Here is a 57671-nt window from a genome sequence, read left to right as displayed (position 1 = left end):
GTTCTGGGCGCTGTTGTTCGTGTACGGCAAGTTCAACAGCAATCCGCCGTTCACCACCCGGCAGCTCGAAGCGCTGGTCATACCGGAAACATTTCCTGTGATCGATTGGCCGGAAATATTCGGTATCAAAGCAACGCCGCTGCGCACCGCGCTGGAAGAGACATATCTTGATGCCCGCTATTCCGGCATCGTTCTGGATTTCTGAGGATTTTACATGAGCAGGATCATTGTCATAGGTGCTGGCCCGATGGGGCTTGCCGCAGCGCACCGGGCCGCAACGCTTGGTCATGAAGTTGATTTGATCGAGGCAGACAGCAAACCGGGCGGCATGGCCGCGCACTTTGACTTCGGTGGAGTGTCGATCGAGCGGTACTATCACTTTGTCTGCAAAACCGACAAGCCGACTTTCGCCTTGATGGACGAGCTCGGTATCGGCGACAAGATGCGCTGGACGCCAACCTCCATGGCCTATTACATGAAAGACAAGGTCCATCCTTGGGGAAGCCCCATTTCGCTGCTGATGTTCCCGCATCTGAGCTTCATTGCGAAGTTGCGCACTGGCGCGCAGATGTTTTTGACGACGAAGGCAAAGGTCTTCAACAGCATTGAAAAATTGACTGCCAAACAATGGATCGAGCGCGGGTCCGGCAAGGAAGTCTATGAGACGCTTTGGCGCCGGCTGATGCAGCTCAAGTTCTACGAACTGTCGGACGATATCTCCGCATCCTGGATCGCCACGCGCATCAAGCGCATCGGCAATTCCCGTCGTTCGATATTTCAGGAGGAGCTGGGCTATATCGAGGGAGGAAGCGAGACCCTCGTCAAGGCACTGGTATCTGCGTTTGAAGCAAAAGGCGGGCGGCTGCATCTCGCAGCCCCGGCCGAAAAAATAGAAACTGAGAACGGAAAAGTCATTGGTGTTACGGCAGGCGGGAGGTTTTTCCCCGGCGATGCGGTGATTTCTACGGTGCCGACGCCATTGGTGTCCAAACTTGCTCCGGATCTTCCGCAGTCCTGGCGGGATCGATACGACGCCATCCGCAACATCGGCGTTGTCTGCCTGCTGTTCAAGCTCAAGCAGTCGGTCACGAAGAATTTCTGGCTCAATATTGTCGATGAAAACATTGATATTCCCGGTATCATCGAGTTTTCAAATCTGCGTCCGGTGGATGACACGATTGTGTACGTGCCCTACTATATGCCGACCAGCCAGCCGAAATGGCAGTGGACGGATCAGCAGTTCATCGATGAGGCGTTCGGCTACATCCAGCGCATCAATCCGGCTGTTACCCGAAACGATCTCATCGATGCAACGGTGGGCCGTCTTCGGTATGCCCAGCCGGTCTGTGAGCCCAATTTTTACGAGAAACTGCCAGCGGTCCAGACACCGATCTCTGGCCTGCAGATTGCGGACACATGCTTTTACTATCCCGAAGATCGGGGTGTGTCGGAGAGCATCCGCTTCGGCAGGTCCATGGCCGAGGCGGTCGTCTGATGCGTGAACGAGCGACTGCAATCGTCGCCTCGCCATTTCTGCGTTTTGTCATTTCGGGTGGTATCGCAGCTGCAGTGAACATTGCCTCGCGCATTGCCCTGTCGCAGATCATGCCGTTCAGTGCGGCAATCGTGCTGGCTTACCTGGCTGGAATGACAACAGCCTATATCTTGATGAAGCTGTTCGTCTTTGATCAGTCGGGTAGTTCCGTGCGCCAGGAATACATACGGTTCGGTCTGGTCAATCTGGTGTCGCTCCTGCAGGTCTGGCTCGTCAGCGTCGGTTTGGCCCGCTGGTTTTTCCCCTTGATCAATTACACGTGGAACGCGGACACGACAGCCCATATCATCGGCGTCCTGAGCCCCGTTATCACCAGCTACCTCGCGCATAAATCATTCACTTTCGCCCGTAAGGATGGACAATAATCAATGCTTAGAATGGTCACAAGGAACGCGATGTTCCTGGCGCTGGTCTGTTTAATCTCCTTGGTTCTTATAGTTTACTCGATTTTATTCGTGCGGGCGAACTATATGGTCCCCCTTTATTGGGATCAGTGGGAATTTGCGGCTGCGCTGGCTAGATCAAAGCAAGACACGCTCTCGCTCCAATATCTTTTTGCGGCACATAATGAGCATGTCATTGCAACGACAAAGCTGATTTTCTTTCTCGATTATTATTTTTTCAGCTTAACCAATGGCCCCCTCATCGTTTCAATCGGCGTCGCAACATTTTGTATTGCGTGGCTTTTGGCCAAGCTATTGTTCGTCAATGACCGAGAAAACAAGTATTTCTATATTTTCTTTTTACTTTTCTCTGCATCAGGATTTTCGTTGGCCCAATGGGAAAATTTGCTTTGGGGTTTCCAGCCGCAATTTTATCTGGTGATAATCTTTGCCCTTGCGAGCTGCCTTCTTGGATTGAAAATTAGTGATCGTGAGCACCCCAGTTCCCGCTGGTGGTTTGCAGGATTGCTTGTGACAACGGGCTTGGGTGTGTTTTCAATGGGCAATGGCGTCGCATTGCCCATTTCTATTCTGATATTGCTTGTTTTGCGGCGTTACCGGCCCATCAAAACCGTTCTCTACGGGGCTGTCGGCGCTTTGCTCATCGGAATTTTTATTGTGCTGACGAGAGGGGCTCCTGCCATCGGAGAGCCCGCGTTGAAGACAGTTGGCAATTTTACATCCTTCTTCTTCGGTATGCTCGGCAGCCCGATCACAAGCAAAGGGGTTATTGCCGCAATATTTGGTCTGCTCTTGTTCGGAGCCTATGGCATCCTGTTTTTACACCATGTTCTAATGCCATTTCTGCGCAGGCGCCCGCTTGACGATGCTTTGGTGGGCCTTTTTGCGCTGGCGAGTTTTCTTTTTGCAACGGCTGTTGGTGCAGCGTGGGGACGGTTTTCACTGGGCCCGGGCGCAGCATTGGCGTCGCGTTACTCGACGCCCATGCTTGTTCTATGGATGACGCTCTTTGCCATACTGTTCCGCGTGGCGATGATATCCGACTATCGTCCATTCCTTCGTCAGGCTCGATCGGGATTGTGGATTCTTCTTGCCTTAAGTGTTGCAGCATGGACCAGTTTGAGGCCGGGTAATATTGCCGGTGCCAGCCACGCGAATGAAGTCAATCAGGCTGGATATTTTCTGTCTTCCGGTCTGATGCTCGATGAGCAACTTTTGAAGTTATACCCCGTACCAGATCACATAAACCAGGCGATCGATTTCCTTCGTGACGCCAAACTCAATCTATTCGCTGATAACCCGGGATTGTCAGGATCGAGTTGGAAACAGTGGACTGATAAACCGGCACAGGCGTGTGAACTTGGATCCGTCGAAAAAGTCCAGCGCCTTTCTGCTTCGGCGTGGCAGGCCACTGGCTGGGTGACAAATGCGAAACGACAAACGCCATGGTGGATTGTTGCCGTCGACGCAAGCCAGAATGTTCTCGGATACACGGCTCCACTTCAGCGTCGCTCCGATATTGCTAAAACTGTTGGCGCAAACAGGAATTATCGTGGTTTTGTGGTGCCCATAAATGGGACAGCCGGCAATACAAGCCATCCCATCGCTTTGGTGGCGATTTTCGGCGAGAACGAAAAGCCGTGCCGTGTGGATCTTCCCCTCTTGCCATATGGGCCATACCTGGTTCCAGCTGGGAAATTAGCACCCCTGCAAACGCAGGTTGTGCATTCAGGCGCAACGGGTAGCCCCGGCGTGCCAGCCATCCTTTCCATAAGCGCACCCTATGAGGGGGCCGAAATCAGCGGCACTTGGGTTTCGTCCGATGAGGACGTAGGCAGCATCACCTACAACATTCTCGATACCACCTGTCGGACCGTCATTGTTCCAATCTTGCGTGGACCCTCAACAGAAGGGTTAAGTCTTGTCATCAAGTCCAACGGTAGGATGGTCTCTGATGAGACACCGGTGTTTGATTTGCTGCGACCCCATTTATGGCAATATTTGCAGATAAATGCGTTTGATGCATGCAAGGAAGGCGAAAAATCGAACGTGAGCATAACGCTGGAGGACAAAGGACGGGGATGGGGAGCGTGGGGTGCGATGGCAACGCCGGCATTTCAGTAGCTGCAATCCGGTATGTTCAATCCTGTTGTATTGCGGCGGCGGTTCAAGTTTCGTTCTGGCTTATCGGCCCGCATCCAGAACAGCGAGAACAAAACAAGAGACGAGCACGATTTACATCATATCCTAAATATGAGAACCAAAGCTGCAGAATGAGAATGATAAGCTGCCACCTGAGACCGATTGTCTAAACCATGAGGATGACAACCTCAATAACGTGGTTTCATGTCCGATACTAAAATTCGCTGAAGTAAATCTGCCTGTGAACAGGCTCTAAAATCAGATACTCGGGAAAACACAGGGTATACTAGTATATGAGAATTCGATGAGTTGGAAAATGGCTGGGCCCTATCGATTTTTTGCCAATCGAACACATGGTATGTTGATTAAATTCAAGGTCCTTTTGAACCTTGTTCAGCACGGCGGCGTCAATGCCTCGATGAGGCATGCTTCTCAAATAATACGACGGGATGGCATTTCCGGCCTGCTGCGCAGAATCAGGGCAATGGATAGCGCAAATCCCAAGGGAAGCATGTACGGGAACGATTACGCCGAATGGCTCGAGCATTATGCGATCCTGGATCATTTGGAACCTGCCGCCGTGGAGGAGCATTTAAAACGGGTGGGAAACCTGCCTCTGATATCGATTGTCATGCCTGTGTATAATCCCAATCTGGTATGGCTGCAGGCGGCAATAGAATCGGTTCAAAATCAGGTTTACCCGCACTGGCAACTTTGTATTGCCGATGACAAATCCACAAACCCGAAAGTACGTGAAGAACTTCTTCGATATCAAACGCTGGACAAGCGGATAAAGATCATTTTCCGTGAGACCAATGGTCATATTTCGGCCGCCTCCAACAGCGCGCTGGAACTTGCGACCGGTGAGTGGATCGCGCTTATGGATCAGGATGATGTGCTCACACCAGAGGCTCTTTACTATGTGTTTGAGGCTTTGCAGCAAAACCCAGCTGCGGGTCTTATCTACTCTGATGAGGATAAGATAGATGAAACAGGCAAACGCTTCAGCCCGTATTTTAAGTCGGATTGGAATCCTGATCTGTTCCTTTCCCATAATATGATATGCCATTTGGGTGTCTATAAAGCAGGTCTGGTGAAGGCCGTGGGAGGCTTCAGGGTTGGGACGGAGGGTTCTCAGGATTACGATCTCGCTTTGCGCTGTATCGAAACATTGACGCCCGATCAGATCGTGCACATTCCGCGGGTGCTTTATCATTGGCGCAGTCACGCCGATAGCACCGCACAATCGGGGAGCAACAAGGGATATGCACTCCGCGTAGGGCAGCAGGTGCTTAACGAGCATTTTCAACGGATGGGTATCAATGCTACCTCGGAACTGCTCGATTTTGGCATGTATCGCACGCGTTACAAATTACCGGATCCGCGTCCTTTGGTGAGCCTGATCATTCCGACGCGCAACGGGCTAAAACTATTGCGGCAATGCATAGAGAGCATCGTTTCGAAGACCGAGTACACGAACTATGAGATAGTTATCGTCGATAATAATTCCGATGAAGAGGACACTCTGAAGTACCTCGATAAGATTTCTCGTGAGGAGCGGATACAAGTCATCCGTGATACCAGACCATTCAACTATTCCGCATTGAATAATAGTGCGGCAAAGGCGATAAAAGGCGAATACTTGGGTCTGATCAATAATGATATTGAAGTCATATCGGGGGATTGGCTGAGCGAAATGGTAGGTTTGGCCAGCCAACACGGTGTAGGGGCTGTTGGTGCGCGTTTGTGGTATCCTGACAACACCCTTCAACATGGCGGTGTTATCCTCGGAATCAGCGGGGTTGCAGGTCACTCCCACAAAGGATTGCCGCGCAACGCGCCGGGATATTTTGGGCGTGCCCAACTTATTCATACCCTCAGCGCTGTAACCGCCGCCTGTTTGATCATACGAAAAGATATTTTCTGGGAAGTTGGTGGTCTGGATGAGGAAAACTTGAAGGTGGCATTTAACGACGTCGACTTCTGTATTCGCGTTCGTGAGGCAGGATATCGGAATGTGTGGACGCCTTATGCAGAGCTTTACCATCATGAGTCAGCATCACGTGGGCTTGAAGATACGCCGGAAAAGAAGCGAAGGTTTTATAGTGAAGCAAAATTCGTTCAGCAGCGCTGGGGTAAAATTCTTCTGGAAGATCCCGCATATAGTCCAAATCTGACGCTGGACCGTGAGGACTTTTCACTCAGTTGGCCACCAAGAGTTAAAGCCGGCATCGTGAAATAGGCGCATATTAAAGCACGATGTACTTCCGAGGCGTTTGAAGGTCATGGTCGGGTCCGGCACCAACCTCCAACTTGCGTTGTCGCCGGAGAGTGCGCAACTGTCTCACTGGTGTTGTATATATGCAAGCTAAATCTGAGGCGATTACAGCCCCACCATTTCAAGAGATGATGGGGCTTGCAACTTATCGCCGACGTGCAACTACAACCGCTTGCCAAAAGCGGTTGGGTTCATCGATGTATTCGGCGACCTCAAAATACTCGGACCATTTTGTGCGCGCATATGATTCTGGAATGACTGCATCGCCGTAAACATCCGCTGCTCTGTAGTCGCCACCGCCAGTAGGCAGGTAGACAAGTTCACCCCGCGCTGCTTTCCGGCGCGCTTCATCGGGATTCCCCAAAGCAGCACGAAGCCCTCTATGCCAGGCAGATTCAGCATTGACCGGGATATCTGCTACAAAATCAATGAACCTTGGCGGTTCAACAGTGAATACGAAAACGCCTCCAGGTTTCAATACTCTGGCTATCTCTTTGATCCAATGCAATGAGATATTTTCTGGCAAATGTGTGAAAACGGAGTAACTAAAGGCATGGGATAGGGAACTGCTCTCAAATGGCAGATCGCCACGCGGATCAATCCTACTTAGAACGCCTGGGACTTTGAGATCTGCGCTGATCTTTAAGACGTCCGGATCGATATCGACGCCCAACAAATTTTTGGCATAGGTATCCCTCCAAAAGAAGCGAAGGTACCGCCCCCACGAACAACCAAAATCCAGTATCTTGCTGTCCAAGCCAATTGGATTTCCAAGGCGTACAGCCTGCTCCTTAACTTCCTTATAGAAATTGTACGCTTCCTGCAGTGCGTCCTCGTTGGCCGAGCCGACGGTCATCGACTGGAGTTCCGCAGGTGGGAATTTAGGAAATTCAATCCCATCGATCTCGGACACATGCACACTTCGCTTGAGTACTTCAAGCCATTCTTCGTTTGTAATATGTCTGTGATGGTCTGCAACTTCAGTCAATTCATATCCCTCTCTATTTTTGTCCAGTCATATTCCACGGAATGGTTATCCCGCCACTACATGCCAAGACTGAGTCTGCGCATATTGGTAATTCTTTTGTATCGGACTCTCGCGAGTTATTTTGGCTCCATTCGCGTCCAACAGGGCGATGACTTTTCCCTTTTGGTGGCAAACCAGCCCAAACATCCGCTCCATCGCGTGTGCGAGTGTCCCGTCCCGTCGCCCCATTTCCTCCTCGAACATTGACGCGAGCCAACCATCGTTGGCGAACACCGTCAGATCGGATACTCGACCAGCAAACATACTGCCCGCGACGAATTGAAAACCATTATAGTCTAAGGCTAAACCAAAATGTTCGCACATCTGTTGTAGCCATCTGAAGTTCTGTGCTGAGCCCATGAACTGTACGCCGTCGAGGACATGTCCAGCTGGAGCAACAAGCGCAACGTCTCGATTGGCTTCTAAATAGGTTTCAATTGCTCTCGTCGGAATAGCAGCCAGGAACGGTTTGGTCAGCGCTTCGCTCCATTGGTTGCCGTCGGAGCGATGAACAGATTTCTTCGTGTGAATTTTAATGAAGTATCGGTAGCCTTTGGACTTCACTACATCAATGGCGCCCAGAAATGGCCGGATGTCCCTGCCCCTATTCGGAAAGAATAGGAGATTTGCATTTTTTGCCCATATTGCAACGGTTGCAAGAATCTTGGCGTTTGGTTCGGTTGCCAGTGTGATAAAGACATCTTGGTGCCTATTCTCGGGAATGCCCTTGAGTATCTCTTCAAGCGGCTCAGCATAATGCGCATGGACAATAACAGCTGTTCTTTCCGCATACGATGGTACAGGGCTTGTTATCATCGCAGATGGAGTAAGATGTTGCTGCGCGCTATTCGATGTTGGTTGCTTTAAATAGGGTCGCAAGATATCCGCTGAGGTACGAAGGAAAGCGTGTCCAAATTTTTGATCCGGTTCCAGATGGGCTCCTTCGGCCCATTCGTTCCAGGCGTTGATAACCACGATAGAGCGCTTTGCAACAGGCTTGTTGAATGCATGGTAGGCGGCCTCGGCAAGCCACGCACCATAGCTATCTGGTGAGGATCCGATGTACAAATGGCCTTTCTCCGCACGCCTTGCCGTATTGTCCCATGAAGGAAATACCCCTGGAATTACCGGAAAATCATACTCGCCGAGTGAGCTGCGCGCATTCGCCGCCAAATCTTCATAATCAAAGACGTTCCCGCTATAATCATCGCTAAAAGGCGTAATTGATTGTGTGATATCGTGTGCTGAAATCCCGTGGGGTGGAAACTGGATCGCTGCGTCAAAACCGATTGTCTCTGGAACCCGTTTCTCTCCAAAAGTCATGGCATATACAAGGAAAAGATCCTTACCCAGCAATTCTTTGGCGATTTGTCTCCATCGTTTGACTGTTGCTTCGAGCTCTGGCAATAGTCCAATCCGGTAAATCGTAAGCAGTGGACGCCCATCGATTTCTATGTATCGAGGGTCTTCCATATACTTGATCACGTCGCGGATGAATCGCTCGTCGCTTTCCGCTGTATGGGTTTGACCAAGCAGCACCTCGTTTTCAGCACCATCCCACCGGCGTGTCCAATTCTCATTTGCCCAGCAAAGAGAGAATTTGAAATCAAAATCCTTACGCTTCATGAACATATCGAGGGGCTTTTCCAAAACCCGCCGGCCATCAAACCAATAGTAGTAAAAAATGAATCCACTAAGGCCATAAGCCTTGGCCAGTTCAATTTGTTGCTCCATTGTTTCTTCATTCCGCAGATCATAAAAACCGAGGTCTGATGGAAGCTGAGGTTGATAGTGGCCGGCAAATTGAGGACGCGCCTTTGTCACATTTGTCCATTCGGTGAAACCCTTGCCCCACCATTCGTCATTCTCAGGAAATGGGTGGAACTGCGGAAGATAATAGGCCAGCAGTTCAATCTGGGAATCCTTCACATTGAAATCGGGCAGCTTCTTCGGATAGTAACTGTCATCGACGTGTCCACGCCGATTTTGTTTGAGTTGCTTGAGATATTCTTCACCAGCAATGAGACGCTTGTCGATGGCCATGGAAATTATTTCTTCTTAACAAAAATTGAGGAAATAAGGCGAGCGGCTTTGCGAGTGATTGGGTTTTTCGCCACTACACGCCTTAACGTTGATGTCATTCGCCAAGTTGTACTTGTTTCAATTGAATAGAGTTTCTGAGTGATGTCGTTAAACTCTCTATCAAGTCTTTTGTATTCCTCCTTGAGGGAGCCAAATGCGGCGCGAAGTACGTTTACTTCCTCCAGTTGGATATTGCGTGGAACCGATTGGACTTGTGATAGCTTGAGGTTCGCTAACTTCAGCTCACTACGAAGTGTATTCACAATGTTGAGTTGTGTTACAAGCTGATCTACAACCCCTGCATTTACCGAGGGAGAAGAGCGAATTTCCCGCATTAGGAATTCATCTTCGATGGTGCGCCAGTCGGCAGGATCAAAAAACTCCGTCGGCGTCGGCTCAATTGGCCAAGCTGTATCCGAGCAGATCGCTACGAAATAAAGAGGATCAGTGCTGCCACACGATGCGTTCCCAGTCCATTTTGGCACGTCAACGTGCGTAACATCCGTATTGCTTTCAGGAATATTGTAAAATCCATTATTATCGATCTCTACAATATTTGATGCCGCCCCCGAAAATTGCCCAAAGAATTTTACAACCTTGAACGAGTTGCTGAGGGCATCGCGGAACTCTTCGAATTCAAGTTCCTTCTTATGGTACGGATTGTCGTAGTCGTATCTGGCGCTATAATTTTCTCGGTTCGGGGTGGAAACGACTAAGAGACCTTGTTTGTGGAGAACTCTTTTCAGTTCCACTATGGCTGCCAGTGGATCTGCCACATGCTCAATGGTCTCAAAACAAGTTATTACATCAAAGTTCTCATTTTCAAACTCTAGGGAGCTGACGTCGCCCAATCTGAACTCAACATTTTCGATAGCTTCATATTTATGCCTTGCGAAGAGGACAGCGTCTTCGGCAATATCAACACCGGCAACGGCAGACGCAGCTTGCGCCAAAATAGCGGAGCCATATCCTTCACCTGACGCAATATCGAGAACCTTTTTATCGTTCACGAACTGGGACGCAAACGCGTACCTTGCAAGATGTTCTGCAGCAATTCTGCCGCCCATGCCCGGTAAATAGCGCTCTCCAGTGGATGGCAATATTGTCACCTCTTTCGGCGTCCTAATGCTGCCTTTTTCGAGCGATGGTGAGTTCATTAAAAACTTCCTCAGATTTGTGATTCCAGAACCTATTCGTGAATTATTCCGTTGAGACCATTTGACCGTGTCAAACTCGTGACGAAACAACCGTGATTTATGATTTCCCCATATAGCAGAAAGCAAGCGCAGACATATCTAAAGCAAAGAAACTCAGATCGGAACTCGCAGGCATATTGGATGTTGGCGCTATGAGAACAAAGCCAGATTGTGTTCCTTCCTGACGAAGCCCGATCATTTGCTTTCGAACTGTTCCAACTGCCTTGATGTTAGATTCCAGATCAGCCGCTGCGACAATGTCGGTCTTCAAGCCGGTAGCCTCGTCGTTTACGCTACCTTCGACGAGTAACCAGGCGGGCCCTCGATCAATGTTTGATATTTGTGAGGCGCAAGTGCCTTTATAGGTCAAGGCGCCTGAAAATAGATTCTTTGATATCAGACGATACCGTGCTTCCCCGAACAATGATAGGCCTCGTAGTTGCATTATTGACGCAATGATTTTGGCTGACTGATCCATGCTTAACGGATACAGGTTCAATATATCCGGTGCGCTATAAGCATTGTTTAAAAGCGCTGTTTCCGCATTCTCAAACCGCCGGCCGGCGATTTCCGCTTGGGCCATACGGTTAACCTGCGCGATGCTGGCGGCCGCAATTAGCAAAACGCATAGAATTTGTACCGGACGTGTGGTGGCCTGCCGAACGCGCAACTGCGCTGCTGTTGCGAAAAGTGCACACATAAAGAGGACGGAGATTGTAACATATCGGGCGCTGATCGCTTCGGCGATCGGCAGCTCAGATCTTCCCCAGCCTATTGCTGATGCTGAAAGAGCCAGCCAAAGGCCAAATGGGATTCCCCACAATCTTGCCAACGGTACGAGATCACTTCGCCAAGACTGATATGCCCGGAGGATCAGGCCAAGTGCCGACAGGACAAAAATTGCCCCAAATAATATGGCTGCAAAGTCGTAAACCCGCTCCGGTAAACCAATACCAAGAAATCGATAATCGATAGCAGTTCCCGGAAAGGAGCCCAAAACAGCTAGTGTAAAAAGTATTGCATATCGTATCGATTTAATACTTGTCTCGTGTCTATCAGGGTGATTTACAACTAAGAGAATAAAGAATATGGAAATCGTTGATAGCAAAAATGCCAGCTTCCAAATAGGGCGTATGCGTAGGAACAGGCAATAAATTCCAACAAATCCTATCAATAATACTCCAGCTGCTAGTGTTAGAGACGAAGCGATTGCCGACAATCCGGACAATAGCAGCCATAATACTTGATTGTGCGATGCGGAGGCTCTGCTTAAGCAATAAATTGATAAGAAGCCAAACGCAAAACAGCCCACAAACCCAACTTGGAACGACCAGGTTATATTTGTAAACTGTGTCGCGCTTAGACACGACATTGCCACTGCGCTGCACAGGAGTATATTTTGGGGTAAATTTTTTCGTATTTCGATGGCAAAAAATACCGATAGTGCTGCGAGCATACATGCTATTGCCGTAAGTTGTAATGTGCCGCGCCCTGATAGGAAATTATTATCCATCCAGAAAAACGCAGCGATAAAATTTATTATGTGCTCATTGTGTGAAAGTATTTTTGTGTAAAAAAATCTGTCCTCTGCGAATAATCTCCAATTATCGAAGTATGGTGCTGAAGTGTAGCTCGCATAAACGGTGTAGATATAAGTGGCTGCGAAGAATGCAAAAACAATGCTTATAACAAGCATTTGCCTTAAGGAATTTTCTTTATCCATTGGTCAGCCTTACATATTTTGGAAATGACCCGCGTTTTGTTGTTGGCGCTTCGAGCTTAGAGGCCATCGCGCGCAATGTTCTACTCACACAAGCGTTTATTCGTCCACGAGATAAAATCCCTTATGCAGATGTGATGCTATTGCCAAGGGTTGGTTATCTCTTAGCCGAGACTTTTTGCAACAACGCTCACTTGATTGCTCCATCCCTTGGGTGTGATCTGAGGTCTCATCCCATGGGTTTATAAAGTCTATACAAACCGCAAGGGGTTTATATCGAGTTAGTAGCGTATTGGATGCGATACGTTCAACGACCGGTTTTCAACCGGCGTTGTGAATGCAAGCGCTAATAGCTATGCCGGCTGGAAAGTCGAAAGTGTTGATTTTGACGCTATCAAAGCCAGCTTCAATCACCTGACGCCACATATCGGAGCCGTACTCAGTGTAAACCAGATAATCGTCGGTACCGGTCGTTGGAAACCCGTGATAGCTTTTAGCTAAACCCTCACGCGTACGCGACATCCTATCGACGATAACGGGAACTGTAAAAGCAAGAAGACCGCCCGGACGCAGAACGCGTCGGCATTCTTTCAGGGCTGCTACGGGATTCTTTACATGTTCCAGCGTGTCAGAGTGCACGACCAAATCAAATTTTTGATCAGCGTACGGCATCTCATGCATATCGACAGCCGGGTATTCGGCCAATATTCTATCGGAAAGGTCTGAAAGGGGCCTAGTCAAATCCGAAGCCTCGTTGATTTCCAGGGCTTTTAAGTGCGGAAACTCCCGAACGAAATCCCTGAACGTGCCCCTGAATGACCAGTGCTCCATTATTGAACCAGCAAGTGCGATGCTCCGAAAGTTTGTTCCGCATGCGTTGCATCGTGACCCCTGCTGTCGATCAATATATTTCCGCTCGACGTCGTTGATTTCCCACTCTGCAACAAGCCCGTCCCAAAGAACTTGGCTATGGCTAAATGACGTTCCGCCACAAACACTACATCGCATGAACAATTCCTATTTGTGCATTTACTGTCATTGGTAGCTCGCGATCAATTGGTTTCAGGCTCATTGGCCTCTGCTGTCTTATTTGTCAATCAGGAGATACTCTCTGTTGGCTTCCGGAAAGGGAGCGTTTGAGCTGGTTTGTCTGTAAATGAAATTGCAGGTGTTAATCGTTTGCACTGGACGGTGCTTAACACGAACGGCAGTTTCAGGCGAAATTGAGATGGTAGCTGACCAGCATCTTGGGCGAAAAGAAATTCGCTTGGTTATGGCTCTTCATCGTTGCCGGTTACATTCAAGTTCTGTAACATTTCCGGCAAGAGCGCCCGCATTTGCTATTGAACGGATATGATGCTGGTCAGGCAATGGTCACTGTTTTGCTTTCTTCAGAAAAATCCAAGAAGCTAGTCGGAATGCCTTTCGGACGATTACGTTTCGCGAGGCCACTCTCCGAAATATAGATGTCATCTTCCAAGTTGTGCTGGCTTCAATGGCATTTAGTCTTTGAGTAATGATATATATATATCCACCATCGCGCTATTTTTGTTAATGTCTCTATTGTATATATTTTTATAGTTTATTTCTCGCTCTTTATTTCGTATTTTATGTGCACGGTATTGAATTCTTTTTTAAGTGAATTAAAGGCTTTGCGAAGTATTTCTACCTCTTCCATATATCTGTGATCACGGAGCGAACTCGGTGAATAAAACACTTCCGTGGACGGCGGCATATCAACGGCTGCGGCAACTTCGACGAAATTTCTTTCGGGTGATGGGGAGTTCATCTGAGGTCGTCCTATCAGTCTATGTGAGAGCGATAAGGAAGATGTCCGGTTATTGCGCTTAAAATTGTTTTTGCCGTTCTCACTCTCATTCACCCCAAATGTTAACAGAGTCCAAGGGTAGTGTGTGTATCACCTTTGGATCGTTTACAATCTTGATATCAAATTTATATTTCGAATCTTTGACATAAATTAAAAATGAAATTGCCAAACTGATCGCACCCACATCACGTGTTAACAGGCGTGCAAGAAGTGAAACGGGAATCGTTTACCGTAAGGATAGAGGCGGTGATTTTGCTCGCTTTAGCGGTTTGACTGAGCGCCGGGTTATGTAAAGACCCCATCAGATGTCAGAAAAATAGTGCTGCTGAAGCTGCAACGCGGTTGATCCTTGGGATAGTCGTGATGTTGCAAGGGTCTTAACCACCTCGTCTCAAATCCTTATAGTTTCCTTATACCTCCTCTCTGTGTCCCGTCTCGAATTCTTATGTCCGAGGCGGCATAACTCCTTTGCTCAGCAATTTGTCTGAAAATACTTTTGAGTAATGATCGGCAATATTGATGCTGTCTATATAAGGAGTTCTCCAGATGGACTTTATTGTTCTTGGAATTGGTGTTTTGTTCTTTCTCATTTCGCTGGCTTATACAAAAGCCTGCGAAAATTTGTAATCGGAAGGATCGGATAATGACCATCGATTACATTCTCGGAGGTGGAGTGACCTTGTTCCTTCTTGCCTATCTCACTTACGCGCTGGTTCGCCCAGAGCGCTTCTGATCGCCTCTGACACCAGGCTTGGAAAGCTACACCTATGACTCTCAACGGCTGGATACAGATTCTCGTTTACTGCGGGATCATCATCTTACTTGTGAAACCGCTTGGCGGTTACATGACGCGTGTTTTTAACGGCGAGCGCACATTCCTTTCGCCCGTCCTCGTTCCGGTGGAGCGGGGCCTTTATCGTATTGCCGGAACAAGCGAGCGCGACGAACAACACTGGACCACCTATACGGCTGCATTGTTGCTCTTCAGCTTGGGCGGCCTCATTGTGCTCTATGCGCTGCAGCGGTTCCAGGGAATTCTTCCCTATAATCCCGCTGGCATGACGGCAACGGAACCCGGTCTTGCCTTCAACAGCGCTGTCAGCTTTGTCACCAACACCAACTGGCAGAACTATGGCGGCGAAAGCTCCATGTCCTATCTTGTTCAGATGGCCGGTTTCACCGTTCAGAACTTCGTATCGGCAGCCACAGGCATTGCGATTGCCATCGCCCTCATTCGCGGGTTTGCCCGCACGTCAGGCAGGTCAGTCGGCAATTTCTGGGTCGATCTGACGCGAAGCACGCTCTACATACTGCTCCCCATCTGCATCGTTCTGACGCTTGTCTACGTGTATCTCGGTGTTCCGCAGACACTCGGGACCTATGTGGATGCCACAACGCTCGAAGGCGCAAAGCAGACCATTGCCGTCGGCCCCGTCGCATCCCAGCTGGCGATCAAGATGCTCGGCACGAATGGCGGCGGTTTCTTCAATGCCAACTCGGCCCATCCCTTTGAAAACCCGGACGCCATCTCGAACTTCATCCAGATGGTCTCGATCTTTGCGATCGGTGCCGCGCTGACCAATGTTTTCGGCCGGATGGTTGGAAACCAACGTCAAGGCTGGGCTCTCTTCGCCGCCATGGGGGTTCTTTTCCTGGCCGGTGTCACCGCCTGCTACTGGTCGGAAGCCGCCGGCAATCCGCTGGTGCATGCCCTTGGGATCGATGGCGGCAATATGGAAGGCAAGGAGACCCGTTTCGGCATCGCTTTGTCGGCGCTTTTCGCCGTGATCACAACGGCCGCATCCTGCGGCGCGGTCAATGCCATGCATGACAGTTTCATGGCTATTGGCGGCATGCTGCCCATGATCAACATGATGCTGGGTGAGGTCATCATCGGCGGTGTGGGTGCCGGTCTCTATGGCATTCTGCTCTATGTGGTGATCGCGGTTTTCGTTGCCGGACTGATGGTCGGCCGCACGCCGGAATATCTCGGCAAGAAGATCGAAGCCAAGGAAGTGAAGATGGCCATGCTCGGCGTGCTGTGCCTGCCGCTTGCCATGCTTGGGTTCACGGCGATTGCATGCGTGCTGCCATCGGCTGTCGCTGCAACCGGCAATTCCGGCCCGCACGGCTTCTCCGAAATCCTGTATGCCTATACGTCAGCTGCCGCCAACAATGGCTCGGCATTCGGCGGCCTCAGCGGAAACACCACCTGGTATAATCTGACGCTCGCCATCGGCATGCTCATGGGCCGGTTCTTCGTGATCATTCCGGTCATGGCAATTGCCGGGTCGCTGGTCGTCAAGAAGACCGTTCCGGAATCCGCAGGCACCTTCCCAACCCATGGCGGTTTGTTTGTCGGACTTCTCATTGGCGTCATCCTGATCGTCGGCGGTCTCACATTCTTCCCGGCCCTGGCTGTCGGACCGATTGTCGAGCACCTCGCCATCGGTCTTGGCCAGACCTTCTGATGGAGCCTGTCATGCGTCACGGTTACCTGCAATTCAACGTCCACCCTCGCGCCGGCAAGCTGGCGCGAGGAGCAGCCAAGCGCGTGCGCGCCTCCGACATCATCCTTGGCATGACGCTGGTGATGCTGATCGTCTGGCTTGCGGCATACGCCTGTCTTCACACAGTCACAGCGTCATGATCGCCGCTGTGCCGTTACAAGAATTTCAAAACTGGAGTCTCAAATGAGCCAGTCCAAATCCGCGAGCCTTATGGACTCTCGCATACTCATACCGGCCATCGGAGGAGCTTTCAAAAAACTCGATCCGCGCAGCCTCATCAAAAACCCCGTCATGTTCGTGGTTGCTGTCGTTTCGTTCCTGACGACGGTACTGTTCCTCAAGGACCTGGCGACCGGCGGCCGCGATCTCGGATTTTCATTCCAGATCATCGTCTGGCTCTGGTTCACCGTGCTTTTCGCCAATTTTGCCGAAGCCGTCGCCGAAGGCCGCGGCAAGGCACAGGCTGATTCACTGCGCAAGGCGCGCACGGAAACGCAGGCCAAGCTTCTCACCGGCGACGATCGCACCAGCTTCAAACTGGTGCCCGGCACCAAGCTGAAGGTGGGCGATATCGTGCTGGTCGAGGCAGGTGATATTATCCCCTCGGACGGCGAAGTCATCGAAGGCATCGCCTCGGTCAATGAATCTGCCATCACTGGCGAATCCGCTCCGGTCATCCGCGAGTCCGGCGGCGACCGCTCGGCTGTCACCGGCGGAACCCAGGTCCTGTCGGACTGGCTGCGCGTGCGTATCACTGCCGCTGCCGGCTCCACATTCATCGACCGGATGATTGCGCTTGTCGAAGGCGCGGAACGGCAGAAGACACCCAACGAAATTGCGCTCAACATTCTTCTTGCCGGCATGACCCTGATCTTCGTGCTCGCAACGGCAACGATCCCAAGCTTTGCAACCTATGCAGGCGGCGCCATTCCTGTTGTTGTCCTGGTCGCTCTGTTTGTCACGCTGATCCCGACCACGATCGGCGCGCTTCTGTCGGCAATCGGCATTGCGGGCATGGACCGGCTGATCCAGTTCAATGTTCTTGCCATGTCCGGGCGTGCCGTCGAGGCCGCCGGTGACGTCGATACTTTGCTTCTCGACAAGACCGGTACGATCACGTTCGGCAATCGCCAGGCAACAGAATTCAGTCCCGTGACCGGCGTGACCGAGCAGGAACTGGCGGATGCGGCACAGCTTGCTTCCCTGGCCGATGAAACGCCGGAAGGCCGCTCGATCGTCGTATTGGCAAAGGAAAAATATGGCATTCGTGCGCGTGACATGGCGACATTGCATGCCACGTTCGTGCCGTTCACTGCGCAAAGCCGCATGAGCGGCGTGGATATCGATGGCTCGTCCATCCGCAAGGGAGCTGTCGATGCGGTTCTTGCCTATGTCAATTCCACAACCGTTGCGACGGGAACCGTCCGGGCAAGCGCCGAGCTGGTGCGTGAGCTGCAGTCCATCGCCGATCAGATAGCCAAGGCAGGCGGGACACCGCTTGCAGTGGTACGCGATGGCAAGCTGCTCGGCGTCATTCACCTGAAGGACATCGTCAAGGGTGGGATTCGCGAACGCTTCTCGGAACTGCGCCGCATGGGCATCAAGACTGTGATGATCACGGGTGATAACCCGCTGACAGCAGCGGCAATTGCGGCAGAAGCCGGCGTTGACGATTTCCTCGCTCAGGCCACTCCTGAGAACAAGCTCTCGCTCATCCGCGACGAACAGGCCAAGGGCAAACTCGTGGCAATGTGCGGCGACGGGACCAACGACGCGCCGGCGCTTGCGCAGGCCGACGTCGGTGTGGCTATGAACACCGGCACGGTGGCAGCACGTGAAGCGGGCAACATGGTCGATCTCGACAGCGATCCGACCAAGCTCATTGAAATCGTCGGCATCGGCAAGCAGCTGCTGATGACGCGCGGTGCACTGACGACGTTCTCGATCGCCAACGATATCGCCAAATACTTCGCCATTATTCCTGCAATGTTTCTGGCGTTCTACCCGCAGCTCGGCGCGCTCAACATCATGGGCTTGCAGACGCCGCAAAGCGCCATTCTGTCGGCAATCATCTTCAATGCCCTGATCATCGTTGCGCTCATTCCGCTGTCGCTCAAAGGCGTCAAGTACCGGGCGGTCGGTGCAGGGGCTCTCTTGAGCCGCAACCTTCTGATTTACGGCCTGGGCGGTGTCATCGTGCCATTCATCGGCATCAAAGCGATCGACATGGTCATCACCAGCCTCGGGCTCGCATAAAGGATCATTCCAATGTTAAAACAACTCAAACCCGCGATTGTCATGGTTATCGCCCTTACAGTGATCACGGGTCTCATCTATCCCCTGGGTATGACCGGGCTCTCGCAGCTGCTGTTTCCGCACCAGGCCAATGGCAGTCTGATCGAGAAGAACGGAACTGTCATCGGGTCCGAACTGATCGGCCAGGCGTTTGCAGCGGACAAGTACTTTCACGGCAGGCCATCGGCGGCCGGTGATGGCTACAATGCGAGTTCTTCCGGTGGTTCAAATCTCGGCCCGACAAATCCGAAACTGATCGACCGCATCAAGACCGATACGGCAGCATTGAAGGAAACGAATAGCGCTGCTCCTGTGCCAATTGATCTGGTGACCACTTCGGGCAGCGGTCTAGACCCACATCTTTCTCCGGCTGCGGCTCACTACCAGATTCCGCGCGTAGCAAAAGCCAGAGGTGTTGACGAGGCACGCATTCGCCAGCTGGTGGATCAGAACATACAGGCGCGCGAGCTTGGATTCATGGGTGAGCCGGTTATCAATGTGCTGGCGTTGAATCAGGCACTCGACGGTCTGAAATAAGCCGGTTAGCCTGAAATACCGGGAACGTGCGATGCGGGTTCCCGGTATTTTCGAAGGGGTCATGACACATGCCTGATGACGGCCGCGACACTGAACGAAGACCATCGCCCGAGGCGCTGCTGGAAAATGCCGAGCGAGAGACCCGCGGTCGATTGAAGATTTTTTTGGGGGCAGCGCCGGGGGTCGGAAAGACCTACGAGATGCTGATGTCCGGACGGGCGGCGATTGCCGAGGGCATCGATGTCGTTATCGGTGTGGTCGAGACACATGGGCGCAAGGAAACGGAAGCCCTTGTCAAAGGTTTCGAGGTCCTCCCCAAAGCCCGCATCAACTACAAGGACCACCAGCTTGAAGAGATGGACATTGACGCGATCCTGGCGCGCCGTCCGGCTCTTGTCCTCGTGGACGAACTGGCACACACGAATGCGCCTGGTTCACGCCATCCGAAGCGCTACCTGGATGTCCAGGAGATTTTAAGACACGACATTGATGTTTACTCCACCCTCAACATTCAGCATGTGGAAAGTCTGAATGATGTCGTGGCCCAGATCACCCATGTGCGTGTGCGGGAAACCGTGCCTGATTCCGTCATCGACGAGGCGGACGATGTTGAAATCATCGATCTCACGCCGGCAGATCTGATCAAGCGCCTGCATGAAGGCAAAGTATATGTTCCCGACACCGCCAAACGGGCGATAGAGAACTATTTCTCTCCGGGGAACCTGACGGCACTGCGCGAGCTCGCCTTGCGCCGCACGGCGCAGCGGGTCGACGACCAGCTTCTCTCGCATATGCAGGCGAACGCGATATCGGGACCCTGGGCTGCCGGCGATCGCGTCGTCGTGTGCATCGATGATCATCAGGGAGGAACCTCCCTTGTCCGCTATGCCCGGCGTCTCGCTGACCGGTTGCGTGCGCCGTGGACGGCACTCTATGTGGAAACGCCCGGATCAACGCGGCTCTCGGAAGACGACAAGGATCGCATTGCCTCCACCTTGCGGCTGGCAAGCCAATTGGGGGGAGATGCGATCACAACGCCCGGACGTGATCCTGCCGAAGAGATTGCCCGCTATGCACGGGAGAACAACGTCACGCACATTGTGACGGGCAAGCCGACAAAGCCGCGCTGGCGTGAGTTCTTCGAAGGGTCAGTGTCGCATGACCTTATCCGGCACGCCGGAAATATCAGTGTGCATGTGATTTCCGGAAACGAGCAGAACGGCGAACCGGCCCGTCAGAAAGCGCCGGAAATTCCGGAAGGGCGTTTCCAGCTCAAGGCCTATCTTCTGAGCACGGCATATGTCGCCGGAGCGCTTGCGGTGGGGCTGCTGATCTCGCGCGTGCTGGATGTGCGCAATATCGCCCTGGTCTTCCTGATGGCCGTGCTGGCATCGGCAGTGACGGTTGGACTCTGGCCGGCCCTGTTTGCGTCAGTGCTAAGCGCGGTTGTGCTGAACTTCTTCTTCCTTGATCCCCTTTACACCCTGGTCATCAGCGACCCGGAAAGTGTGATTGCGCTTGGCTTCTTTTTTGGTGTTGCGGTGATCGCCAGCAATTTGACGGCCAGGGTGCAGCGGCAGGCCGCGGCAGCGCGGCAACGGGCCAGAACAACGGAAGATCTCTATCTGTTCAGCAAGAAGCTGGCGGGAACGAGCACGCTCGATGATGTCCTGTGGGCCACAGCCTTTCAGATCGCATCCATGTTGAAACTACGGGTCGTGCTGCTTCTGCCGGAGAAGGGTTCTATTGAAGTGAAGGCCGGCTATCCGCCCGACGACACATTGGATGAGGCCGACATTGCGGCAGCGCGGTGGGCGTGGGAAAACAACCGGGCCGCAGGCAGGGGAGCCGATACCCTGCCGGGCGCAAAACGGCTCTATCTGCCCTTGCGAACGGGACGCATGGCCGTTGGTGTCATCGGTCTCGACAGCGACAAGAAGGGGCCTTTGCTGACGCCTGAACAGCAGCGCCTGCTTGACGCCCTGGCCGACCAGGCGGCGGTTGGCATTGAGCGAACACAACTGGCGGCTGATGTGGACAAGGCAAAGCTGGCGGCGGAAGCGGACCGTCTCCGCTCAGCCCTGCTGACGTCTATCTCGCATGATCTGAAGACTCCATTGGCTGCCATTATGGGTGCCGCCGGCACCTTGAAGGAATTCTCTCCCGTGCTTGCTGCTGCTGAACGTTCCGATCTTCTCTCGACAGTCATCGACGAATCCGAGCGTCTCAATCGCTTTATTGCCAATCTGCTCGACATGACCCGGATTGAGTCCGGGGCAATGGAACCGAATTTTGCCTATCACTATGCCGGGGACATCGTCGGTTCGGCGTTGAGCCGGGCAAAGAAGATCATCGGAACCCATAAGATCGAGATCTCGATACCGGATGACTTGCCGATGCTGAGGATTGATCCGGTCCTGTTTGAGCAGGTGCTTTTCAATCTGCTGGACAATGCCGCGAAATATGCCCCCGATGGTTCGGCTCTGCGGATACAAGCCTGGTCGGATGACGGATCGGTCATCCTTCAGGTGATGGACGAAGGTCCAGGTATTCCCGTTGAGGATCTCGAAAGGGTCTTCGACAGTTTCTACAGGGTGAGCAAGGGTGATCAGGTCAAGGCGGGAACCGGATTGGGGCTTTCCATTTCCCGCGGATTCATTGAGGCAATGGGCGGCACAATCACGGCGGAACAAAGAACCGATCGGTCAGGAGCAGTTTTCACCATCAGAATGCCGGCTTCCCGGACCGTTCCCAGCATGGATGCCAGGCCGTGACAAATTCCAGCGTCAGGATCCTTGTCGTGGACGATGAGCAACCCATTCGGAAACTGTTGCGGGTCGGCCTTGGTACGCAGGGTTACAATGTCCTGGAGGCGGGGAATGCCACCAGCGCGACCGAGCAGGTGGAAGCCCATCAGCCCGACCTGATTTTGCTCGACCTCGGTCTTCCCGATGTTTCTGGTCTCGATCTTCTGCGCCGGTGGCGCAAGGAGGGCTCGGATATTCCGGTGGTCATACTGTCAAGCCGTACCGATGAACGGGGTATAGTGGAGGCGCTGGAGCTTGGAGCCGATGATTATGTCGTCAAGCCGTTTGGAATGAATGAGCTGGTCGCACGCATTCGGGTTGCCCTGCGGCATCGCCTGCAGCAGCAGGGGGAGTTGCCGGTTTTCGAAACCGGCGGTCTGTCCGTCGATCTGGTGAAGCGGATTGTGAAGGTCGACGGCAGTGAAGTGAAGCTGTCGCCGAAGGAATACGATATCCTCCGCGTTCTGGTGCAGCACGCCGGCAAGGTGCTTACGCACCGCTTTCTCCTGTCACAGGTGTGGGGTGGCTCTGCGGATGTCCAGTATCTGCGCGTCTACATCCGACAACTCCGGCAGAAAATTGAGCAACTGCCGGATCAGCCGCGATACATCGTGACGGAGACCGGCGTGGGGTATCGTCTGAAAGAAGCTGACTAGGATTGCCGCGTGCTTGTACGCAGGGATTTGCAATTGGAAATGAGAATGAAATTGGCTGATTATCTCAATCTTGATGATGTGATGTACGATCTGGAGGTGTCATCCAAGACGCAGGCACTGCATGCCATGGCGGATGTTGTGAGCAGGGATGCGGGAGTGCCGGCGGCGGCTCTCTTGGCTGCGCTGCAAAAGCGCGAGCGTCTCGGTTCCACCGGCATCGGACAGGGCGTTGCTATTCCGCATACACGGATGGAAGGGATCGATAAGCCAAGAGCCTGCCTGGCAAAGCTGAAGAAGGCCGTCGAGTTCGATGCCATTGATGATCTGCCGGTGGATGTCATTCTCATGCTGATCACGCCGGACGCTGAAGCAAACAGACACTTGAATGTGTTGGCGCATTTTACGCGAAAACTGAGAGTTCCGGGGGTGCTCGAACAAATGCGAACCGCCGGGGATGCAAGGACGCTTTGCGCGTGTCTGACAGATATAGCGTGACATCCGCTGTGTCCCGTGCGCACCAGACGGCCTCAGCATACGCCATATTCTGTGTCGTTGCCGACTGGAATTCCACCGCGCGTTTGCAGTATTCATATCAAAAAGTATAAGGAACCGATGTCGCCGATCAGTGTTCAAGTCGAATATCGGCGTTTCATGCGGGGCCTAAAAATTATATGAGATTTTTATATTCTGGGTGTGGTGCTGCAATGGATTTCATATGTTGAATTCATTATTTTAAACAGGGACATGAACCAGATATAGTTGAATAGAATGCGCGATCTTACCTACGTTCTGGCTATCATTGCCATCATGCTTCTTGCGTGTCAGGCCAAGCCAAGGTCTGGAATATCACCGCTTCGGACGGCAAAGGTCAGACTCAGCGATGCGGACGTGGCGGTTCTCGTTTTCACGCTCACCCTGGCCGTCCTCATCGTTGCCATGGCTGTTTCAATCTGAACGCCTGGCAGCTACCTGAATAGGTACAAGTACGGATACATTGTCATGTGAGTCTGTGATCGTGTGGCGGGGTATTCTCCGCCTGCTCGACGGCAAGGTTTCGGTTTGCCCATTGCTGCTGCCGCCAGACAAGGTCACGTTTTGATGCGCTATCCAGTCTACCTCGTTGACGATGATGCTGCCGTCCGGGAGGGGCTCTGTCTGCTCTTCGAGGCCTACAGGATCAATGTCATTGCTTTTGATGGCCCGTTGACCTTTCTTCGTGAGGTCAGCCTGTTGCCACCCGGATGCCTGCTTCTGGATTTGCAGATGCCGGAGCTGAACGGGCTGGAATTGCAGAAGGAACTGATCGGCAAAGGCATTGACTGGCCTATCATCATTATTACCGGGTATGGAGATCTGAGGAGTTGCCGCACGGCGTTTCAATCGCGCGTCGTTGATTTCCTGGCCAAGCCTGTCGATCCGGAGCAGCTTTTTGAAGCGCTCAGGAAAGCTGAATTGCTTCTCGAAATTGTTTTGGAAAAGCGAGAGGCCGAAACGTTGTTCGCGTCATTGACCCCGCGCGAAAATGAAATCATCAATCTCGTCTGCCGGGGATGGGGTTCGAAGGAAATTGCAACGTCATTGAACATCTCATTGCGGACGGTCGATGCGCACCGGGCCAATATTTCCGAGAAACTGGGCACGACATCCGTGGCTGAATTTGTGCAGATGAAAATGAGGGTTCAGTAGGGCATCGACGCGCTTTGTTCTTTATCCGGCATATCGCTTGTTGGCGCGGGCGGTGAAATGCTTGATGTCATGTTCCCGTTGCATTCCGTTGGTTGCGTCGGAAGCGACTAGCGGTATGCAAGGTGCTGTTGCTGAACGAGTCTCCGCTTTTGGCAGGGTAATCGTGAAGACCGCGCCATCTTTGTTCGAAGCGGTGAGCAGCCCGCCGACGCGTTGCACTATTCTTTGGGACAACGAGAGACCCAATCCCATTCCGCTGCTCTTGGTTGTGAAGAAGGGCTGAAAGAGCTGTGCAAGTGTATCCGGGCTCAAACCGGGCCCGTTGTCTGACACTTGGATGATATTCACGGTGTGATCTGCGATGGTGTGGATGGTTATACGCTTTTGCGGCTGCTCCGATGTGCCGAGTGCTTCAATCGAGTTGCGGACCAGATTGTGGACGACTTGTTCAAGCTCTACCCGATTGATGTTTGCAACGGGCGAAGGCTCTGCAAGACAAAGCACCAACGAAACGTTCCTTTGTTTGATCTCCAAATTGAGAATCTCGACAATCTCCAGGATCGCGCTGTTAAGCGTCGTGATTTCAGGGGCCGCGGCTGTATTTGCAATGTAATCACGAATCCTTCCGAGTATTCGGCCGGCTCTTCTTGCATCCCGGACGTTGGCATCCATTGCCTGTTTCAGGAGGCCGGTGCGGGGGGCTTTTTCCTCGAGTACCTTGAGGCTCGCCTGGCTTTGGCTGAGCAGTGATGTGAGAGGTTGCGCTAGTTCGTGGATAATGCCGGCTGCAAGCTCCCCGATGGCATTGACGCGTGCCGCATGCTCCAGCCGGTTCTCCTTTTCCAGTCTCGCGGCACGCCCCAGTGCTTCTTCCTCCGATTGCCGCAGGCGCTGGGAGAGCCGGCGTTGGTGCAGCGTATGATAGGCTGCCGCGACCGCTGCGGCGGAAAGACAGCAATATGCTGCAAGTCCCATCGGATTAAACAATTCACTCAGATCAACAGTTTCGCTTATGCGAAACACCGTCCCTTCGGGGAAGTTGGTGAGGTCCTCCGACGCGGTTTTGTGCAGACTGGAAACGATTGTTTTTTCGAGCCGAAGCCAGGGGGAGAAAAACGAATCCTGTTCGTCATTCAGTAGGATGGCAGGGACGCCGCCAATGATCCACTCGACCTCCGGTGAGCCGGACAGCAGGAGTGGCTTGATCATTTGTGCTACATCCAGAAGCATGACAATAGCGTAATGTGCATTGCCATTTTCAACATGCGCTGTTGTGAAATAACGCCCGGGAAAGCGTGGATCAGCGAATCCGCGGATCATACCACGGGGCTGGTTAATGACGGTTGGGAGCACTGCAGGTATTGCCGCAACGTCAGTGGTCGAGGGAAAACTGGCCATGAGGGTAGCGTGAGAGGGGTGATCGCCTTTGGGGAGCTCGTACAAATGGATCAGGTGTATGCGAGGGCAAGCGTCCATTATATGCTGAACCAGCGAGCTGAATACCTTCATGGATTCAACACCGGATACGGTTGAAAAACCCTCCAGGGATTTGACGAAAGCAAAATTCTGGGCAATGCGGCGATCAACACTGGTTGTGATCTCATTGGCCTTTGCCGCGAACATGTCCGACTTGTCCCGAAAAATCGTGACGGCCGACACGGAAACATACACCAGCAGGGCAATGCACCAGATGGATACCGCAATTATCAGGGAAGGCTTCAGGTCTTTCTGCATGTCTCTGCAACTTATAAATTTGTTTATGTATGAAATATATTGCGTGCGGATTTCTGGTTATCTCAGAAGCCCAGAACGAAAATACGGTTCATGCGTTTTTCAGAGCATAAAACCGTCACCAGCCTAAATAATATTGCCTGCCGATATTAGGTGCTTCCCGATTGTGAAAGCCCGGCATCGTAATAAGGTAACTTATCTCTAGACGTATTTCAATGATGTTGACGAGCCGCAGTATTGGCCACATCAGCACCGGCATCAACAACGCTCGGATACTGTAAAGAATTGCGCAGGGGCCGGGCATTGTCCCGGCCCCGTCGCTTAACGATCTTATTCGTCGATGTCGACATCTTCAAACAGATTGCCGCCGAATGGATCAACGCGGAAATCCTTCACCTTGGCACTAATCGGTTGCTGGACGATCTGATGGGCAATCGTCAGCCATGGTGCCTGCTCCTTGAACACGACCTGAGCCTGTTCATACAGCTTTGTTCTTTCAGCCTGGTCCGTGGTCAGTTTGGCTGCCTGGATCAGTTTTTCAAAGTCTTCGTTGCACCAGTTGGCGCGATTGCCGCTGCCAATAGCCTGGCAGCCCAGAAGGGCCGCCAGAAAATTGTCCGGATCGGCAATGCCGCCCGTCCATCCGAGAATGACTGCGCCGTCCCGGTCTTTTTCCAGTGACCGCTTCAGGTACTCGGTCCAGTCATAGGAAACGATTTCAGCCTTGATGCCAACTTTTGCCAGGTCAGACTGCATCATTTCGGCGGTCCGGCGCGCGTTGGGCATGTAAGGACGCTGAACCGGCATGGCCCAGATTTTCATCGAAAGATCTTTGACGCCAGCCTCTGCGAGCAGTTTCTGCGACTGCGCGGGATCATAGGCATCGTCCTTGACGGCTGCATTGTATGACCAGACACCCGGCGGAATGGCGTTGACGGCAACCATGCCGGTCGAGCCGTAGACCGCATCGATGATCGCCTGCTTGTTGACGGCCATGTTGATGGCCTTGCGCACGCGCACATCATTGAAAGGTGCGACCAGCGTGTTGTAGGCCATGAACGCAATGTTTAAGCCTTCCTTTTGCAGGAGGTTGATCGCCGGGTCGGTTTTCATCTCAGCCAGATCGGCCGGGTTCGGGTAAGCCATGACATGGCATTCGCCAGCCTTGAGCTTCTGGTAGCGGACAGAGGCATCCGGAGTTACGGCGATGATCAGATTATCGATCTTCTGCTTCCCGCCCCAGTAATCGGGATTGGCCGTATAGCGAACGGCTGTGTCCGGCTGATAATCGACAAACTGGTAGGGACCGGTTCCAATAGGTAACAGGCCAAATTCGTCCTGCTTGCCCTCGGCCAAAAGCTTGTCCGCATATTCCTTGGATTGAATGACTGCGAATGTGAGGGAAAGGGAAGCGAGCATCGTGGCTTCCGGACGGGTAAGGACGAACTTGACGGTATGCTCGTCGATTTTTTCGATTTTGCCGATGAGGCTCGGGAACGAATAGGAATTGTATTGCGGCCAGACTCCCTTACCATTGTAGGGATTGGCCTTGTTCCCCTGACGGTCGAACGTAAAGATGACGTCATCCGCATTGAAATCGCGCGTCGGGGTAAAGTAGCTCGTTGTCTGGAATTTCACGCCCTTGCGCAGGTGAAACGTATATTCTTTCCCGTCGGCGGAAATATCCCAGCTTTCGGCGAGGCCCGGCTCCAGTTCGGTCGAACCGCGTTTGATCTTGATGAGGCCATTGGAAACATTGCGTGCGGAGGCGTCATATGTCGCACCCGATGTGGTGCTCGCAGCGTCAAAGCCGTCTGGTGCGGCTTCCGAGCAATAAATCAATGTCTTTGCGGAAGCGACAGCCATAGTTGTTCCGCTCAATCCGAGGGCAAGGATAGTCGCTGAAAGAATTTTCTCGGGAAGTTTCATGTCGTCCTGTCTTTTCTGGGAATCAACGTATCACATGGATGGGATCGGAATTTATCGGCGAGGGCTCAGGGCAATGCAATACAAATATGTCACCTAAACGCTTGTCCTGAAAAGTGGAATCATCGAAACCAGCATCTTTGATCAGAGGCAGAGAACGCAATGGACATTGTTGAACGATTTCTCAACTACACACGCATCAATACCACGACGGTCCCCGGCGCAGGTCATTTGCCTTCGAGTGCCGGTCAATCAGTATTGGCGCGCTTGCTGGCCGGAGAGTTGCGTGACCTGGGGCTGGATGTCGAGGAACGGGAGCATTCGATCGTGGTGGGGACACTGCCGAGCAATGCAACCGACAAGAATCGCACGATTCCAACCGTGGCGTGGGTCGCCCATCTCGACACCAGCAGCGAGTACAATACGGATACCAAAGCCCAGATCGTGCAGTATGAAGGCGGCGATATCGTCTTGAATGAACAGCTTCAGGTCGTTATGCGCCCGGGCGATTTTCCCGAGCTGGCGCGTTATGCCGGTGACCGGATCATCGTTACCGATGGAACAAGCTTGCTCGGCGCGGATAACAAGTCAGCCATAGCCGAGATCATGCATGCGATGCAGACGCTTCAGTCGAATCCCGGGATTGAACATGGCGAGGTGAAGGTCGTGTTTGTCCCGGATGAGGAAATTGGCCTTCTGGGAGCCAAGGCGCTGGATGTCAAAACCCTCAATGCCGATTTCGCCTACACGCTGGATTGCTGTGAGATTGGCGAGATCGTGCACGAGAACTGGAATGCGGGTGAGTTCCACATCACCTTCCACGGGCAGACCGCGCACCCGATGTCGGCCAAGGGCAAGCTGCGCAATGCCGTGCTCTTTGCCCAGCAATTCATCGCCATGCTGCCGGCAGGTGAAAGACCGGAATATACGGAAAACCGCGAAGGCTACTACTGGGTCAAATCCATTCATGGCACGGTTGCCGAGACGCGGATCGTTCTCGACATCCGTGACTTTACCCAAGCCGGGTTCGACCATCGGCGCCGCTTTGTCGAGACCGTCGTGGAGAGTTTTAATCAACTCCACGGTGCCCAGACTGTAACGGCAGCATATCAGCCAATGTATCGCAACGTTGCCGATAGTTTGCAGGGTCCCAATCATTATCCGGTACAGCTGGCGCTGGAGGCGATGCGGGCGATTGGCGTATCGCCGAAGTCGATCCCCATGCGTGGCGGCTATGACGGCGCGGTGCTGTCGGAAAAGGGGCTGCCTTGCCCCAATCTGTTTTGCGGCGCCCATAATTTTCATTCGATCTACGAATTTCTGCCGGTGCGTTCGCTCGAAAAGGCTTCCGAGATGGTGGTCGAAATCCTGCAACGCGCAGCGCGTGCGCCGCACGATTGACCCTGGTCATTCAGACCAGGCGTGTGATGTGGTGAGGTTGCCATGAAAAACGAAAGTACAGCATCTGAAAGAGCAGTGTTGTGACGAAGGTCGTGGCATAGGCAATCCATATTCCAGTCAGCCCGATCTTGGCATTCATGAAGTAGGCCAGCGGTATTTCCACTGCCAGGATGGCGAGAATTGACAGGCCAGCCGGATTGAGCACAGTACCGCTGCCGCGCATCACGCCGGTCAGGACACTGGACGCTCCGGCCGCCAAAAGACTCCAGAGCACAATATGCAGAAGCTGTATTGCTGTAGCGGCGACCTCACTATCGGTTATGAACAAGCCGACAATCGGGTTGGCAAACGCATAAGCGAAGATGACGAAGCCACCCGTTGTGACGACATTCAGCCATAGGCCGGTGTGCAGGATTTTGCCGATCCTGTCTGCCCGGCCTGCACCGATGGCGTGGGCGGTCAAAATCGACGTTGTGATGCCAAGCGACATTACTGGAAGCTGTACCCAGTGCATCACCTGATTGATTGCCCCGTAGGCTGCTGTTGCATTGGCGCCATGCCGGTTTACCAATCCAAGCAGGACCATCTCAGCTACCGCCATCGTCAGCATCAGCACAGCCATTGGAAGACCTATGCGCAAGATGGCTTTGGCAAGATGGAGATTGATCCGCATCTGGAAAAGCTTTCGGAAATCCGGCGCAAGAGGGTGATTTTTGCGTCGCCAATGCCCAGCAAGCCACAGCATCGCAATGATGGCGCCGACAAAAGCTGAGATGGGTGCGCTGGCTACACCAAGGGACGGTATGCCAAACCAGCCACGAATGAATGCGGGGGTGCAGACAAGAGAAGCGACTGTAGCGATTGAGAGAGCTAGTAACGGTGTCACTGCGTCGGATACGCCACGGCTCATCGACGTTGTCAGCCAAAGTGTAAAGATGATCGGTATCCCTGCCAGCATTGTGCGCGCATAAATCGTGGCATCGGCTTGGATGTCTGCGGGTGTCCCAAGCATCGATATGATTTTTTGCGCAAACAAGCTTCCGACTATGCTGACGATGAAACCCGCAAGGATCATCATTCCCAAAGCTGTGCCCGCCACAGTCCGGACCTTCCCGCGGTCGCCGCTACCCCAGGCTTGACCGATGAGAACTGTCGCACCACTGCTCAGGCCGATAACGATTGAGAACAACAACAGGACGATCGGAAAGAATGCCGATGCAGCTGCAATCGCTTTGACGCCGAGAAATTGGCCCAGAAAGATTCCGTCAATCGTGCCTGATGCCGCCTGCAATACATTGGTCAGCATCATCGGCAGGAGGATGGCAATGAATGTGCGCCATAGGGGCCGTGTAGCTCTTGGCGCGATACTCTGTTGGGTCATGTCAAGTGTCAGGCACAAGCCTGCCCTTCGGGAGCGGCATTTCGCTCCAGTTCTGATGGGTTGGATAGTCGTATATTTTGTCGAAGTGCGCCTTCCCGCCCGGAAAGTGGTGCTTACTGTCTGCCGTATGCCAGCTTTATCGCGTACTGGCGCACGTCGGTTGGCCATTCGCTGACCCGTTCGACAAAAGCGGTCTGATTGCCGGCAAACAAAGCCCGGATTGCGTCTTCAAAACCGGGCATATTGCCCGCCATCGCCAATGCGAAGTGGTAGGCCGCTTCCTGGGCGGCACGGGTTTTGGTTTCACTGCCGCCCGCCTTTCTGGCTTCGTCGATCAACCGCCTGAGCGCAACGGATGCACCCCCGCTTTGCTCGGCAAGCCACTCCCAATGCCGCGGCAGAAGTGTGACTTCCCGGGCAATGACGCCGAGTTTTGGCCGTCCTCGCCCACGCGGTGCAGGTGCGGGCAGGCCGTCCTCGGGTTCCCGTGACGCTTGGCTTGCATTTTGCCAACCGTCATCATCCTTCGACGACTGCAACAACCGTGCAATGATGTCGGTCTTTGTACCGCGCAGATCGAGATCCACGACGCGGCCAGTCATGTCGTCAAAGACGAGGAGAGGTCCGGAAGTGTCGCTTTCTTCGGAAGTATTCTTTACGGCCAAGGCCACTTCGACCAGGGGGCCGGACAAGAGAAGGTGTGTGCCGTCGAAAGCGGTGCAAGGTCGGGAAAGATGGTCGGTCATGACAGGTACTCGATTGATATTTGATTTATATCCGGGTTATAAAATGAAAAGTCAATATCATCCGGGTAATAAATTGACGAAATTCGGATTGACTGCTATGGGGCTTTGACTTGAAAACTCTTGTGAACGGAACGACGGATGAAGACCGAGGACAAAAAGGCGGCGATCGCGGCCTATAAGGAAAGAAAAGCGATCATCGGCATTTATGCCGTCCGCTGCCTCGCGTCGGGCAAAATCTGGATTGGCCAAAGCACCAACCTTGATACGATCCAGAACCGCCTGTGGTTTACGCTTCGTCTTGGCAATCATCCGTGCCGGGACCTGCAGCAGGCCTGGAACCATGGGACATCGGACGATTTCGTGTTCGAGGAACTCGAGCGAATGGAGGACGAGAAACTGGCCTATGTCCGTCAAGCCCGTCTCAAGGAGCGTGTTGCATATTGGCGTTCTTCGCTTGGCGGCGCTGCCATTTAACCAGCGGCAGGGCCTGCCGGAATCGCCAAGCCAAACGTGTAAATTCTTGCCGGGCATGCCAGACTGTCACAATGTTTGCGCTCGCACATGGTGGAACCCGCAACGTTCCTCATGTGAGATTTTGAATGGCTCAAACAGATATTCTTCGGTTCTTCAGTGCCTGGCTGCGCGCACCCCTACGCGTCGCATCGGTAACACCATCCAGCAACAGTCTGTCGGCTTTGATGACCGAGCACATATCGCCGTGTCACGGCCCTGTTCTGGAGCTTGGCCCCGGGACGGGCGTGTTCACATCGGCCCTGCTGAAACGCGGCATTGCAGAGCGCGACATCACGCTGATTGAGTATGGGCCGGAGTTCGTGCCTCTCCTCAAGGTCAGATTTCCCGATACCAAACTCTACCAGATGGATGCGCGGCATATCGGGGAGCGCGGTCTCTTTGAAGGCGCGGTTTTCGGCAATGTCATCAGTGGATTGCCGCTTCTGTCGATGAAACCCGCCATCGTCCTGGCGATCCTTGCAGGATGTTTTTCCCGGTTGCGCCGTGACGGTGGATTTTACCAGTTTACCTACGGCCCCAAATGCCCGGTATCATCCTTGCTCCTGCACAAGCTCGACCTCAAGGCAGAGAAGACCGGCTGGACGTTCCGCAATTTCCCGCCGGCTTCAGTCTACCGCATCACCCGCCATCAGGTTCCCTCGCTCGGGAATGCGCGCTGATGGATTCTCCGCTTTATGCATCGCTGCTGGACATGGGATTGCTTGGCATTGTCGCTCTTGCCTTCGCGGAGAAGCTGATCCCGGTTCTTCCGTCTTATCTCATGCTGGTGTTTCTCGGTGCGACATATGTGTCGGGCGTCCCGGAACTGATTGTTCTCGTGCTCGCCACCGTGTGCGGGTCCACGTTGGGTGCCCTGTTCTGGTATGGCATTGGCCGGTTGGCGGGAAAGGAACGAACGGATGCGCTTGTCGCCCGTTTCGGCCGCTATATTTTCCTGCCGGTCACCCGGTACCGCGCCATGGCCAACGCCTACGAGACAAATCAGTTCTGGGTTACGCTCGTCGCCCAGACCATTCCGACGATCCGGATATTCCTGGCAATGCCAGCTGGTGTCTTGCGATTGAAATTGCAAGGCTTTCTGCCGGCAACCATTCTCGGCATCTTTGTCTGGAATACGCCCTTGGTCGGTCTCGGCTTCCTGTTGCGTCAATCGGAACGTGATCCGCTGCAGATGGGAATAGCTGTTGTTGGCGCTATTCTTCTGGGTGAACTGGCCGTTGGATTGATCTTTCGCCGTGTGCGTGGATGAGTGGCACCTTCCGCATGCAAGGGCGTGGCGATAAAGTCGGGTGAATCGGGGGCGGAGTGGCAGATGCGCATATTGCTGGTCGAGGACGAACCGCAACTGGTCGCGGCGCTGAGAGCGGCGTTTGCGCGCCACAATCTGGTGATGGACCATGTCGGCAGTCTCTTTGATGCCGAGCTCATTCTCAATGACGGAGTCTACGACGCGCTGCTGCTCGATCGCCAACTTCCGGATGGTGACGGGTTGAGCCTCATTCCAAAATTGCGCAGCAATGGCCTTACCCTGCCGATTATTGTGTTGACGGCCAAGGGGCGGGTACCAGAGCGTATCAGTGGCCTCGAGACCGGTGCCGATGATTACATGGCCAAACCATTCGACTTCGACGAGCTTCTGGCCCGGTTGCGGGCGGTTCTGCGCCGTCCGGGGCTGGCGCACTCGCAAATCATCACCGTCGGGCGATTGAGCTTCGACATGGCCTATCGCGATGTTCTCGTCGGCAATTGCCGGCTCGAGATGCCGCGGCGCGAAATGCTGGTACTTGAAAGCCTGGTGCGCCGCGTCGGCCGTATGGTCCCGCGGCCCGCGCTGATGGAAGCTGTCTTCGGCTTTGACGATGAGATTCAGTCGAACGCGCTCGATTCCCACGTCTCAAGACTTCGCCGCAAACTGGCCGATGCGAAGGCCGGGGTTGTGATCAATGTCATTCGCGGGGTGGGTTATCTCCTGCGGGAAGAGTCATGACGGAGCAGCCCCCGCAATCCCTCAGGCGGCGATTGTTCTGGCGGTTGCTGGCGGTTCAGTCCGTTGTGCTCATTCTTGTCATCGCAGTGCTTTTCGGTTCCGGGCAGTTGTTCGACTTCCGTTCGACGGAAAATACCGTTGAAATTCTCGAAGCGGGCATTGGAAGAGACCCGCACGGTGGTCTGACACTGAAGGATACGGATGCAATAAGGGCGTTGCGAAAAGATGTGCCGGACCTTTGGTACATCATTCGGGATGCGCAGGGGCATCAACTGACGGAAGGCGATATCCCGGAGGAATATGCCGGCATAGGAAATGCTCTGGACCGGATTGGCCAGGCCCGCTTCGGTTGGAATATCGGTGACCGGGAGAGGCCGACGGCCCGAATGCGCTGGGTCGAGACCGACGCTGGCCGTGTACAGATACTGACAGGGTCATCCGCGTTTGCGCCGTTCTTCATGGTGTTCCTGGGAATTTCACTGATCCTGCTGAAACTTGTCGTTCCGATACTCGGGATCATTGCGCTCGGTGCGTTCGTGGCAACGCCAATCGTCGTGCGGCGATCACTGCGGGGATTGGAACAGGCTGCCGCGCAAGCGGATTCAATCGATATCGAAAAACGCGGGGTTCGATTGACGTCGACTGGCATGCCCTCGGAAGTCACGCCTTTTGTGCGCGCGGTCAATGGAGCGCTGGGTCGTCTGGACGAAGGCTATGACCGCCAGGAGCGTTTTCTCGCCGATGCCGCCCACGAACTGCGCACGCCCATAGCGATCCTCAAGACGAGGGTCGCATCGTTGCCGCAAGGCATGACAAAATCTCTTCTGACAGAGGATACCGCAAGACTGGCGGTTCTGGCGGAACAAATGCTTGACCTGCAGCGGCTGAAGCAGGACGTGCGCCATTTCACCGATGTTGATCTCACCCAGCTCGCGCAGCGCGTCGTTCTCGATATGGGGCCTTTGGCGTTCACCGCGGGGTATGAGGTCGGTTTTGAAGCCGCCGCCGTCCATGCGGTCGTGCAGGGCGATCCCGTTGCCTTGGAAAGAGTGATGACCAATCTCGTTCAGAACGCCATCGATCACGGCGGCCGAACAGGCACCATCGCGGTGATTGTCGGGCAAAACTGGATCGAGGTTGCGGATGAAGGGCAGGGCGTTCCCGCTGAACTTCGCGAGCGCGTGTTCGAGCCGTTTTTCAAACGGCATCAGGGCACCAAAGGCTCCGGCCTCGGTCTCAAGCTGGTCCAGGAAATCATGGAACTGCATGGCGGGAATATTACCATTGTGCAGAGACCGCTTGGCGCCTGCTTCCGTGTCGAATTTGCGCCTTCCTCTACCGATTCCGGCCAGCCAGCAGAATGACTGGCAGGAGATTGCGCTGAATTGTGCCCTTTTCCGGCGCTCTTCAACGATAGATTGCGTGCCGGGACGCAACCGTAATTTCGTTGCAATGAAAGGTGATTATGACTGTGGTGTCAGTAAGCAGAAATTCAAGAAACGGGAATACGCATGGACGGAACAACCCAGCCAGTGTTCATGGCTGCACTGCCACTCATCGTGGGGATGGGAGCGGTCCTGATTGGCATTGTGGCCATGATAGGCAGTTGCCGATTTAAGGTGAGTACGGAGCGTTCAGCGCTCGTCGCGCTTCTGGCGTTGTTAGGTCTGTTCGCCGTTTTCTATTGGTTTGTCGGCGCGCAGATGCCTGTCATACTCGTGCTTGGCGTGGTGGGGTTGGGTTTTGCGGCTGCGCTCGTCATCAAACGCGTCTGTACCGAAACCAAAAGGCATAGGACTGAAGGAATATGAAATCCTTCCCTTTTGGGATGAAACCTACAACCGCAACGCTTGACGCAGCGGCGCATTGCCAGCAGCCCTGTAGTCAAGATCTTCTTCGATATGATCGATATGGTGGAGGATCGTGCTGGCGGCTTTTTTTCCGTCCCGTGCGATAAGTGCGCCGAGAATATCCGCATGTTCCGATCTGGCGCAGCTTGAAGCTCCGGATTGTCCGTATAATGCGATGACGAGGGATGATCGGGCGATCAGTTCCCGCATGAAACGCTCAAGAATCTGATTTCCGGCAACCGCAGCGAGCATCAGGTGAAAATCGCCCGAAGCCTTGATCGCCGCGCGCCGCGCATTTGGTCCTCGCTCTGCAAGCAACCGTTCTTCTTCTCTCAGATGGCTGCGAAACATGTCGATGTCAGCCATTGCCATGCGCTCAGTCGCACGCATGGCAATCTCCGGCTCGATGACCCGGCGGGATTCAAAGATTTGCCGGGCTTCGTCTGGTGAGGGATAGGCGATGAACGCGCCCCGATTGCGCTCGATCTTGACCAGTCCCTCAAATGCCAGCATCTGCAATGCGGCACGCACGACCGTGCGGCTGACGTCGAACAGCTCGCCCACCTCGGTCTCGATCAGCTTTGTCCCCGGGGCCAGCCTTCGCTCGACGATAGCATTGTAGAGCGCCTCACGAATGAGTTGCGAACGGTCATCTTGCGCATCATCGCGTAACGGGACTGTCTCAGTTGCTGGCTTCATCGGTTCCTGCCTTCCAAGTCTCTTTTTAGCGCGATTTCCAGCTAAGACCAGCACCCAAGATTGCACGCTGTGGAAATATAAATTGCATACAATTTCACCGAGGATTGAAAACATTGAATATAAATTGTGCATTGCAGCATTGCGGCATGCGCTGGGAAACTGATCCTGCGAAAATTGGCGCAAGGATTCCAGAGGCTTAGGAGAAAGTCTCGGAATTGGCACGGTATATGCAGAGCTCCAGTGGGCAGAAAAGGGAACGCTGCATGAGCAAAGCCGCTGAAATTGACATCGTCTCGGTTTCGAAAGTCTACGGTACCGCAACGGCCGTGGACACGATCAGCCTGAAGATTCCTGCCGGGACCTATTGCTGTCTTCTGGGTCCATCCGGCTGCGGCAAGACGTCGACATTGCGGATGATTGCGGGCCACGAAGTGATTTCAAGCGGTGATATCCGACTGGGCAACACTGTGGTGACGGACTTTCCTCCGGCCAAGCGCGGCACGGCGATGATGTTTCAGTCCTATGCCCTGTTTCCGCATCTCGATCTCATCGACAACGTCGCCTTCAGCCTGAAGATGAAGGGCGTCGGCAAGGAAGAGCGGCGCGCCAAGGCAATGGCCATGCTCAAACTGATGCAGATGGACGCCTATGCGACCCGCCGGCCGGCACAACTCTCCGGCGGGCAGCAGCAGCGGGTCGCACTTGCACGCGCCCTGATCACTGACCCGGAAGCGCTCCTGCTTGACGAACCGCTTTCCGCTCTCGATCCGTTTCTCAAGATACGCATGCGCGCTGAGCTCAAAAAACTGCAGACCAGCCTGGGCATAACCTTCGTCCATGTCACGCACAGCCAAGAGGAAGCGATGGCGCTGGCGGATCTCATCGTTGTGATGAACGATGGCAGGATCGAGCAGGCGGCGCATCCGCGAACCGTGTTCGAGCGGCCCGCGACAGCTTTTGTGGCGCGCTTCATGGGCGATCACAATGTGGTTTCCGGACGGGTTGCGAACAGTTCGAAGGGCTTTGTCCATTTTGATATTCCGGGCGGTATTTCGCTCGCTGCCGCAGGTCATGCCGAGGCCGGAGCGGCCATCGATATCGCCATCCGCACCGATCGCGTCCGTATCAGCGGCGCGTCGGCGGCGGGTTTCGGGTTTACCGGCGTGGTTTCCAACATCGAATACCGCGGCGCGTCGATAAAGCTCTCGGTAGCCGGTGCCGGCATCGATGATTTCACGGTCATCGTCAGCGACCAGGCCTTCGATGAAAAGCCTGTTTTCGTGGGTGAAGCCATCCCGCTCGCCTGGGACAGCAATGACGCCATCATTCTCGGGCGTCTGAACTCCTGAATGAAACAACCAAAAAAGGGGAACTGAACATGACAGATACAATCAAACACAAGGCAGGATTGAACAGACGCGCGTTTCTGAAGACGGGCGCCGCCGCTGCAGGTCTGGTCGCCGGGTCCGGCGCCATTACCGGCTTTCCGACCATCTGGGCGCAAAACATCAAGAATGTAACCCTGCGCCAGTTCGGAACAGGCGTTTCCAATCTCAATGACGTTGCCAACAAGGTGAAGGAGGATCTCGGCTTTACGCTGCAGATGACGGCGCTCGATTCCGACGCGGTGACCCAGCGCGCGGTCACGCAGCCGGACAGCTATGACATCGCCGATATCGAATATTGGATCGCCAAGAAGGTCTTTCCGGCGGGTGTCATGCAGCCGATGGATGTGTCGAAGATGAAATATTTCGACAAGATCGCCCCGCTTTTCGTAACCGGCAAACTGACACCGGAAAGCAAAATCGCGCAGGGAACAGCGCCCCATACCGTGGGCTTTGTCGAAAGCGCGGACTCAACGAAATTTGCCTCCGAACCGACCAAATGGATGACTCTGATCCCGACGATCTACAATGCCGATACCCTTGGTATCCGGCCGGATCTGGTCGGCCGCGACATCACCAGCTGGGCGGATATCATGGACCCTGCCTTCAAGGGCAAGGCGTCGATCATCAATATTCCGTCCATCGGCATCATGGACGCTGCCATGATCTGCGAATCCATGGGTACCATCAAGTATGGCGACAAGGGCAATATGACGAAAGCGGAAATCGACCAGACGGTTGCCTTCCTCATCAAGGCAAAGACCGACGGCCAGTTCCGCTCCTTCTGGAAGACATTCGACGAGAGCGTGAATCTCATGGCTTCCGGTGAGGTGGTCATCCAGTCCATGTGGTCGCCGGCCGTCGCTGCCGTCCGCTCCAAGGGTATTGCCTGCAAGTATCAGCCGCTGAAAGAGGGCTATCGCGCCTGGGGCGGTGGGCTCGGTCTCGCCAAGCACCTGAGCGGCATCGAGCTTGATGTCGCCTATGAATATATCAACTGGTATCTCTCCGGCTGGGTGGGCGCCTATCTCAATCGGCAGGGCTATTATTCCGCAGCGCCTGAAACCGCGAAGAACTTCATGACAGCGGATGAATGGGGGTATTGGATGGAAGGCAAGCCGGCTGCGGGCGACATCGTTGCTCCCGATGGCAAGGTCATGGAGAAGGCGGGGGCAGTTCGCGATGGCGGGGCATTCGAAGCCCGCATGGGTGCTGTTGCATGCTGGAATTCCGTCATGGACGAGGATCGTTACATGGTCCGCAAATGGAACGAGTTCATCGCCGCCTGATGTGCAGCTTGGCCGCCTTTTCCCCCGGGGGAAGGGCGGCCTGTCCTTCCAGAGGAACGTTCCATGACAACAACAGATCTTTCCGCTGATACAACCAACGAGCCGGACAAGTTCGCCAGGCCATTTCGCAGGATGTGGCCCAAGTCGATCCTCCCGATGCTCTCCTATCTCCAGGCGATGCCGCTGGCGCTTATCCTCGGTCTGTTTCTGCTGTTGCCGATCCTCACAATCGCCATGGTCAGCTTCTGGGACTATGATTCCGTGCGGATCTATCCGGATTTCGTCACCTTCAATTATACCGAAACACTGGGCTCATGGGTCACATGGAAGATTTATCTGAACACCTTCAAGTTCACGCTGATCGTCTGGGGCCTCACCTTGCTTATCGGTTTCTGGGTGGCCTATTTCCTTGCCTTCCATATCCGCTCAACCACCATGCAGATGGTGCTGTTTCTTGTCTGTACCGTGCCGTTCCTTACCTCGAACATCATCCGGATGATTTCATGGGTGCCGTTCCTGGGGCGCAATGGCCTGATCAATTCATCGCTGATCCAGCTTGGCATTGTTCCCAAGCCACTTGAGTTTCTGCTGTTTTCAGAGTTTGCGGTCGTTCTGGCGATGGTGCATCTTTACACGCTCTTCATGGTTACGCCCATCTTCAACACGTTGATGCGTATCGATCGCTCGCTCATCGAGGCCGCACGCGATGCCGGCGCCTCCGGATTTCAGATATTGACGAATGTGATCATACCGCTGGCCAAGCCCGGCATTGCCATTGGCTCGATTTTCGTCGTCACGCTGGTGATGGGTGATTTCATTACCGTGCGCTTTATGTCGGGCGGACAAAGCGCCTCGGTCGGCCTGATGATGGCAAACCAGATTTCGCTCCTGCAATATCCTGCTGCTGCCGCCAATGCGGTCATTCTCCTGATTGTCGTGCTGTTGATCGTTGCCGCGATCCTGCGTGTCGTCGATATTCGCAAGGAACTCTGACATGCATTCGGAGACCAGATCCCGCGAATTCTACATTCTCGCCTTCTTCTTCACACTGTTCGTGCTTTTCCTCTACGGGCCGCTCACGACAATCTTTATTCTGTCATTTCAGGGGCCGTCCGGAGGTTTGACCTTTCCGATGAATGGAATGTCGCTGCATTGGTTCAGCAATCTCTTCGAGCAGCAGGCCGTCGGTGATTTTGGCGGGTCATTCCGCCGATCCATGATCCTCGGGCTCATGACCACGGTCATCACGGTCGTGGTTTCGCTGTTGGCCGGCCTGGCATTCCGGCGCAAGTTCAGGGGATCGATGCTGCTCTTCTATCTCGCGATTTCCAGTCTTGTCGTGCCTTCCATTCTGATCAGCCTCGGCATTGGCCTGTTCTTTCAGGTGCTCGGCATAAGGCCCGCATGGTGGTCATCCGGGCTCGGTGCGCATCTGACCTGGACGCTGCCCTTCGGTGTGCTCATCATGTTCGCCGTATTCAATCGCTTTTCACCGGTCTATGAAGAGGCGGCGCGTGATCTTGGCGCCAATGCCTGGCAGACCTTTCGCCACGTGCTTCTGCCAATGATTGCCCCGAGCCTGATTGGTGTCGGGCTCTTTGGCTTTACGCTTTCCTATGACGAATTTGCCCGTACGTTGATGGCCGCCGGCACATTCAATACTTTGCCGCTCGAGATCTACGGAATGACGACGAATGTGACGACGCCTGTGCTTTATGCGCTGGGTACCGTTACGTCGGTCTTCTCATTTCTGGTTATCATTGCTGCCCTGACGGCGATTATCGTTCTAGGCCGCCGGCGTGCACATGTCGGATAAACAGCGAATGCGCGTTCTGCTCGTCAATCCCAATACCACCGTCAGCATGACCAACTCGATCGAGAGTGCGGCCCGTTCTGTGGCTGGTCCCGCAACCGAGATCAGCGCTCGGACCTCGCGCATGGGACCAGTGTCGATCGAGGGCTACTATGACGAGGCATTTGCGGTGCCCGGCTTGCTCACGGAGATCGCCGAGGGCGAAAGAAGCGGAGCCGATGCGGCGATCATCGCCTGTTTCGATGATACGGGCCTTGATGCTGCAAGGGCCATGGCATCCATTCCCGTGCTCGGCATTTGCGAGGCGGCCGTCGCAACCGCAGCGCTCATTGCGCAGCGTTTTTCTATCGTGACGACCCTCGAGCGTTCGATCATGCCGGTGAAGGGTCTGGTGCATCGCTATGGAATGTCGGACCGCGCCACCGTAAGAGCTGCGGCCATTCCCGTATTGTCCCTCGACGATCCATCATCCGGTGCCGCGACAAAGCTCCGCGCTGAAATCGAAAAAGCGCTGCGGGACGATCAGGCTGAAGCCATTGTCCTGGGTTGTGCAGGGATGGCTGACCTTGCCCGCCGGTTGCAACAGGAATATGGCGTCCCGGTTGTCGACGGTGTGGGCGCTGCGGTCAAGCTCGCAGAAGGTCTGGTGACGCTGGGCCTGACGACAAGCAAGCGCGGCGGCTACGCTTCGCCGCTGGTAAAGCCGTATCTCGGCATGATGGCTCCGTTCGCACCGGCCCAAACCAGATAATCCATTTGTGCTACAATAAAATAATTTCGTGTAACGGGAATAAAACCGCATGGGCTCCGTATACACTATATGAAAACGCCGAAACCACGTTTTGATGTTGTTGGACAGCTTGGTTCTCTTCGCCGTTATGCCCGTTCCCTGACCCGGAACGACGCGGATGCAGAGGACCTCGTCCAGGATACGCTTTTGCGCGCCTATGAGCGGCGAAGCGGGTTTCGTCACGGCAATACGCTTCGGGGGTGGTTGCTTTCGATCCTTCACAACCGGTTCATCGACGTCAAGCGTTCAAACGCGGCAGAGGCCCGAACGTTGGAAGCTGCCTATTCCCTTGCCGATGTGGCCATCGATGCGCCACAGAAACATTCCGTTCGGCTTGGCCAGGTGAGGGAAGCATTTTTTGCTCTTCCCGAAGAGCAGAGGTCCGCACTTCATCTCGTTGCGCTGGAAGGTCTTTCCTATGAAGAGGCGGCGAACACATTGAACATCCCGGTCGGTACCTTGATGTCGCGGATCAGCCGGGCCCGCGCAACCCTTCGTTCCCACGAAAACGACCGGCAATTGGGAAAGGCCGGTCATTTGAAAATTGTAGGAGGCCGAGATGACTGAAACGATCGATCCCGTCGTCGAAGCGGATCTGGACGCCTATATAGACGACCAGCTCGATACCCTTCGCCGGATTGAGATTGCACGTTACCTGTCGCAGCATCCGGAACAGGCCGCTCGTGTCATGTCCGACCTGCAGTCGCGCGACGAACTTCGGCTTGCGCTGGCGCAGGGGCATACGGCCGGGTCTCCGGAAACGTCAGAACTCGCGCACCGGCTTGAACGGGGTCTCGGACGGGACCGGCTGTTTGGCGGTTTGCAACGCATTGCGGCGGTTGGGGTGCTGCTGGCCCTGGGCTGGATGGCCCATGCGGGGTTCGGTCCTTTGACCGTCTCCAAAGTTGTCGCCGCAACGCCGCCACCAGCCTACGTCTCAGACGCCATCATGGCGCACAAGACATCATCGCTCCGTGCCGAAATGGTATCGCAGCCGGAAACCCGCAGCTACGACCCTGCGGAGATACGCGCGTCGACCGGAATCGTCATACCCGCAATGCCTGAGAAGTGGACGGTGCATGACGTTCAACTGTTTCCGTCCAATTTTGGACCGAGTGTCGAAATGGAAGTCCGGTCCGAAAGCCTTGGTCCGGTTTCGCTCTATGCCGTGCGTCCCGGCACGTTTGATGTCGTCAAACCGCGCGCTCTGCGCGTGAACGGCACGTCTGCAGCTTATTTTCAAATTGGCGATGTCGCCTATGCGCTCGTTTCGGATGCTGCAACGGCAGATCTGGAAAAGGCTGCGCTGGGCCTTGCCAAAACCCTTTACTGATCCAACGAACCGAAAGGAACCGAGTTTATGAATACACCTCTGCGTTATGGGATGGATACGGCACGCGGCCAGTCATCCGCGGTCTTTGATGAAGGCCTGCGCCAGCACATGCTGCGCATCTACAACTACATGGGCCTTGGTCTGGTTGTTACCGGTCTTGTTGCCTTTGTCGTTGCCTCAACACCGGCTCTCTATGTGCCGATCTTTTCGACGCCGTTGAAGTGGGTCGTGATGCTGGCCCCGCTGGCCTTTGTCATGTTTTTCTCGTTCAAGATGCAGTCCATGTCGGCATCGTCGGCACAGGCCATGTTCTGGGCCTTCTGCGCTGTCATGGGCCTGTCCCTGGCATCCGTATTCCTTGTTTTCACCGGAACCAGCATTGCCCGTACCTTCTTCATCGCGGCAACGATGTTTGGCGCAACCAGCCTCTACGGTTACACGACCAAGCGTGACCTGTCGCAGTTCAGCTCCTTCCTGATGATGGGTCTGATCGGCGTGGTCATCGCGAGCCTCGTCAATCTTTTCCTCGGCTCATCGATGCTGCAGTTCGTCGTATCCGTAGCCGGTGTGCTTGTGTTCATCGGGTTGACCGCCTGGGACACACAGTCGATCAAGGAGCAGTATGCCGAGAGCCATGATTCCGAATCGCAACAGAAGCTCGCTGTCTTCGGCGCTTTCTCGCTCTATCTGAACTTCGTCAACATCTTCCAGTTGTTGCTCAGCCTGACTGGTCAGCGCCAGGAGTAGGCTGGTCGAGACGAACCGCAGGCAATGTATTCAAACCCGTGCTGAGTTCTTCAGCACGGGTTTTTGCTTTCAGCCGTCCCTGGCTATGATCAGATGAGTTGCATTCGGGGTGGACATGTGTTCACGGCATTTATATCCGAGGCTCAGAAGATCGATATCGGCGAACAGGTTTTCGCCCTGTCCCAGAAAAACCGGCGAAATGGCGAGATGTAATTCGTCGATGAGACGGGCATGCATATATTGTTTGATCGTGCTGACACCACCACCGACCCGCACGTCTTTTCCGTCTGCTGCATCTCTGGCGCGTTCCAGAGCGCTTTCAATCCCATCCGTCACGAAATGAAACGTTGTTCCGCCCTCCATCACGATGGATGGACGCGCGTAGTGGGTGAGAACAAAAACCGGACAGTGATAGGGAGGCGTGTCACCCCACCATCCTTTCCAGCTATCGTCCGGCCAAGGGCCTCTGAGCGGTCCGAACATGTTGCGGCCGAGAATCCACGCGCCGATATTGTTGAATCCAAGTATCGCATAATCATCATCAATGCCGGTGGAGCCGCCGTTCTGACCGAACATCTTTTGAAACGTGCGTGTGGTGAAGGCCCATTGGTGCAGGGACATTCCGTTCACGCCAAGCGGGTTATCGATGCTTTGGTCAGGACCCGCACCGTAACCATCCAAGGACAAAGAGAAGCTGCGAACGTAGAGTTTCGACATTGACCGTTCCTCTCATTTCGACTGGCGGAGGAAACTAAGCGGTTCCCGGAAGCGAGCGCAACAAAAAAGAATGGCGCGGGATGTCAGAACAACGGCTTCACAACCAGCTCCAGTCCAAGCAGCAGGAGACAGACCAGGAACCAGCGGCGGAAAGTTGCAGGGCTGATGGCATCGCGCACCTTCTGACCACACCACATGCCGAACAGCGCAGGTGCCAATGCGAGAGCTGACGTGCTCATGTTATCGAACTGCAACGCTCCGCCCGATGTCAGCCCGATTGCGAGCGCCACGGTGGACACGGTAAAGGACAGACCAAGCGCCTGGATCAAATCGTCCTTGGTCAAGCCCAGCGCCTGCAGGTAGGGAACGGCCGGTATGACGAAAACGCCCGTTGCGCCGGTTATGACGCCCGTGACGATGCCAACGAGCGGCGACAGAAAGGGTTCCAGGCTGCGCGGAACCGACAACTGGCGGGCTGCAAGACCGAAACCCGCATAGAGCATCAAGGCAGCGCCGAGACCCGTCGTGGTCCATCTAGCCGTATCATTGGCCATAAGCCAGGCGCCTGCAATGGTTCCCAGCAGGATGGTGAGCAGCATGGCCCACAGCCGCAATGCGAGGGCCGCAAAGCTTGGCCCGGAAAGCAATTGCAGGACATTGGTGACGAAAGAGGGAACGAGCAGCAACGCCGCTGCGCCTGCCGGAGGCATGATGGTCCCGAGAATACCCATGGCGACGGTCGGCAGCCCCATTCCGGTCACACCCTTGACCATACCGGCAAGGAAGAACGTCAGGGCAATCATGAGAAGGGAAGCTGCGGACAGGTCAAACATGCCCCAGCATTGCGCGGGATGGTACTGTTCACAATGCGGAAGAACCGAACTCTGCCTAAGGCTATGCCGAAGGCAGATTGAGTGCTACACCCCTATGCATGCGTTTCGACCTGACTGATCTGCGTCTCTTTCTTCTGGTTGTGGAAGCCGGAAGCATCACCCATGGTGCCACGCAGGCCAACATGACTTTGCCATCGGCAAGTGCCCGCCTGCGCGGAATGGAAGACGTCATCGGTCTCCCGCTGCTCGAACGCGGCCGCCGCGGCGTCGCAACCACTCCGGCTGGCGATGCGGTTGCCCATCATGCCCGTATTGTCCTGCGGCAGATCGAGCAGATGCGCGGGGAGTTGGGGGAATTCTCGAAGGGCCTGAAAAGTCACATTCGCCTGATGGCGAATACCGCGGCCATGACGGAATTCCTGCCGGAAAGGCTTGCGGCCTTTCTCGCCGTCCGGCCCAATGTCGATATCGATTTGAAGGAGCGTCTTAGCACCGAGATCGTCAAAGCGGTGGCAGGCGGTTCCGCCGATATCGGCGTGATCACGGATGCCGTGGATCACGGCAATCTGGAATTGCGGCCCTTCGCCATTGACCGCCTGGTCCTTGTTGTTGCCCGCTCGAGCCAATGGGCGGGGCATAGCCGTATCGCATTCGCCGATGTCGCCAGGCAGGAATTTGTCGGATTGAGTGCCGGCAGTCCGCTGCAGGATTATCTCGGTGATCACGCTGCACGTGCCGGCCATGCTCTTGCCTTCCGTATTCGTCTGCGGACCTTTGAAGGCATTTGCCGTATGGTTGCTCGGGATGTCGGGTTGGGGATAGTCCCGGAGACTGCAGCGAAGAGATATCGCCGCTCGATGCCCATTCATTCGGTTCGTCTGACTGATAGCTGGGCCATGCGGCATCTGGCCATCTGCGCGCGCAGATTTGAGGATTTGCATCCCCATGGGCGCGAACTGGTCGAGCAACTGACGAAGCCTCAGCCGACGCGCCGTGCAGGTGGGGTGTAAAAGCCAATCGCCGGACCTTGAATTTGCGCGGATCGAATTTATGATCGGCTATGCCTTCAGATCAAGCGGCCCCTCCCATACCTGTACACGGCGCGGATGCTCCCTCGGGACAGCACGATGCGCGCGCGCTGTTGAAGGCGGATATTGTCGTGATCGGTGCCGGGCAGGCGGGTCTTTCCTCCGCCTATCACCTGCAACAGCTTGGCCTGAAATCCTGGAAGAATTACCTGGTTCTGGACAAGTCGCCCGGTGCCGGTGGCGCTTGGCAGTACCGTTGGCCATCCCTGACTTTGACGACGGTCAATCGCGTTCACGATCTGCCGGGGCTGCGGTTTGTCGAGGCGGTTGATACTGGTGACGAAGTCAGGGCATCGGTAGCGGTGCCGCAATACTACGCCGCCTATGAACGGAAGTTCGAATTGCCGGTCTACCGGCCGCAGACGGTCAAGGTTGTGTGCGAGCGCAACGGGCGCTTTCGTATCGAGACCGAAGAGGGTGGTTTTTCCGCGCGCGGCATCATCAATGCGACGGGAACGTGGGAGACGCCCTATATTCCAGCCTATCCGGGGGCGGAAAATTTTGAGGGCCGGCAGCTGCATACCCATGACTACAAGACAGCGGATGAGTTTGCCGGAAAGCATGTCGTTGTTGTCGGTGGTGGCATTTCCGCGCTGCAACTTTTGGACGAAATTTCCCGGGTCACGTCGACAACCTGGGTGACGCGCCAGGAACCGCAGTTTCGCGATACACCGTTTACGCCGGAAGATGGGCGGGCGGCGGTGGCGATTGTGGAAGACCGGGTGCGACGCGGGCTGGTGCCGGGGTCGGTGGTCTCAGTCACCGGAATTCCGTGGACGCGTGCACTGCGGGCAGCGCAGGCGCGCGGTGTGCTCAAACGGTTGCCCATGTTTGCCGGGATCACCCGGAATGGCATACGCTGGTCCGATGGCCGGGAACAGCGGGCCGACGTCATTTTGTGGTGCACGGGGTTCCGCAGTTCGCTCGATCATCTTGCCCCGCTCCAGATCCGTGAGGAGAATGGCGGCATCATCATGTCGGGCAGGCTGGCGACACAGGTTGCCAAGGACCCGCGCATTCATCTGGTCGGTTACGGTCCTTCGGCGTCCACCATAGGTGCAAATCGCGCCGGGAGCGCGGCCGCACGCGAACTCACGGATTATCTAGGGCTGCAGAAAGAGTAAACTATCCGGAATTGGCTGACCTGACGCTGCATCCCTCGAGGAACAATGCCGCTGCCATGGCCACGCGTTCTTCGATCTCGCGGTCTTCGGGAACGCTGGCCAGTCCCAGTGTCGCGATACGGAAGGGTTCTGCGGTCACCATGCCGAGCAGCATCGTTGCGGCAATCTTGGAATTATCGAGCTTGATCAGTCCGCGCTTTTCCTGCTGTTCCAAAAACCGGGCGACCATGGCCGAGCTTCGCGACGGACCTTCCCTGTAGAAGGCTCTGGCAACTTCAGGAAAGTTCAGGGCTTCGGCCGTCACCAGACGATAGAATGCGACGGTCTGGTCGGATAGGACGAGGTGCGCAAATTCGCTCAGGATATGTTCGAGCGCGTGTTTCAGTCCCAAATGGTCCAGTGATTCCGGATGAATCGTCTGCAGGAAGGCGTCGACCCTGCTGGCAATCTGCTCGCCGCGTTCTGCCACGATGGCCGCAAGCAGTTCGGATTTCGTTGTCCAGAAGCGGTAAATGGTCCGTTTCGCAACACCTGCCTCCCGGGCAACCGTCTCCATCCGGGTCGCGGTGTAGCCGTTTTCCAGCAGCACATGGGTGGCGGTCTGCAGGATCAGGTGTTTCGTCTCCGCGTCAGACCGGTTTTGCGGCCGTCCGCGCGGACGTTTGATCTCTGGTGTGTTTTCGTCCTGATTGTCCCGCTCGATCTCGATTGTATCCGTTGGTTTTGTCACCAGTCTTCTGCTTTCGGTCTTCAAAAATAGTTGCTCGCGCATTTTCTGTCTTGCAAACGGAATTGTCCAGACATAATTAGGGAACTGCTGGGTTCCTTATTTATCCCCGACCCGAGTTCTCCCAACGAACCGTGCCGATCTAGTTCCTCAACTAAGGGCATTCGCCATGACCAAAAACACGCAACCCCTCGATCTCAAGGTTGAAAAGACACTGAGTGCCGACGAAGCCATGTCGGCACCGCAGGAAGGCAAGATTGAGCCGCCGCGCAAGCAGCCGCCGCGCAATGTTCGAAAGTTGCTGCTGATTGGCGCGGCCGTGATCGTTGTGGGACTGGGAGCGAAGTTCGGCTGGCACTACTGGACCGTCGGACGGTTCCAGGAATCAACTGATGATGCCTATGTGAAGGCCGATTCCACCATCGTTGCCCCGAAGGTTTCCGGCTATGTGCGCGAAGTGCTTGTGACGGACAATCAACCCGTCCGTGCCAATCAGCCCCTCGCAAAAATAGATGACCGCGATTACGTGGTGGCGCTTGAGCAGGCGAAGGCTGATGTCGCCGCGGCACAGGCTGACATAGAGAACATCGTCGCGAGTCTCGACCAGCAGCAGGCCGCGATTGCCCAGGCGCAGTCGACCGTATCGGTCGATCAGGCCAGCTTGAAATTCGCCCAGCAGGACAATGACCGTTACGGTGCCCTTGCAACGCAAGGCGCGGGAAGCGTGCAGAACGCCCAGCAGGCTGTTTCCAAGCTGGATATTGCCAAGGCGACGCTTCAACGTGCCGAAGGTGCTGTTGTTTCGGCGCAGAAACAGGTTGGCGTGTTGCAAGCCCAACTGGCCAAGATGAACGCGGCCCTTGCACGCGACAAAGCCGTTCAGGATCAGGCCGAGCTCAATCTGGGTTACACGATGATCGTCTCGCCGGTGGATGGCGTGGTCGGCAACCGCACCCTGCGTGTTGGACAGTATGTCCAGTCCGGAACCCAGCTGATGGCGGTCGTTCCGGTTGACAATGTCTACGTCATCGCCAACTTCAAGGAGACCCAGCTCACGGATGTGAAAAAAGGCCAGCCTGTCGATATCGCCGTCGACACCTTCCCGGGTGTCGCCTTGAAGGGGCGTGTCGACAGCATTGCACCGGCCAGCGGCCAGGAATTTGCTTTGCTGCCGCCGGACAATGCAACCGGCAATTTCACCAAGATCGTGCAGCGCATTCCGGTCAAGGTTGTCCTGGACAATGACAGCAAGCTCACCGGCCTGTTGCGTCCCGGCATGTCGGTGACCCCGACCATCAATCTCAAGGATTCCGATGGCGCTGCCAAGTGCGGCGAGACTGCCTGCTTCAAGGCCGCCAACTAGCAAATCCGGATAGGACGAAGAAAATGTCCGTTGCCGCTACACCCGTTGCCGATCAGGAACGCCCCGCAAGCCTCAAGACGTGGATTACCGTCTTTGCCGGCCTGATCGGCGCCTTCATGGCTGTGCTGAATATCCAGATCACCAATGCCTCGCTCCTCAATATCGAGGGCGGTATCGGCACTGGTGTCGACAATGGCGCGTGGATTTCGACTGCCTATCTCATCGGCGAAATCATTGTCATCCCGTTGACCGACTATCTCAGCCGGGTGTTTTCCTTCCGGCGTTTCCTGCTGGTCAATGCCCTGCTTTTCCTGGCGTTCTCGGTGGCTTGTGCCTTTGCGCGCAATCTTGAAGAGATGATCATCCTGCGGGCCATTCAGGGTTTTACCGGCGGCGTGCTTATCCCGATGGCGTTCACATTGATCCTGACCAAGCTGCCGCGGTCACAGCATTCTGTTGGCATGGCTCTTTTTGCCATCACCGCAACCTTTGCGCCAGCGATCGGTCCGACCATCGGCGGTTACCTCACCGAGAATTACGGCTGGCAGTACATATTCTTTATCAATCTCGTGCCCGGCGCCTTCATGGTCACCGCGCTCTATCTCAATCTCGAGCGCCAACCGATGAATCTTGGCCTGCTGAAGGAAGGCGACTGGTTCGGCATTCTGGCGATGGCCATCGGTCTCGGTGCGCTTCAGACGGTGCTTGAAGAAGGCAATAAGAACGATTGGCTGGGTTCGCCCTTCATCGTTCGCCTGACGATTGTCGCTGTGGTGTTTCTCGCGCTGTTTGTCTGGATCGAACTGACCGTGAAAAACCCGGCCGTTAATCTGCGTCTGCTGAAGCGGCGCAATTTTGGCCTCGGCACCGTTGCCAACATGCTTGTCGGTTTCGGCCTCTACGGCTCGGTGTATCTGCTGCCGCAATATCTTGGTCAGGTGCAGGGCTACAATTCCGAACAGATCGGCTCGGTCATGGCCTGGACCGGCTTGCCGCAGCTTTTGATCATTCCGTTCGTTCCGATGCTGATGGGCCGGTTTGATACGCGCATCATCGTGTTTCTCGGCCTGTGCGTGTTCGGCGGCAGCTGTTTCATGAATATTCACATGTCGGCCAACTATTCCGGCGATCAGCTCTGGCTGCCCAATATCGTTCGCGCCGTCGGGCAGGCCGTGGTGATGGCACCGCTGACGGCTATCGCGATGGTTGGTGTTGCCCGCCATGAGTCCGCCGCAGCGTCCGGCGTCTTCAACATGCTGCGGAATCTCGGCGGTGCATTCGGCACCGCGATGCTGGCCACGATCGTCACCAAACGGGAACAGTTCCATTCCAACACCATTGGCAATTCGGTCAATCTGTTCAGTGAAACGGTTCGGGGCAGGCTTGATCAGACGACGGCCTATTTCATGGCGCATGGCGTGACAGACCCGGTTGCGGCGCGTGAACAGGCGATCATTGCGCTTGGCCAAACGGTCAAAAGGCAATCGCTGATCATGGGCTACAGCGACACGTTCGTTGTGCTGGGTGCAATGCTGATCATTGCCGCATTCTTCGTGCTTCTGACCAAGAAAGGCCAGGCAAGCGGCGCTCAAGCCCATTGAATGTGTCATGGGCTGGCAGCAGCATTCTCCCGGTGCAAGAAACGGGTTGAATTCCGGGACCGCCGGCATGATGCTCATGACATGTGAAAGACGGAGGCCATGTCATGGGTCAGACAGTGCACAGCTATCATATCTTTGAAACCGAAGGCGGGTTTTGCGGAATTGCCTGGAATATGCGAGGTGTTACGCGATTCCAGCTTCCGACAAGGAGTGCAGAGGGAACGGAGCGGCTCTTGCTCCGGCGCCTGCCAGTCGCCGAACCTGCAGCGCCCACGCCGGCAATTTCCGAAGCGGTTGCGGCGGTAAAGCGCTATTTCAAAGGTGAAGAAACGGACTTTTCCGATATCAAACTGGATCTTGATGGGCAGGACGAGTTCTTCAAACGCATATATGATGCTGTCCGGCGGGTTGGATGGGGCCATACGGTTACCTATGGCGGATTGGCCAAGGAGCTCGGTGCCGGTCCGGAAGCCGCACGGGACGTGGGGCAGGCGATGGCGAAGAATCCGGTCGCCCTGATCATCCCCTGCCACCGGGTGCTGGCGGCGGGCGGCAAGGTTGGCGGTTTCTCGGCGCCAGGCGGCTCAACCTCCAAAATCCGCATGCTGGAACTTGAAGGCGTGCATGTCGGCCCGCCTGAACCGGCCCAGCAAACCCTCGGCTTTTAGCCAAATGCTACCGGAGAGGGCCCCATTGCGCGGATTCACGATCGCGTGATCCGCGCCATTGTGCCTGTGGAATGGCCAAAAAAGCCTTTGAAAAAGGTGAGTTGGCTTCTCAATTATTGCTGCAGCACCTAGAAACTCCGACTGGATCGTATAATCTGGCCGGTGGGAATGTCTGGCCGCGCTCCGATGGCGATAGCGGGCGGACTTTCGGTAAGACCAATGAATGATTGGGATGATCGTGACTGACAGAACATTGAAAGAAACAGATTCAGGACAACTGCAAACTGGAAATGCGGATCAATCCTTCGCGACGGCCGGTATCGCACCGATGGATCGCCCTAGCCGGGTCACGCGTTTTTTCATGAGCATTGTCTCCTGGGCCGAAGGGCTCAATCTCAAATATGCCAAATTCGGCAATCCTCCCGTCTACGACAATGCAACCTTTCCCTGGTCAAGCGAGATCGAGAAGGCCTGGCCGGAAATCCGCACCGAACTTGATCGTGTCCTTCTCCGGCAGAGTGAATTGCCGGCGTTCCAGGAGATTTCCACGGACGTCAAAACCATCTCGACCGACAAGAACTGGAAGACTTTCTTCCTGATCGGCTTCGGGGTGAAATCGGAACAGAACATTCAGGCCTGTCCGAAGACATGGGCGGCCGTGCAGAAGATTCCCAATCTGAAGACGGCAATGTTCTCGATTTTCGAACCCGGCAAGCATTTGCCGCCGCATCGCGGCCCCTATAATGGCGTGCTGCGTCTCCATGTCGGTATGATCGTTCCCGAACAGTCAGACAGGCTGGCCATTCGCGTCAAAGACCAGATTTGCCATTGGCATGAAGGCAAGGCGCTGATTTTCGACGATGCCTACGAACATGAGGCATGGAATCACACGGACAAGACACGCGTCGTTCTCTTTGTCGATTTTGTCAAACCCACACGGTTTCCAGCCAATGTCGTCAACTGGATGTTGATGAACCTGGCTGTGTTCACCCCGTTCATCCGGGAAGGGCTCGACAATCACAAGGAATGGGAAAAGCGCTTTTATGCGGAAGCGGAAAAGCTGCGCAACCAGCCCGGCCGATAGGTGAAGAGCAGCGCCGGGTCAATTCACCCGGCGTTTCTCCAGTTTGCGGGCGAGGGTGCGGCGGTGCATGCCAAGGCGCCGGGCTGCTTCCGAAATGTTGAAGTCTGTTTCCACCAGCATCTGGTGGATACGCTCCCATTCCAGCGTCTTGATCGATGTCGGGCGCGCCGTCAGATCGATCTCCGTATTGCCTGCGGCCTTGCTGAAAGCTGCTTCGATGTCGTCGGAATTGGACGGCTTGGCGAGGTAGTGACAGGCGCCAAGCTTGATCGCTTCCACGGCGGTGGCGATGCTGGCGAATCCCGTCAGCACAACGATCAGCATCTCCGAATTATGGGCATGCAACGCCTCGACGCAGGTGAGGCCTGACGCGCCGGAAAGTTTCAGATCGACGATGGCGTACTGGGGTGACTGGGTTTGCAGGATGTCGCGGAGTTCTTCCAGTCCGCTTGCCAGCACCACATTGTATTCGCGTCGTTCGAACGAACGTTTCAGCGTCCGGGCAAACGCCGTATCGTCTTCGACGATAACCAGCAGCCGATCATTTGTCATGTTCGCGCACTCCGATGGCCAGCGAGGCAAGCGGCAATTCCAGCGTCACGGACGCGCCGCCCTGCGGCAGGTTGCGGGCGTGCACGGCACCGCCGAGCTTGCGCACGGCGTTGACGACCAGAAACAGTCCAAGACCGCCGCCGAGACGGCCCTTGCTTGACTGGTAGGGCTTGCCGAACTTTGCCAGTATATCCGGCTGGAAGCCCGGCCCGGCATCGTTGACACGCAGCACCAGCATATCACCCTCGCGTTCCGCCAGAAATCCGACCCATCCCGGCGATGCGTCGAACGCATTGTCGAGAACGTTGAAGATGACCTGCTTGAGCGCCGAGTCGGAAACAATCGTGAGATTGAGCCCGAAGGCATTTCCGTAGGAAAGCGTCGTTGCGGACCGCGCCGCCCGCCATTCGGCGACCAGTTCGTCCAGGAAGGCATTGACGGTGGTCACCGTGGGCGCTTCGCCGCGTGCCTCGCCTGCCGCCAGCAGAATGCCCGTGACGATGGCCTTGCAACGCTGCACTTCGGCCTGCATTTCATCGATCTCCTGAACGAGATCGGGATCAGCGGCAAGAGCCGGAACCCGTCGCCAATCTCCGAGAATGACCGACAGGGAAGAAAGAGGCGTGCCCAGCTCGTGTGCCGCGCCGGAGGCAAGCAGGCCCATGCGGACGATATGGTCTTCTTCCGCCGCATGCTGTTTCAGGGCGGCAAGATTGGCGTCGCGCTCACGCAGGTTGCGGTTGATGCGGGCAACGAAGACAACGAGCAGGGCGGCGTCGAGCACGAAACAGATGAGCATGCCGATGATGTGAAGGCGGAAAAGTTCGTCTGGGCCCTGACCGGGCAGAATGATTGGCTCGTAGAACACCGTCAGGCCGGCAAAACTTATGCCGGCAATGGCGACGATTGCCGAGGTCAAGCGTGCATCAAGCAAGACGGCGCTGAGTGTGACCTGCAGCAGATACAGAAAGATAAACGGATTGGTTGCGCCCCCGCTCAAATAGAGCTGCGCCGTGAGCGCCGCCACGTCGAAGACAAGGACAATGAACAGGGAAGCCGGCGTGGTGATCTGGTCATTGCGGAGCCAGACGATACTGGCGAGATTCAGCCCGATCAAACCCGCCAGAACCAGGAACATCGGCAGCAATGGCAACTCAAGATTGAGCCATTCATGCACAACGGCGATGGTCACGACCTGCCCGATGACGGCGATCCAGCGCAGCTGGACCAGCAGGTTCATGTTCTTCCAGTTGGCGGTGTAGTCAGCCGGAGGCGCTGCCGGTCGGCGCCCGGTGCTCAGGCCGTCTTCAGTTTGGCGGATTTGGTTCGAATCCACTCGGTTCGCCTCTGGGTTCAGCATATCAGGCCTGATTCAATCGCATGGTTTTGCGGGTTTGCCATTCATACCGTCCAACATAAATCAAAGCCGCGGCCAACATGAGCGCTAGTGCAAACCATGTTATGGCATAAACCAGATGATTGTTGGCAAAACGGATGACCGTCAATCCTCCGATTGGCGGTTGCCGTGATTTGGGATTTGCGTCGGCATCAATGAAATATGGCGCGATGTCACCCAAGGATTTTGCCGAAGCGATTGCTGCGACATCTCGAGAAAACCAGCGCTCGGAACCAGGATCATTGCGCCTGAGAAAGCCACCCCGAGGTTCTGTCACGCGCAAAAGGCCGGTCAACTCCATATTGTTGGCTTGAGCATTGCTATCCCGCCAAGCGCTCTCCGCCAAGCCTTCCGGCACAAATCCGCGATTGATCAGGACGAGAAAGCCATCATTGGCTCGAAAGGGACTCATAACCCAGTAACCACTGCCACGTTCGGTGACAGCTTTGACAAGCGTATCACTGTTGAGCAGAAAATGCCCTCTTACACTGATATGACGATAGGTGTCCTGATCGCCTATCGCAGGCCATGCGTCTGGTCCCGGTGCAGGGCTCGCCGGTGCGCTGACCCGGTGTTCAACACGCTCGATCAGGTCCAGTTTCCAGACGCGCCGCTCCAGTTGCCAGATGCCAAGGCCGCACAGCAGAACGATACCCAAAACAGCCGCAAGGGCGAAGATACCCAGTCGCCAGATAGCCGCGGGCCGCATGCTTGCGGGCTTGCTAGCATCATCCATTGCGCCATCCCCGACTATCAAACCATCACGGTATCTGGCTCATGTCATGCCCGGGCATCATGTTGGTATTGAGGTGATACATGACCCATAGGGAGCCGGTCAGGGTGATGACGACAAGGACGAGTGTGAAGATCAGCGCCATCATGTTCCAGCCGTTTTCCGAGCGAACATTCATGTGCAGGAAAAACACCATATGAACCACGATCTGGATCACGGCCAAAGCCATGATCGCGAATGCGGTTGCCTGTTTGGAGTCCAGTGCGCCGGTCATGACCAGCCAGAAAGGAATGGCCGTAAGGACGACCGAAAGGCCAAAACCGATCAGATAGGATCGCAGGGAACCATGGGCGTGCCCATCGTCTTCCGCGTGGCCGTGATCATCCGTATGTGCTGGTGTCATCGCAACATTCCCATCAGATAGACAAAGGTGAAGACGCCGATCCAGATGACGTCGAGGAAGTGCCAGAACAGGCTGAGGCACATCAACCGGCGCTTGTTTGCCTGGATAAGGCCATAGCGCTTGACCTGGATCATGAGCGTGACCAGCCAGACCAGGCCAACGGTGACGTGCAGGCCGTGTGTCCCGACGAGCGTAAAGAACGATGACAGGAACGCACTCCGTTGCGGCGTTGCGCCCTCATGGATCATGTGCGCGAATTCGTAGAGCTCGATACCAAGGAAGGCCAGGCCGAACAGACCCGTCACGGCCAGCCATCCCTGTGTCGCGGCAATCCGTCCCTTGTCCATGGTGAGCATGGCAAAGCCATAGGTGATGGACGAGAAAAGCAGCATCGACGTGTTGAGCGCCACGAGCGGCAGATCGAAGAGATCCTTGGGTGACGGCCCGGCCGCATAATTGCTGCCAAGCACGCCATAGGTCGCAAACAGCACGGCGAAGATGAGGCAGTCGCTCATCAGGTAAATCCAGAAGCCGAACATGGTGCTGCCGCCTTCGGCATGATCATGCTCGTCAACGAGATAGAATGTCGGAGCCGCGCCGTCCCCGTGCACTGCGGAAGCTGGTGAACTCATCGTGCAACTCCTGCGAGAAGAGCGGTTCGCTCACCTTCCGTGCGGACAACATCCTCTGCCGGTATGTGGAAGTCGCGCTTGTAATTGAAGGTATGCCCGATGGTGACGGCGAGCAGGGCAATGAAGCTGGCTGCCGCGAGCCACCAGATGTACCAGATCATGGCAAAGCCGAAGATGATGCTCAGGACCGCCAGGATGATGCCTGTGCCGGTGTTGCTGGGCATATGGATGGCCTTGAAGCCTTCGAGCGGACGCGTGTAGCCGCGCCGTTTCATGTCGTGCCATGCATCGAGATCATGCACCACCGGCGTGAAGGCGAAATTATAGGCCGGTGGCGGCGACGAGGTCGACCATTCCAGTGTGCGTCCATCCCAGGGATCGCCTGTCAGGTCGGCCAGCTTCTCGCGGTTGCGGA

At 54.9% G+C, this 57671-nt stretch carries 55 protein-coding genes (2 of these 55 cut by a window edge); 36 read left to right on the top strand and 19 right to left on the bottom strand.

The features are described 5' to 3' along the window. The 5 genes from J1W56_RS15940 to J1W56_RS15920 form a co-directional block, all read left to right on the top strand. Positions 1-205, top strand: the final stretch of a protein-coding gene (locus J1W56_RS15940) for an NAD-dependent epimerase/dehydratase family protein (protein WP_223614251.1). It extends 731 nt beyond the left edge of the window; only the last 205 of its 936 coding nucleotides appear in the window; the start codon falls outside the window, past its left edge; its stop codon occupies positions 203-205. Positions 206-214: 9 nt separating this feature from the next. After that, positions 215-1495: an NAD(P)/FAD-dependent oxidoreductase gene (locus J1W56_RS15935; RefSeq protein WP_223614250.1), complete on the top strand. Its 1281-nt coding sequence runs from the start codon at positions 215-217 to the stop codon at positions 1493-1495. Further along, the gene (locus J1W56_RS15930) at positions 1495-1920 is read left to right on the top strand and encodes a GtrA family protein (protein WP_223614249.1); all 426 of its coding nucleotides are present in this window, start codon (positions 1495-1497) and stop codon (positions 1918-1920) included. The genes J1W56_RS15935 and J1W56_RS15930 overlap by 1 nt, the downstream gene beginning before the upstream one ends. Before the next feature lie 30 nt (positions 1921-1950). Then, positions 1951-4083, top strand: a complete 2133-nt coding sequence (locus J1W56_RS15925; protein ID WP_223614248.1) for a hypothetical protein — start codon at positions 1951-1953, stop codon at positions 4081-4083. Between the two features lie 334 nt (positions 4084-4417). Next, a complete protein-coding gene (locus tag J1W56_RS15920; protein ID WP_223614247.1) occupies positions 4418-6343 on the top strand; it encodes a glycosyltransferase family 2 protein in 1926 nt (641 codons plus the stop codon). Between the two features lie 181 nt (positions 6344-6524). Here J1W56_RS15920 and J1W56_RS15915 read toward each other — a convergent pair whose 3' ends face one another. The 5 genes from J1W56_RS15915 to J1W56_RS15895 form a co-directional block, all read right to left on the bottom strand. Next, the gene (locus J1W56_RS15915; protein WP_223614246.1) at positions 6525-7367 is read right to left on the bottom strand and encodes a class I SAM-dependent methyltransferase; all 843 of its coding nucleotides are present in this window, start codon (positions 7365-7367) and stop codon (positions 6525-6527) included. Positions 7368-7412: 45 nt separating this feature from the next. Next, on the bottom strand, positions 7413-9449 hold the full coding sequence (locus J1W56_RS15910) for a glycoside hydrolase family 99-like domain-containing protein (protein ID WP_223614245.1): 2037 nt from the start codon (positions 9447-9449) through the stop codon (positions 7413-7415). A gap of 5 nt (positions 9450-9454) precedes the next feature. Next, positions 9455-10645, bottom strand: a complete 1191-nt coding sequence (locus J1W56_RS15905) for a class I SAM-dependent methyltransferase (protein WP_223614244.1) — start codon at positions 10643-10645, stop codon at positions 9455-9457. A gap of 97 nt (positions 10646-10742) precedes the next feature. Continuing rightward, entirely contained in the window at positions 10743-12407 is a 1665-nt protein-coding gene (locus tag J1W56_RS15900) for a hypothetical protein (protein WP_223614243.1), read from the bottom strand. 318 nt (positions 12408-12725) lie between these two features. Further along, positions 12726-13412, bottom strand: coding sequence for a class I SAM-dependent methyltransferase (locus tag J1W56_RS15895; protein ID WP_223614242.1), 687 nt, complete (start codon positions 13410-13412; stop codon positions 12726-12728). A gap of 1463 nt (positions 13413-14875) precedes the next feature. Between J1W56_RS15895 and J1W56_RS15890 the strand changes: the two genes are divergently transcribed. The 10 genes from J1W56_RS15890 to J1W56_RS15845 all read left to right on the top strand — a co-directional run bounded on the left by J1W56_RS15890 (position 14876) and on the right by J1W56_RS15845 (position 24723). After that, the gene (locus J1W56_RS15890) at positions 14876-14965 is read left to right on the top strand and encodes a K(+)-transporting ATPase subunit F (RefSeq protein ID WP_163593559.1); all 90 of its coding nucleotides are present in this window, start codon (positions 14876-14878) and stop codon (positions 14963-14965) included. A 34-nt stretch (positions 14966-14999) separates the two neighbouring features. Then, positions 15000-16703 carry a potassium-transporting ATPase subunit KdpA gene (kdpA, locus tag J1W56_RS15885; RefSeq protein WP_223614241.1) on the top strand — a complete coding sequence of 568 codons (1704 nt, stop codon included), beginning with the start codon at positions 15000-15002 and terminating at the stop codon, positions 16701-16703. An 11-nt stretch (positions 16704-16714) separates the two neighbouring features. Beyond that, positions 16715-16882: a hypothetical protein gene (locus J1W56_RS15880; RefSeq protein ID WP_223614240.1), complete on the top strand. Its 168-nt coding sequence runs from the start codon at positions 16715-16717 to the stop codon at positions 16880-16882. Between the two features lie 43 nt (positions 16883-16925). Continuing rightward, the gene (gene kdpB, locus J1W56_RS15875) at positions 16926-18998 is read left to right on the top strand and encodes a potassium-transporting ATPase subunit KdpB (protein ID WP_223614239.1); all 2073 of its coding nucleotides are present in this window, start codon (positions 16926-16928) and stop codon (positions 18996-18998) included. 12 nt (positions 18999-19010) lie between these two features. Then, positions 19011-19574, top strand: coding sequence for a potassium-transporting ATPase subunit KdpC (gene kdpC / locus J1W56_RS15870; protein ID WP_223614238.1), 564 nt, complete (start codon positions 19011-19013; stop codon positions 19572-19574). Positions 19575-19642: 68 nt separating this feature from the next. Beyond that, the gene (locus J1W56_RS15865) at positions 19643-22348 is read left to right on the top strand and encodes a sensor histidine kinase (protein ID WP_223614237.1); all 2706 of its coding nucleotides are present in this window, start codon (positions 19643-19645) and stop codon (positions 22346-22348) included. Further along, complete coding sequence (locus J1W56_RS15860; protein ID WP_223614236.1) at positions 22345-23037, top strand: response regulator transcription factor; 693 nt, start codon at positions 22345-22347, stop codon at positions 23035-23037. The genes J1W56_RS15865 and J1W56_RS15860 overlap by 4 nt, the downstream gene beginning before the upstream one ends. A 45-nt stretch (positions 23038-23082) precedes the next feature. Next, a complete protein-coding gene (locus tag J1W56_RS15855; protein WP_223614235.1) occupies positions 23083-23532 on the top strand; it encodes a PTS sugar transporter subunit IIA in 450 nt (149 codons plus the stop codon). 273 nt (positions 23533-23805) lie between these two features. Further along, a complete protein-coding gene (locus J1W56_RS15850; RefSeq protein ID WP_223614234.1) occupies positions 23806-23991 on the top strand; it encodes a hypothetical protein in 186 nt (61 codons plus the stop codon). A gap of 105 nt (positions 23992-24096) precedes the next feature. Next, on the top strand, positions 24097-24723 hold the full coding sequence (locus tag J1W56_RS15845; protein ID WP_223614233.1) for a response regulator transcription factor: 627 nt from the start codon (positions 24097-24099) through the stop codon (positions 24721-24723). A gap of 21 nt (positions 24724-24744) precedes the next feature. Here the strand turns inward: J1W56_RS15845 and J1W56_RS15840 are convergent, their stop codons facing one another. Together J1W56_RS15840 and J1W56_RS15835 are read right to left on the bottom strand one after the other, a co-directional pair. Next, positions 24745-26457, bottom strand: a complete 1713-nt coding sequence (locus J1W56_RS15840) for a sensor histidine kinase (RefSeq protein ID WP_223614232.1) — start codon at positions 26455-26457, stop codon at positions 24745-24747. Between the two features lie 327 nt (positions 26458-26784). Continuing rightward, complete coding sequence (locus J1W56_RS15835; protein WP_223614231.1) at positions 26785-28383, bottom strand: ABC transporter substrate-binding protein; 1599 nt, start codon at positions 28381-28383, stop codon at positions 26785-26787. A gap of 159 nt (positions 28384-28542) precedes the next feature. On the opposite strand from J1W56_RS15835, the gene pepT reads away from it, so the two are divergent. Beyond that, entirely contained in the window at positions 28543-29781 is a 1239-nt protein-coding gene (pepT, locus tag J1W56_RS15830) for a peptidase T (protein ID WP_223614230.1), read from the top strand. 10 nt (positions 29782-29791) lie between these two features. Here pepT and J1W56_RS15825 read toward each other — a convergent pair whose 3' ends face one another. Then, a complete protein-coding gene (locus tag J1W56_RS15825) occupies positions 29792-31162 on the bottom strand; it encodes an MATE family efflux transporter (RefSeq protein ID WP_223614229.1) in 1371 nt (456 codons plus the stop codon). Positions 31163-31275: 113 nt separating this feature from the next. After that, complete coding sequence (locus J1W56_RS15820; protein WP_223614228.1) at positions 31276-31908, bottom strand: DUF2239 family protein; 633 nt, start codon at positions 31906-31908, stop codon at positions 31276-31278. Between the two features lie 138 nt (positions 31909-32046). Between J1W56_RS15820 and J1W56_RS15815 the strand changes: the two genes are divergently transcribed. From J1W56_RS15815 to J1W56_RS15790, 6 genes are all read left to right on the top strand, one after another. Further along, entirely contained in the window at positions 32047-32382 is a 336-nt protein-coding gene (locus tag J1W56_RS15815) for a GIY-YIG nuclease family protein (protein ID WP_223614227.1), read from the top strand. A 125-nt stretch (positions 32383-32507) separates the two neighbouring features. Further along, positions 32508-33101: a class I SAM-dependent methyltransferase gene (locus J1W56_RS15810; RefSeq protein WP_223614226.1), complete on the top strand. Its 594-nt coding sequence runs from the start codon at positions 32508-32510 to the stop codon at positions 33099-33101. Beyond that, positions 33101-33691 carry a DedA family protein gene (locus J1W56_RS15805; protein ID WP_223614225.1) on the top strand — a complete coding sequence of 197 codons (591 nt, stop codon included), beginning with the start codon at positions 33101-33103 and terminating at the stop codon, positions 33689-33691. Before J1W56_RS15810 ends, J1W56_RS15805 begins: the two co-directional genes overlap by 1 nt. Positions 33692-33754: 63 nt before the next feature. Then, positions 33755-34429: a response regulator transcription factor gene (locus J1W56_RS15800; RefSeq protein WP_223614224.1), complete on the top strand. Its 675-nt coding sequence runs from the start codon at positions 33755-33757 to the stop codon at positions 34427-34429. Next, entirely contained in the window at positions 34426-35793 is a 1368-nt protein-coding gene (locus J1W56_RS15795) for a sensor histidine kinase (RefSeq protein WP_223614223.1), read from the top strand. The genes J1W56_RS15800 and J1W56_RS15795 overlap by 4 nt, the downstream gene beginning before the upstream one ends. A gap of 147 nt (positions 35794-35940) precedes the next feature. After that, positions 35941-36240 (top strand): hypothetical protein, encoded by a 300-nt coding sequence (locus tag J1W56_RS15790; protein WP_223614222.1) that lies wholly within the window; start codon positions 35941-35943, stop codon positions 36238-36240. A gap of 24 nt (positions 36241-36264) precedes the next feature. Here the strand turns inward: J1W56_RS15790 and J1W56_RS15785 are convergent, their stop codons facing one another. Continuing rightward, entirely contained in the window at positions 36265-36978 is a 714-nt protein-coding gene (locus J1W56_RS15785; RefSeq protein WP_223614580.1) for a GntR family transcriptional regulator, read from the bottom strand. Between the two features lie 263 nt (positions 36979-37241). Here J1W56_RS15785 and J1W56_RS15780 point away from each other — a divergent pair, with 263 nt between their 5' ends. From J1W56_RS15780 to J1W56_RS15745, 8 genes are all read left to right on the top strand, one after another. Next, positions 37242-38327, top strand: a complete 1086-nt coding sequence (locus J1W56_RS15780) for an ABC transporter ATP-binding protein (protein ID WP_223614221.1) — start codon at positions 37242-37244, stop codon at positions 38325-38327. A 29-nt stretch (positions 38328-38356) separates the two neighbouring features. Beyond that, positions 38357-39652, top strand: a complete 1296-nt coding sequence (locus tag J1W56_RS15775; RefSeq protein WP_223614220.1) for an ABC transporter substrate-binding protein — start codon at positions 38357-38359, stop codon at positions 39650-39652. 132 nt (positions 39653-39784) lie between these two features. After that, complete coding sequence (locus tag J1W56_RS15770; protein ID WP_223614579.1) at positions 39785-40645, top strand: ABC transporter permease; 861 nt, start codon at positions 39785-39787, stop codon at positions 40643-40645. A 1-nt stretch (position 40646) separates the two neighbouring features. Beyond that, on the top strand, positions 40647-41468 hold the full coding sequence (locus J1W56_RS15765) for an ABC transporter permease (protein ID WP_223614219.1): 822 nt from the start codon (positions 40647-40649) through the stop codon (positions 41466-41468). A gap of 7 nt (positions 41469-41475) precedes the next feature. Continuing rightward, positions 41476-42216, top strand: coding sequence for an aspartate/glutamate racemase family protein (locus J1W56_RS15760; protein ID WP_223614218.1), 741 nt, complete (start codon positions 41476-41478; stop codon positions 42214-42216). Between the two features lie 69 nt (positions 42217-42285). Continuing rightward, complete coding sequence (locus J1W56_RS15755) at positions 42286-42822, top strand: sigma-70 family RNA polymerase sigma factor (RefSeq protein WP_223614217.1); 537 nt, start codon at positions 42286-42288, stop codon at positions 42820-42822. Continuing rightward, positions 42815-43588, top strand: coding sequence for an anti-sigma factor family protein (locus tag J1W56_RS15750; protein WP_223614216.1), 774 nt, complete (start codon positions 42815-42817; stop codon positions 43586-43588). Before J1W56_RS15755 ends, J1W56_RS15750 begins: the two co-directional genes overlap by 8 nt. Positions 43589-43615: 27 nt before the next feature. Then, positions 43616-44335, top strand: a complete 720-nt coding sequence (locus J1W56_RS15745; protein WP_223614215.1) for a Bax inhibitor-1/YccA family protein — start codon at positions 43616-43618, stop codon at positions 44333-44335. A gap of 69 nt (positions 44336-44404) precedes the next feature. Here J1W56_RS15745 and J1W56_RS15740 read toward each other — a convergent pair whose 3' ends face one another. Both J1W56_RS15740 and J1W56_RS15735 read right to left on the bottom strand, forming a co-directional pair. Next, positions 44405-45052, bottom strand: coding sequence for a dihydrofolate reductase family protein (locus J1W56_RS15740; RefSeq protein WP_223614214.1), 648 nt, complete (start codon positions 45050-45052; stop codon positions 44405-44407). Between the two features lie 83 nt (positions 45053-45135). Further along, positions 45136-45885 carry a sulfite exporter TauE/SafE family protein gene (locus tag J1W56_RS15735; protein ID WP_223614213.1) on the bottom strand — a complete coding sequence of 250 codons (750 nt, stop codon included), beginning with the start codon at positions 45883-45885 and terminating at the stop codon, positions 45136-45138. 77 nt (positions 45886-45962) lie between these two features. Between J1W56_RS15735 and J1W56_RS15730 the strand changes: the two genes are divergently transcribed. Both J1W56_RS15730 and J1W56_RS15725 read left to right on the top strand, forming a co-directional pair. Beyond that, positions 45963-46895, top strand: coding sequence for a LysR family transcriptional regulator (locus J1W56_RS15730; RefSeq protein ID WP_223614212.1), 933 nt, complete (start codon positions 45963-45965; stop codon positions 46893-46895). A gap of 50 nt (positions 46896-46945) precedes the next feature. Next, on the top strand, positions 46946-48097 hold the full coding sequence (locus tag J1W56_RS15725; RefSeq protein ID WP_223614211.1) for an NAD(P)-binding domain-containing protein: 1152 nt from the start codon (positions 46946-46948) through the stop codon (positions 48095-48097). Position 48098: 1 nt separating this feature from the next. On the opposite strand, the gene J1W56_RS15720 is transcribed toward J1W56_RS15725, so the two are convergent. Further along, complete coding sequence (locus tag J1W56_RS15720) at positions 48099-48827, bottom strand: TetR/AcrR family transcriptional regulator (RefSeq protein ID WP_223614210.1); 729 nt, start codon at positions 48825-48827, stop codon at positions 48099-48101. A 166-nt stretch (positions 48828-48993) separates the two neighbouring features. Between J1W56_RS15720 and J1W56_RS15715 the strand changes: the two genes are divergently transcribed. From J1W56_RS15715 to J1W56_RS15700, 4 genes are all read left to right on the top strand, one after another. Continuing rightward, complete coding sequence (locus J1W56_RS15715; RefSeq protein WP_223614209.1) at positions 48994-50187, top strand: HlyD family secretion protein; 1194 nt, start codon at positions 48994-48996, stop codon at positions 50185-50187. A 23-nt stretch (positions 50188-50210) separates the two neighbouring features. Then, a complete protein-coding gene (locus tag J1W56_RS15710) occupies positions 50211-51788 on the top strand; it encodes a DHA2 family efflux MFS transporter permease subunit (RefSeq protein WP_223614208.1) in 1578 nt (525 codons plus the stop codon). Between the two features lie 104 nt (positions 51789-51892). Next, on the top strand, positions 51893-52456 hold the full coding sequence (locus J1W56_RS15705; RefSeq protein ID WP_223614207.1) for a methylated-DNA--[protein]-cysteine S-methyltransferase: 564 nt from the start codon (positions 51893-51895) through the stop codon (positions 52454-52456). Between the two features lie 232 nt (positions 52457-52688). Next, the gene (locus J1W56_RS15700; RefSeq protein WP_223614578.1) at positions 52689-53540 is read left to right on the top strand and encodes an aspartyl/asparaginyl beta-hydroxylase domain-containing protein; all 852 of its coding nucleotides are present in this window, start codon (positions 52689-52691) and stop codon (positions 53538-53540) included. 18 nt (positions 53541-53558) lie between these two features. Here the strand turns inward: J1W56_RS15700 and J1W56_RS15695 are convergent, their stop codons facing one another. The 6 genes in view from J1W56_RS15695 to cyoB are tightly spaced (at most 25 nt apart) and all read right to left on the bottom strand, a layout consistent with a single transcriptional unit that may run on beyond the window. Beyond that, positions 53559-54092 carry a response regulator transcription factor gene (locus J1W56_RS15695; protein WP_223614206.1) on the bottom strand — a complete coding sequence of 178 codons (534 nt, stop codon included), beginning with the start codon at positions 54090-54092 and terminating at the stop codon, positions 53559-53561. Then, positions 54082-55428 carry an ATP-binding protein gene (locus J1W56_RS15690; protein WP_404928179.1) on the bottom strand — a complete coding sequence of 449 codons (1347 nt, stop codon included), beginning with the start codon at positions 55426-55428 and terminating at the stop codon, positions 54082-54084. The genes J1W56_RS15695 and J1W56_RS15690 overlap by 11 nt, the downstream gene beginning before the upstream one ends. Before the next feature lie 25 nt (positions 55429-55453). After that, positions 55454-56224: an SURF1 family protein gene (locus J1W56_RS15685; protein ID WP_223614205.1), complete on the bottom strand. Its 771-nt coding sequence runs from the start codon at positions 56222-56224 to the stop codon at positions 55454-55456. 25 nt (positions 56225-56249) lie between these two features. Then, the gene (cyoD, locus tag J1W56_RS15680) at positions 56250-56624 is read right to left on the bottom strand and encodes a cytochrome o ubiquinol oxidase subunit IV (protein ID WP_223614204.1); all 375 of its coding nucleotides are present in this window, start codon (positions 56622-56624) and stop codon (positions 56250-56252) included. Next, the gene (cyoC, locus tag J1W56_RS15675; protein WP_223614203.1) at positions 56621-57256 is read right to left on the bottom strand and encodes a cytochrome o ubiquinol oxidase subunit III; all 636 of its coding nucleotides are present in this window, start codon (positions 57254-57256) and stop codon (positions 56621-56623) included. Before cyoC ends, cyoD begins: the two co-directional genes overlap by 4 nt. Beyond that, positions 57253-57671 carry the 3' end of a cytochrome o ubiquinol oxidase subunit I gene (cyoB, locus tag J1W56_RS15670; protein ID WP_223614202.1) on the bottom strand. It continues 1588 nt past the right edge of the window, so the window shows 419 of its 2007 coding nt (coding positions 1589-2007); its start codon lies beyond the right edge, outside the window; it ends in the stop codon at positions 57253-57255. The genes cyoC and cyoB overlap by 4 nt, the downstream gene beginning before the upstream one ends.

Source organism: Phyllobacterium calauticae (assembly GCF_019991125.1).
GTDB classification, from domain to species: Bacteria; Pseudomonadota; Alphaproteobacteria; order Rhizobiales; family Rhizobiaceae; genus Phyllobacterium; species Phyllobacterium calauticae.
This window is presented reverse-complemented; position numbering and strand designations above follow the sequence as displayed.

Coding starts and splice junctions, on each gene's coding strand:
- J1W56_RS15935 (WP_223614250.1), top strand. CDS start 215: ATGAGCAGGATCATTGTCATAGGTGCTGGCCCGATGGGGCTTGCCGCA.
- J1W56_RS15930 (WP_223614249.1), top strand. CDS start 1,495: ATGCGTGAACGAGCGACTGCAATCGTCGCCTCGCCATTTCTGCGTTTT.
- J1W56_RS15925 (WP_223614248.1), top strand. CDS start 1,951: ATGTTCCTGGCGCTGGTCTGTTTAATCTCCTTGGTTCTTATAGTTTAC.
- J1W56_RS15920 (WP_223614247.1), top strand. CDS start 4,418: ATGGCTGGGCCCTATCGATTTTTTGCCAATCGAACACATGGTATGTTG.
- J1W56_RS15910 (WP_223614245.1), bottom strand. CDS start 9,449: ATGGCCATCGACAAGCGTCTCATTGCTGGTGAAGAATATCTCAAGCAA.
- J1W56_RS15905 (WP_223614244.1), bottom strand. CDS start 10,645: ATGAACTCACCATCGCTCGAAAAAGGCAGCATTAGGACGCCGAAAGAG.
- J1W56_RS15900 (WP_223614243.1), bottom strand. CDS start 12,407: ATGGATAAAGAAAATTCCTTAAGGCAAATGCTTGTTATAAGCATTGTT.
- J1W56_RS15895 (WP_223614242.1), bottom strand. CDS start 13,412: ATGCGATGTAGTGTTTGTGGCGGAACGTCATTTAGCCATAGCCAAGTT.
- J1W56_RS15890 (WP_163593559.1), top strand. CDS start 14,876: ATGACCATCGATTACATTCTCGGAGGTGGAGTGACCTTGTTCCTTCTT.
- kdpA (WP_223614241.1), top strand. CDS start 15,000: ATGACTCTCAACGGCTGGATACAGATTCTCGTTTACTGCGGGATCATC.
- J1W56_RS15880 (WP_223614240.1), top strand. CDS start 16,715: ATGCGTCACGGTTACCTGCAATTCAACGTCCACCCTCGCGCCGGCAAG.
- kdpB (WP_223614239.1), top strand. CDS start 16,926: ATGAGCCAGTCCAAATCCGCGAGCCTTATGGACTCTCGCATACTCATA.
- kdpC (WP_223614238.1), top strand. CDS start 19,011: ATGTTAAAACAACTCAAACCCGCGATTGTCATGGTTATCGCCCTTACA.
- J1W56_RS15865 (WP_223614237.1), top strand. CDS start 19,643: ATGCCTGATGACGGCCGCGACACTGAACGAAGACCATCGCCCGAGGCG.
- J1W56_RS15855 (WP_223614235.1), top strand. CDS start 23,083: ATGAAATTGGCTGATTATCTCAATCTTGATGATGTGATGTACGATCTG.
- J1W56_RS15850 (WP_223614234.1), top strand. CDS start 23,806: ATGCGCGATCTTACCTACGTTCTGGCTATCATTGCCATCATGCTTCTT.
- J1W56_RS15840 (WP_223614232.1), bottom strand. CDS start 26,457: ATGCAGAAAGACCTGAAGCCTTCCCTGATAATTGCGGTATCCATCTGG.
- J1W56_RS15835 (WP_223614231.1), bottom strand. CDS start 28,383: ATGAAACTTCCCGAGAAAATTCTTTCAGCGACTATCCTTGCCCTCGGA.
- pepT (WP_223614230.1), top strand. CDS start 28,543: ATGGACATTGTTGAACGATTTCTCAACTACACACGCATCAATACCACG.
- J1W56_RS15825 (WP_223614229.1), bottom strand. CDS start 31,162: ATGACCCAACAGAGTATCGCGCCAAGAGCTACACGGCCCCTATGGCGC.
- J1W56_RS15820 (WP_223614228.1), bottom strand. CDS start 31,908: ATGACCGACCATCTTTCCCGACCTTGCACCGCTTTCGACGGCACACAC.
- J1W56_RS15815 (WP_223614227.1), top strand. CDS start 32,047: ATGAAGACCGAGGACAAAAAGGCGGCGATCGCGGCCTATAAGGAAAGA.
- J1W56_RS15810 (WP_223614226.1), top strand. CDS start 32,508: ATGGCTCAAACAGATATTCTTCGGTTCTTCAGTGCCTGGCTGCGCGCA.
- J1W56_RS15805 (WP_223614225.1), top strand. CDS start 33,101: ATGGATTCTCCGCTTTATGCATCGCTGCTGGACATGGGATTGCTTGGC.
- J1W56_RS15800 (WP_223614224.1), top strand. CDS start 33,755: ATGCGCATATTGCTGGTCGAGGACGAACCGCAACTGGTCGCGGCGCTG.
- J1W56_RS15795 (WP_223614223.1), top strand. CDS start 34,426: ATGACGGAGCAGCCCCCGCAATCCCTCAGGCGGCGATTGTTCTGGCGG.
- J1W56_RS15790 (WP_223614222.1), top strand. CDS start 35,941: ATGGACGGAACAACCCAGCCAGTGTTCATGGCTGCACTGCCACTCATC.
- J1W56_RS15785 (WP_223614580.1), bottom strand. CDS start 36,978: ATGAAGCCAGCAACTGAGACAGTCCCGTTACGCGATGATGCGCAAGAT.
- J1W56_RS15780 (WP_223614221.1), top strand. CDS start 37,242: ATGAGCAAAGCCGCTGAAATTGACATCGTCTCGGTTTCGAAAGTCTAC.
- J1W56_RS15775 (WP_223614220.1), top strand. CDS start 38,357: ATGACAGATACAATCAAACACAAGGCAGGATTGAACAGACGCGCGTTT.
- J1W56_RS15770 (WP_223614579.1), top strand. CDS start 39,785: ATGTGGCCCAAGTCGATCCTCCCGATGCTCTCCTATCTCCAGGCGATG.
- J1W56_RS15765 (WP_223614219.1), top strand. CDS start 40,647: ATGCATTCGGAGACCAGATCCCGCGAATTCTACATTCTCGCCTTCTTC.
- J1W56_RS15760 (WP_223614218.1), top strand. CDS start 41,476: ATGCGCGTTCTGCTCGTCAATCCCAATACCACCGTCAGCATGACCAAC.
- J1W56_RS15755 (WP_223614217.1), top strand. CDS start 42,286: ATGAAAACGCCGAAACCACGTTTTGATGTTGTTGGACAGCTTGGTTCT.
- J1W56_RS15750 (WP_223614216.1), top strand. CDS start 42,815: ATGACTGAAACGATCGATCCCGTCGTCGAAGCGGATCTGGACGCCTAT.
- J1W56_RS15745 (WP_223614215.1), top strand. CDS start 43,616: ATGAATACACCTCTGCGTTATGGGATGGATACGGCACGCGGCCAGTCA.
- J1W56_RS15740 (WP_223614214.1), bottom strand. CDS start 45,052: ATGTCGAAACTCTACGTTCGCAGCTTCTCTTTGTCCTTGGATGGTTAC.
- J1W56_RS15735 (WP_223614213.1), bottom strand. CDS start 45,885: ATGTTTGACCTGTCCGCAGCTTCCCTTCTCATGATTGCCCTGACGTTC.
- J1W56_RS15725 (WP_223614211.1), top strand. CDS start 46,946: ATGCCTTCAGATCAAGCGGCCCCTCCCATACCTGTACACGGCGCGGAT.
- J1W56_RS15715 (WP_223614209.1), top strand. CDS start 48,994: ATGACCAAAAACACGCAACCCCTCGATCTCAAGGTTGAAAAGACACTG.
- J1W56_RS15710 (WP_223614208.1), top strand. CDS start 50,211: ATGTCCGTTGCCGCTACACCCGTTGCCGATCAGGAACGCCCCGCAAGC.
- J1W56_RS15705 (WP_223614207.1), top strand. CDS start 51,893: ATGGGTCAGACAGTGCACAGCTATCATATCTTTGAAACCGAAGGCGGG.
- J1W56_RS15700 (WP_223614578.1), top strand. CDS start 52,689: ATGATCGTGACTGACAGAACATTGAAAGAAACAGATTCAGGACAACTG.
- J1W56_RS15695 (WP_223614206.1), bottom strand. CDS start 54,092: ATGACAAATGATCGGCTGCTGGTTATCGTCGAAGACGATACGGCGTTT.
- J1W56_RS15685 (WP_223614205.1), bottom strand. CDS start 56,224: ATGGATGATGCTAGCAAGCCCGCAAGCATGCGGCCCGCGGCTATCTGG.
- cyoD (WP_223614204.1), bottom strand. CDS start 56,624: ATGACACCAGCACATACGGATGATCACGGCCACGCGGAAGACGATGGG.
- cyoC (WP_223614203.1), bottom strand. CDS start 57,256: ATGAGTTCACCAGCTTCCGCAGTGCACGGGGACGGCGCGGCTCCGACA.